The organism is Actinosynnema sp. NPDC050801 (assembly GCF_040673975.1).
GTDB lineage: Bacteria > Actinomycetota > Actinomycetes > Mycobacteriales > Pseudonocardiaceae > Actinosynnema.
Map to the genome: position 1 here is coordinate 181,118 of NZ_JBFAQZ010000005.1, position 56,669 is coordinate 237,786.

Sequence of the window (56,669 nt, forward strand, 5' to 3'; positions counted from 1 at the left end):
GTGGGTGCCGTCGTGGGCGAGCCGGTGGTCGGCCCAGCGGGTGGCGATGTGGGTGGCCCGGCCGGCGAGCCGATCGGTGGCGCGGTGAGTGGCGCGGGGGCTGGGCCGGCCAGCGAGCCGACGTGGACGTCCTCGGCGCTGTAGGCGGTGCTGACCACGGCGGCGATGGTGTGCTGGATCGCGGTGCCGGCGGTGGGCGCGGTGCCGGCTGTGGGTGCGGCGCTTGCGATGGCTGCGGTGCCGGTGCCGGTGCCGGTGGCGGCTGCGGTGCCGGTGGTGGGCACGGTGCTCGCGGTGGGCGCGGTGGCGGCTGCGGGCACGGTGCTCGCGATGGCTGCGGTGCCGGTGGCGGGCGCGGTGCCGGCGGTGGTGGCAGCGGGCACGGGCGCTGGGGTGGTCGCGGTCAGGTGTTCGGCGTGGCCGGCCAGGCGGGTCAGTTCCTGGAAGCCGGTCGGGGTCAGGGTGTGGACGGTGGTGTCGAGGCCGTCCGCGAACAGGGCGATCACCGCTCGGCCGGCCTGGGTCAGTTCGGTCGGGCAGGCAGGTGTTCCGGCTGTCAGGTTTCGGTGGGGTGAGTTCGGGTCGGAGAGGCCTGGGCGGGGAGCCTCTGGTTGGGGCGGGTCTGGGTGGGGCGGGGGGACGGGGGTTGGTTGCCGGCCTCGTTGTTTCAACCGACGTTCGAGGTTGCGAATAACGGCGTTTTCTTTGATGGAACTTTCAGGATCACCCGATTGAGTTAGTCGGTCCAGCACGGAGAAGTCGAAGACCGCGCGACCTCCCACCAGGCCCGGAGGGGTCGTGGCCAGGTAGGCCAGTCGCCATCCCCGATCATCGTGCCACCACACCGGCGAAGTCGCCTCCACGTGCGCGGGACCCAGGTCGTGAGCCTCGCCGTCGACCACCAGGTGCAGCGCGGGGTGGAGCGAACCGGGGTCTATCTCCGGCGTAGCCCACGTCAGCACGGCCAGTGGACCGCCGTCGGGGCGTTGGGCCAGTTCGACCACGTGCCGATCGCCCAGACCGGCCGGGGTGTGCGGCACAAGGGTGGTCAGGTCGATGACGTGGAGCCTGGCCGGGTCGGGTCGTTCGCCCCACACCCACGCGTCGTCACGTGCCGCGGCACGCCGGTCGTCCTCCGCGGTCGGCTCGTCGTGCGCGATCACGGCAACCGCCGCGCCGCCGGCGAGCGGCAGGTGGTCGAGCACGCCCCGGCGCCGGCTGGTCAGCTCCGCCACCACGCCGTCGTCCACCCCGACGCGGCGCAACTGCGGGCACCCGCGTCGCGCCGCGTCCGACAGGTAGAAGACCGCCGTCGAGTCCGGTGACCACCGCGGACGTGACTCGTCGACCTCCGAAGACCCGGTGAGGAGCCGCGGCGGACCAGCGCCGTCCGCCGGCACCAACCACAGCTCGCTCACCGGGTGCTCCCCGGCCCGACCGACCGGCACGACGGCGTGGACGACCCACCGACCGTCCGGTGACAACGCCGGCGAACGCGGCACCCGCCCGTCCACGACCATCTCCGCGGTCAACGCCGCGGTCGGCTCGATCACGACCGCCAGGCTAGCCGCGCCGCCACTTCTGGTTCGCCGTCCCGCCGCAGTCCCACAGCTGCAGCACCGCGTCGTTGGCCGGGTTCCAGTCGGCGATGTCGACGCACTTGTCCGCCTGCGGGTTGACCAGGTCACCGGCCGCGGTCAGCACGAACTGCTGCGCCGCGTTGCCGCTGCACCTCGCGATCTGGACCGGCGCGCCGTTCGCGGTCGAGCCCCACGCCACGTCCATGCACATGTCGTTCCGCGTGCGCAGCGTCCCCCCGGTCGCCTCCCACTCCTGGTTCGTGCCACCGGTGCAGTCCCACACGACCAACCGCTGACCGTCGGCGAAGTTCCAGTTCGGTACGTCGACGCACTTGCCGTGCCACGCGCTGACGATGCTCCCGGCCGGCCCGGCCGGGGGAGGGCCGGCCGCGCCGAACGGGGTCAGGATGATCCCCGCCGCACGCGGATCACCGTCGTGCACCAACGACTCCTGCGCCTGCACGTCGTCGAACGCGAAGCCGTAGGCCTTGCCGTCCACCATGTTCTGGTGCACCAGCCGCGAGTAGTGGTTGGTCAGCGAACCGCGGTAGAAGTCGGCCGGGCCACCGCCAGGCTGGGTGTCGATCGTGCCGAGCGTGGCACGGTGCAGCGCCGCGCACAGGGTCCGCGCGATGGGCCCCACGACCTGGTCGTTGGGTGCCGCCAACGCGCCGTCGCAACCCCACACGTTCGACGTGGACGGCTTCGCGAACGACGCCACCTGCCTGCCCGACGAGTCGGTGAAGGTCATGGTGGTGCCGGAGGTCCGGCCGAAGTAGCGGACGTCCGGCCGGTCGCCGAACGGCACCACGGTCAACGTCTTGGTGCTGTAGGCGTTCCACGCCTGCGTGATGTACGGGTCGAGGTACGCGCGGTCGAACAGGCCCGCGTCGGCCGCCTTGCCCGGCGCGAGCACGCGCAGGACCGTGCCGTCGGCCCGGGTGCGGATCGTGTTCGCCCAGCCGGGCTGGTTGCGCACGCCGTTGATCACGTTCTCGCGGCCGTTGGAGACCAGCTCACCGGTCTTCTTCGTCACGCCGCTCGCACCGGTCACGGTCACCGCGTGCGGCACGGCGAACTGGTCCACCTGCGAGCTGTTGAGCCACAGGCCGGCGTCGTTGTAGGTGAACTCGCTCCAGTCGAACAGGATGTCGTGGTTCGGGTCGCCCGCGGCCCACGGCGCCGGCTGCACCAGGCCGTCGGGGGTCAGGAAGAACCTCAGTTTGTCGCCGAACGACATGTAGACGCGACCGGAGATGAACCGGGGCACGCGCAGGGTGACGCTGCCGCCGTTGGCCGGGCCCGCGATCGACACGTCCGGCGCGGGCACGGGCGGGTTGGCGCCCGGTGACCACGGGGTGAACGTGCCCGCCCGGTCGACGTACCCGAGCCGCCCGCCGGGGCGGATGTCTGTGCCGAGCACGTACAGGTGGACGGCTTCGGACCGGCCGCTGTTGTTGGTCACGGTGATCGGCAGCAGGTCGGGTCCGACGGCGGCGGCCGGTGTGGCGGCGGCCAGGGACGCTGACGTGGCCAGCGCGGCGAAGGCGCTCAACCACTTCGTCAGGGTGCGCATGGGTGCGACTCCTCGGTGCAGGGCAGGCTGATCCGACCTCCCGGCCGGTTCAGGGCGGCCGAGAGGGCGAGCGCGCGACGGCGAGACCCGTCGGCCTCGTCCGTGAGAGCGCTTCCACAAGCGTTGTGCAATGGTTGGACCAATGTCAAGAGGTGAACGTGACGCGGACCACTGGAGTCCGATGTGGATCGGCGGTCACAGTGGTGCCATGACCTACGACGTCGAGTCCGTCCGCGCCCGCTTCCCGTCCCTCGCCACCGGCACCGCCCACTTCGACGGGCCGGGTGGCTCGCAGGTGCCCGCCGCCGTCGCCGACGCGGTGCGCGGCGCGATGACCTCGTCCCTGGCCAACCGGGGTGTCGTCACCGCCGCCGAACGCGCGGCCGACGCGATCGTGCTGGACGCCCGCCGGGCGATGGCCGACCTGCTCGGCGCGCCGCCGGAGGGCGTCGTGTTCGGGCGCAGCATGACGCAGCTGACCTACGACTTCGCCCGCACGGTGGCGCGCACCTGGCGTCCCGGTGACGAGGTGGTGGTGACCAGGCTGGACCACGACGCGAACGTGCGGCCGTGGGTGCAGGCGGCCGAGGCGGTGGGCGCGGTGGTGCGGTGGGTCGGGTTCGACCCGGCGACCGGCGAGCTGGACGACGTGGCCGACGTGCTGTCGGAGCGGACCCGGCTGGTGGCCGTCACGGCGGCGTCGAACCTGATCGGCACGCGTCCGGCGTTGGCGGGGATCGCTGCCGCCGTGCACGCGCGAGGTGCGCTGTTCTACGTGGACGGCGTGCACCTGACCGTGCACCACCCGGTGGACGTGGCGGCGATCGGGGCGGACTTCTTCGCGTGCTCGCCGTACAAGTTCTTCGGGCCGCACTGCGGTGTGGTGGCCGGGCGGCCGGAGGTGCTGGCGGAGCTGCGGCCGGACAAGCTGCTGCCGTCGTCGGACGCCGTGCCCGAGCGGTTCGAGCTGGGCACCCTGCCGTACGAGGTGCTGGCCGGCTGCACGGCCGCGGTGGACTTCATCGCCGACCTGGTTCCCGGCACGGGCACGCGGCGTGAGCGGATCGCGGCGTCGCTGGCGACGGTGGGGGAGCACGAGGACGGGTTGCGGGAGAAGGTCGAGGCGGGGCTGGCCGGGTTGCCGGGGGTGGTCGTGCGGTCGCGGGCCGCGTCGCGCACGCCGACGGTGCTGGTGACGTTCGCCGACCACGCGGCCGCGGACGCGTACCGGTATCTGGCGGGGCTGGGCGTGAACGCGCCGGCGGGGTCGTTCTACGCGATCGAGACGTCCCGGTGGCTCGGGCTCGGCGACACCGGCGGGCTGCGGATCGGGCTCGCCGCCTACTCGACCGAGGCCGAGGTGGACCGGCTGCTCGACGGGCTGGCCGCGTTCCTGCTTTCGGCCTAGCGACAACCCCTGACGTGTTGGGTCGACCGGCGCAATGTCGGCGGGACACCTGAACAGCCGCCGACGGGCGCCCGTACCCCCGGACGAGAACGGGTCGCCCCGCCGCGCAGGTGGCCCCACACAGGAAGGTGGTCCATGAGGCACACAGTTCCTCAGCTCGGCAGGAAACGCGCGGTCGTGATCGGTGCGGTCGGCGTGGCGGCGATGGTCGTGACGGCGGTGGCCGCGCTCGCCACGGCGGGTGGCGACGATCCTCCCGGGCAGGCGATCGTCTGCCCGTCGCCGGTCGGTGCGCTGGCCGCGGTGCCCGAAGCGGCGCGGACCGAGGTCGCCCGTGAGCTGGCCAACCTGGACAAGCAGCTCAAGGAGGCCAACGAGCGGTTGGTGAGCACGGAGGGCCAGGGTGGGCCGAACTTCGTGGACAACGCGATCCTGGGTCCGTTGGCGAGCAAGCGGACCGCCGCGTTGGACCGGATCGCGATCGCCATCGACCGGGTCGCGGAGAAGCCGGCCGGGTTGGAGCGGTTCGCCGAGTGCGAGCTGGGCGAGGCCGGCGACGTCGTCGAGGTCACCGCACCCCCGGCGGCGGATCCCGCGAACGACGGGCAGGTGATCGAGTGCCCATCTCCCGTGGGTGCGTTGGCCGCGGTGCCGGCGGCGGCTCAGGCGGAGGTCACGCGTGAGTTGGCGAACCTGGACAAGCAGGTCGAGGAGGCCAACGAGCGGTTGGTGAGCACGGAGGGTCAGGGTGGGCCGAACTTCGTGGACAACGCGATCTTGGGTCCGTTGGCGAGCAAGCGGACGGCGGCGTTGAACCGGATCGAGACGGCGATCGGTCGGGTCGCGCAGAAGCCGGAGGGATTGGAGCGGTTCGCCGAGTGCGAGCTGGCCGAAGCCCAACCGGAGGCCGACCAGCCCGCAACCGATGAGCCTGCGGCCGATGAGCCTGCGGCCGATGAGCCTGCGGCCGATGAGCCTGCGGCCGATGAGCCTGCGGCCGACGAACCGGCGACCGGTGAGCAGGTGATCGAGTGCCCGTCTCCTGTAGGTGCGTTGGCCGTGGTGCCGGCGGCGGCTCAGGCGGAGGTCACGCGTGAGTTGGCGAACCTCGACAAGCAGCTCAAGGAGGCCAACGAGCGGTTGGTGAGCACGGAGGGTCAGGGCGGGCCGAACTTCGTGGACAACGCGATCTTGGGGCCGTTGGCGAGCAAGCGGACGGCGGCGTTGAACCGGATCGAGACGGCGATCGGTCGGGTCGCGCAGAAGCCGGAAGGGCTTGAGCGGTTCGCCGAGTGCTCGCTGGAGTGATCGTGGCCGGGCCGGTCCGGGCGCGCACCCCGGACCGGCCCGCCGCGTTGGAGCGCCGGGGTCAACGGCGGCGTGGTCCGAACGTCATCCGCATCCGGCGCACGGCGAGGCCGAGCAGCGGTCGGTGGGGGAGCAGCCAGGCCAGCGGACCCGTCGGGGCGACGTCCCAGACCACCCCGACCGGGGCCACGTGACCGGTGGCGCGCAGCGGGGTACGGGCCAGACCCCGGCCGAACGCCTGCCACGTCGACGTCGCCGCCGGCAGCCGCACGCCGAACCGCGGCGACCCGGCCCGGACCGACGCGATCGGACCGCGCGCGTCACCGGCGGACGCGGCGAGGTCGCCGTCCCACTCGAAGTCGGCCGATTCCTTGGGGATGCCCCACAGCTCGCGCCCACCCGCGCGGGACGCCGGGCTGTCCACCCAGATGCGCGTGATCGACACACCGAACCGCGGGCCCTTGCGCACCAGCACGGCCGCCAGCAACTCGTGGTACGCCATGCCCGGCGGCCGGTAGTCCACGAACGCCGTGCCGACCACCGCCCGCCCGAACAACGTCACCGGACGCACCGGCAGCGGCGGCAGCGCGGTCGCCCGCACCAACCACACCGACACCCACGCGCGGCCGTGCAGCCGCCACGGTTCCGGCGGATAGCTCACCATCGGGGGTCCTCACTCCGGCGGCACGGTCAGGCGCGGCGCTTGGGGCAGTGTGCGCGATCACCATTGTCGGGCCACGACGACATCGCCCGCTCAGCGAGGCGCGGCGGTGGCGGTCAGCGCCGGGAACAGCGGCTTCCGAGCCGGACGAGGCGAGTCGGCGCGCGCGGTGATGTACCGTGCTGCGCCGACAGTCTGTAGTGGGGGCACACGTGTGGGGGACGAGCTAAAGCGTGAGTACGGTCATCGAGGAACGCGCGCCCGTCGAGGCCAAGAGACCGTCGGCGTTCCGCACCGACATCCAGTCCCTGCGCGCCGTCGCGGTGCTGGCGGTGGTGGTCAACCACCTCTGGCCGGGCGGGCTCACCGGCGGCTACGTCGGCGTCGACGTGTTCTTCGTCATCTCCGGCTTCCTGATCAGCTCCCACCTCGACCGCGAGATCACCGCCACCGGCCGCGTCCGGCTCGGCCGCTTCTACGCACGCCGCATCCGCCGGCTGCTGCCCGCGGCGCTGCTGGTGCTCGTCGTCAGCATCGTGGCCGCGTACTTCCTGCTGCCCTACCCGCGCTGGGAGGCGACCGCGGCGGAAGCGTTCGCCAGCGCCCTGTACTGGGAGAACTGGCTGCTCGCGGCCAAGTCGGTCGACTACTCGGCGGCCAACGCGGCGGCGAGCCTGGTGCAGCACTACTGGTCGCTGTCCGTGGAGGAGCAGTTCTACCTGGTCTGGCCGCTGCTGCTGGTGCTGCTGTTCAAGATCCGGCAACGGCGGGCGCAGATCGTCGGCATCGCCGCGGTCGGCGCGGCGTCGTTGGCGTTCAGCGTCTACTACACGCAGGTCGAGCCGAGCCAGGCCTACTTCATCACGCCGGTCCGGGTGTGGGAGTTCGCGCTCGGCGCGTTGATCGCGCTGACCGGGGTGGAGCTGTCGAAGCGGCTGTCCGGCGCCGCGTCGGCCCTCGGGTTCGCCATGATCCTCGGGTCGGCGTTCGCCTACGGCCACGGCACGCCGTTCCCCGGTTACCTGGCGTTGGTGCCGACCGTCGGCACGGCGCTCGTCATCGCGGCCGGGACGCGTCCCGGCCGGCAGTGGCACGCGCCGGTCACGGCGTCGTCGCCGGTGCAGTTCCTCGGTGGCATCAGCTACTCGCTGTACCTGTGGCACTGGCCGCTGATCATGATCGCGCCGTTCGTGTTCGGCGACGCCTTGCAGGCCGGCCGGATGACCACGCCTTACCTGCTCGTCGTGCTCGCGGCGTCGCTCGTGCTGGCCTACCTGTCCAAGGTGCTGGTCGAGGACCGGGGCATCGCGATCCGCGTCGGCTCCGGTCGCACGTTCGCCGCGATGGTGGTCGGCCTGGTCGTCGTCTCCGCGGCCGCGGGCGGGCTGGACTGGACTTACGGCCGGCACGTCGCGCAGGCCGAGCGTGACGTCGCCGAGCACGGCACCGGGCCGTGCGCGGGCGCCCAGGCGATGATCCCGGCCAACGGCTGCCCGAACCCGCTCGGCCCGGCGAAGGTCGTCCACATGGGGCCGGCGAACGAGTACTTCAAGCAGCCGCCCGGCTGCGCCGCCGCCGAGGACGTGGAAGACGTCATGGTGTGCGACTACAGCGGTGGCTCCGAGTCCGCGCAGGCCGTGTGGCTCGTGGGCGACTCGCACGCCCAGCAGTGGCAGCCGCCGGTGGCCGACCTGGCTCGCGAGCACGGCTGGGTGCTCAAGCTCGCCTACCTCGGCGGGTGCCCGTTCGCGGAGGTGGACTTCGTCGGCTACCGCGGCACGGCCACCGACGAGGCCAAGCGCAAGTGCGCCGACTGGACCGCGCGGATGACCGACGTGATCGCGGAGGACTCGCCGTCGGTGGTGCTGACCTCGTTCTACGCGCGCCAGGAGCTCGTGGACGACGGCAGCGGCCGGTCGCAGGTCGAGCAGTACCGCGACGGGCTCGAACCGCGCTGGAGGCGGTGGACCGACGCCGGCGCGCGCGTGGTGGTGCTGGGCGACCCGCCGCTCAACGGTGAGGTCCGCGACCACCAGTGCGTGGCGCTGAACCCGGGCGACCCGGCTCCGTGCGCGGTAGACCGCGCCACCGCCCAGCCGCCGGACCCGCTGTCGGAGGTCGCCAGGACCAGCGACAACCCGGCCGTCTCGTTGGCCGACTTCAGCGACTACTTCTGCGACGAGCACAAGTGCCACGGCGTGGTCGGCAACATCGCCGTGTACTACGACCCGGACCACCTCAACGCCGCCTTCAGCCGCACCCTGGCACCGATGGTCGCGGAGGCCGTGAACCGCCGTTGAGCGGTTCGCGGCGGGGTCACCGACGCGCGCTGCCCAGACCGCGGCGGGTGCGCGCGGGTGGCGGCGAGGGCTCGGGTTCGGGCGCGCGCAGGGTCGTGTAGGCGTCCAGCCAGCCGGTGGCGCGGTAGTCGCCGCGCCTGGTGAACACCGCCACACCCGTCCCGGCCTGCTCGTCGTCCTCCGTCGCGGGGTACGCCAGGGTGGAGGTCGACGTCGTGGGCGCGGTCCAGGCCCGGCCGCGCCAGGCGATGGCGGTCGCGCCGGTGCCCCCGGTGACCGTGGCGGTGTCGGCGTGCGCGTTCAGCACGTGGTCGGTCGTGCGTTCGCGCAACAACGCGGTGTACCCGGCGTGGTCCAGGACGCAGCCCGCCGGTGAACGCCCCGGTGGCCAGTCCGGCGCCCGGACACCCCGGGCGATCGCCGAACGCCACAGGTCCGGCACCACGTCCCTGAGGTGCGCGCGGGTCGCCATCTCCTCGCACATCCACAGCAACCGGCCCGCGCCGCGGCCCGGCGCGAGACCCCGCCAGCGCACGCGGTGGTCCAGGTCGGCGGCCACCACGGCGATCCACGGGTGCACGGTGCCCAGCACGCCCTGCGCGGCCAGCCACGCCAGGAACCTCGGCGCCTGCTCGTACACCGGGTGCAGGGTGGCCATCGGGATGCCGCCGGCCACCCGCCGCCTGGCGGAGTCGAACAGGTGCGGCGAGCGTGCCGCGAGCAGCAGCGCCGCCCACGCCAGGTCACCGGGCGCGGTGGTCGTCTGCGAACCCAGGCCCTTCACCGACGTCGTGTTGGTGATCTGCGACGTCCGGCCGCCCGCCTTGATCACCGTGGCCACCGCGGGCCGCACCGGTTCGGGCACCGGGATGCCCGCCAGGTCGCGCACCGCGACCGACAGCACCAGGCTCAGCGCGTTCTCCGCCTCGTCCGGGTCCTGCGGCACGGGCAGCAGGCCGAGCGTGCGGCGCAACCGGTGCCCGGTGTGGGTCGACACCATCATCCGCGCGGTCAGCCGGCCCAACTCGGTGATCGCCAACCGGCCGTCGGTCGACGTCAGGTGACCCTCGTCCACGAGGAACGCCACGGCCTCCTGCACCGGCTCCAGGTCGTCGTCGCCCTGCGCGTGCGCCAACGTCTCCACCCACCACGCCTGCGCGTCGTCCACCGTGCCGATCCGGCCCTGGAGGACCTCGGCCAGCACGTGGTCGGGCAGGGAGTCGCGGATCCGCGAGTACACCGAGTACCCGGCGACCAGCCTGGTCTGCCAGTCGGCGCGCTGCGTCTCGTCGACGACCAGGTACGACCAGCCCTCGGTCTCACCCGCGCCGATGCGCCCCGCCCGGCCGAACATCTGCAGCACGGTGGAGGTGTCGATCGGTTCGCCGCCGATGGAGACGTCCCGGACGATCACGGCCCGGGCGGGCAGGTTCACGCCGGCCGCGACGGTGGAGGTGGCCACCAGGACGTCCGCCTCACGTGCCCGGAACGCCCGTTCGGCGGCGTGCTTGTGCTCGTAGTCGGCGTAGTGCAGGCGGACGCCGACCTCCGCGCACGCCTTGGTCAGGCCGTCGACGTCGTCGGCGGCGACGGTGTGCACGGGCGCGCCCCGGTCGGCGGCGATCGCCATCGCGGTGGAGCGGACGTTGCGCTTGGAGCCGCAGAACACCAGCACGCTGCCGCCCTCGGCGGTGTGCCGGTGGGTCAGGTCGAGCACGACCTGCTCACGCAGGCGGTTGTTCGCGGTGAAGCCGGAGGCGGCGGGGATCGTGGGCAGCTGCCAGGTGACCGTGGACGGCCGCCAGGTCGTGGCCACGAGGTCCGCCTCCAGCCACTCGGCGACCTCGGCGGCGTTGGACACCGTCGCCGAGAGCCCGACGATCCGGACCGGTGAGTCGATGCCGCGCACCCGGGCGAGCAGTGCCTCCAGCAGCGCGCCCCGGCCCGGGCTGCCGAGCAGGTGGATCTCGTCCACGACCAGGCAACCGACCTCGCCCAGCGCGGCCTGCAGTGAGCCGGCGCGGCAGATCGCCTCGAACTTCTCCGTGGTGGCGACCCACAGGTCGGCCGCCTTGACCGCTTCGACGTCCACGGCGTACTCGCCGGACAGGCGTTCGACGCGCAGGCCCTCGGTGCGCCAGGTCTCCAGTTCGCGGTCGAGTTCGTCGGTGAGCGAGCGCTGCGGCACGAGCCAGGCGGCCTTGCGGCCCTCGTGCAGGATCGCCTTCAGCACGGCGAGCATGCCCATCGCCGTCTTGCCCGCGCCGGTCGGTGCCGTGATCAGCAGGTGGGAGTCGCCGTCCACCAGGTGGGGCGCGGCCTGGGCCTGCGCGGGGTTGAGCACGGGGAACGGCAGGAACCGCGCCCAGTCGGCCGGCACGAACCGCCCGACCGGGACCGGATCGGGCACGGCGCCGGGGTCGACCGGTTCGTGCAGGTCCCACAGCATCCCGAAGGCCAGGCGAGCCGCCCGCGCCCCCTCGCCCACCACCGGTTCGCACCGCTGCGGCGCCACCCCGCCGACGTCCGACAACCAGGCGGCGGCCGAGGTCGCGGACACCTCCTCCTGCTCCAACCAGTGCCGGACGGCCCGGAACGGCACCCCGGCCTCGCCCAGCCGCGCCCGCAACCCGTCGAACTCGGGCCGGTCGGGCAACACGACCCGCGCGTCCACCCCGGCCGGCAGCGCGGTCACGTCCAACGCCGGGTCGACCGTCTTGCACCACCACACGGGCCGCGCGTCCAGTGCCGCCAACGCGGGCGGCAACGCCGGCACACCCGCCGCGCGGGTCGTCGGTGCGCCCTCCGAGCCGCTGAGGATCGACCGGATCCGGGCCGCCATCGCGACCGTGGAGACCCGCCGCGCCGGCCGCGCCTGCGGTGCCCGTTCCGCTTCCGCGGCCTCCGGCTCCGGAGCGGCTTCCAGCTCATCTCCGGGACCGGTCCCGCGCCCCGCGGCCGCCGCCGCGGCGGACTCCGACCCGGGCCGCTGCTTCGGCTCCGGCTGTTCCCGTGCCGGCCGCCGCGACCCCCGTTCCACCGGCTCCACCTGCTCCGGCGCCGGATGCCGGTCGGTCCGGCGTTCGTCGGTTCGGGGTTCGTCGGGCACGGTGTCCCGGCCGGCCGGGGGAGCGGCGGGCCCCTGCCGGTTCGCCGGCGGTCGGCGGACGGCGTGGGTGGCGCTGGCGAGGGCTTCGAGTTGGGCGTCCTCCGCGAGGCGGCGCGAGACGGCGTCCGGGCGCAGGTCGCCCAGCACCGAGCGTTGCGCGAGCTTCAACTCCCGCAGCGTGAACGACGCGGGGCACGTGGGGCACGCCACGGCGGCCTGGAGCTGGTGCCTGCCGCGGTCCGGGTGGGCGCGGTAGAGGCCGTGGATCTCACCCGCGCACTTCGGGCACCGGCGGTCGATGGGCACGGGCGACAGCTGCCAGCCCGGCTCCGTGTACCGCGCGATCGCGGGCTCCGGGCGGACACCCCACCTGGCCTCCACCACCCCGGCGACCGACGTGTCCACCACGGGCGACCCGTCCTCCACCCATCGCCTCCGTCCCCGCCGCCGGCCGTCGACCCCCTGGCGGCCGACACGTGATGCTATGCCGAACCGATCGTGCGCAGGACCGGGACGTGCTGCTCCTCCTCCGTCAGCGAGCCGTGGTGCCCCACCAGCTCGGTCAGGGCGGTCTCGACCTCCGAGCGGACCACCGCCAGCGAACCCCTCGCCGCCACGACCAGGTCACCGATCCGCGGCAGCACGTGCTCGTCCACGCGCGGCCCGAACCACCCCGCCGCGACGGCCTCCGCACGTGACGCGATCCACGCCCGGTCACCCAGCCGCTCGACCCACCTGGCCCGCACCGCCTCCGCGTCGGACGTGTAGACGTGCCGGACCCGCGCCTCACCGCCGAGCACCCGCACCCCCTCCCGCAGGGTGACGTCGGTGTCGAAGTCCACCCGGTCCTCCGCCGGCACCATCCCGTGGTCGGCCGTCACGACCAGCGCGCCACCCGCCGGCAGGCCGTCCGCGACGGCCGCCGCCAACCGGTCGACGAACCGCAACTGCCAGCGCCACGGCTCGCTGCCCGGCCCGTACACGTGCCCGAGCGCGTCCAGGTCGGCGTGGTAGGCGTAGCAGAGCACCCGGTCCGCCGACCGCAACGCCTCCGCCACCCGCGCCACCAGGTCACCGAGCCCGAGCACGTCCTGGAACCGCCCGCCCCGCAGCACGGCCCGCGACAGCCCGCTGCCCTTCTGGTCACGCGGCAGCACGAGCGGCACCGCCACCCCGGCGTCGGCGGCCACCTCGAACGCCGTCCGCCGCGGCTGCACCTCCTCCGGCACGAGCACGGTCCGCAGGTCCACGTGTCGCGCCGACCCGTACCGGCTCCACCTCAACGCGTCCAGCACCTCGTCGCCGGCGGCGAACGTGTACCCGACCAACCCGTGCTCACCGGTCGGCAGGCCAGTACCGAGCGCGGCCACGCTGGTCGCCGTGGTCGCCGGGAACCCGGCCGTGATCGGCGACCCGGCCAACGACGACAGGAACGGCGCGTCGGCCTCGTGCTCCCGCAGCAACCGCCACCCGAGACCGTCGACGAGCAGCACGCACACCCGCGACGGGCCGGAGATGCCGAGCACGTCGACCATCCCGGGCACACCCATCCCGGCCAGCAACGACGGCACGACGTCGGCGAGCGATCCGGCCCCGTACCGGGGCACCAGCGGGTCCATGGCACCCGACCTTAGCCCGCCGGGGACGATCTACCCATGATTACCGAACGCCAAGGACCACCCTTGCGGGGCGGCGAGCGCGAGACGTTGCGCGCGTTCCTCGACTACCACCGCGCCACGCTCGCCATGAAGTGCGACGATTTGTCCACAGAGGACTTGCGCCGCCGCTCCATGCCGCCGTCCACGCTCACCCTGCTCGGCCTGGTGCGGCACATGGCCGAGGTGGAGCGGACCTGGTTCCGCCGGGTGATCAACCACGAGGACGTCCCGCTGGTGTGGTCGGCCGACGGCGACTTCCAGGTCGCCTACGACGCCTCCACCGCCACCAGGTCCGAGGCCTTCGACGCGTGGCGGGCCGAGGTCGAGCACGCGCGCCGCATCGAGCGCGAGGCCGAGTCCCTGGACGTCACCGGCCACCACGAACGCTGGGGCGGGGAGGTCTCGCTGCGCCTGGTCATGCTCCACCTCATCCACGAGTACGCGCGGCACAACGGGCACGCCGACCTCCTGCGCGAGGGCATCGACGGCACCGTCGGCGCGTGACGCCAACGGCGGGTCCGCCCGCTGCTCGTCGCGTCCGACACCGTCACCGTGCTCGTCACCAGCCGCAACCGGCTGGCCGGCCTGGTGTCGCGCGACGGCGTCGAGCGGCTCGGCCTGGACGTGCTGTCGCCCGACGAGTCGATCACGCTGCTGCGCGCCACCGGCGGCACCGACCGCGTCGACGCCGGCCCGACCGCCGCCGCACGCCTCGCCGACCAGTGCGCCCGCCTGCCGCCGGCCCTGCGGATCGCCGCCGAGCGTTGCGTGGACGCGCCGTTCACCACGTTGGCCGATGGAGCACTATCGGCGGTGCATCGAGGTGCACCGGGAGGTCCGCAACCTGTCCGGTGAGGCATCCGGCGCACGGGAGGTGTGGCAGCAGTCGTTGGCGATCTTCGACGGCATCGGCAGCGCGGAGGCCGACCGGATCAGGGCGCGGTTGGCCGGTTGAGCCGGTCGACGAGCTCCACCAGTGCCGCCGCCACCGCGCCGACCACCGCGCCCACCAGCAGGCGCTGCGGTGTGACGTCGAGCAGGAAGATGTCCGACGCCAGCACCGGCACGGCCAGGATCACCGCCGCCGACACGGCCAGCCCGGTCAGGAGCGCCGCCTTCCAGCCGGTCAGCGGCCGCGAGACCAGTGACAACGTCCACAGCGAGGCGACGAGCACCACGACCGTCGCCACCGTCCGCCCGGCCGCCGGACCGCCGGCCGGGTCGAGCCGGCGGATCACCAGGTCGCCGGCGAACGCGGCCAGCCCGATCACCACACCGGTCGGCACAGCCAGCCGCAGCACGCGCCGCAGGAAACCCGGCACGTACCGGCGCCGGTTCGGGCCCAGCGCCAGCACGAAACCCGGGACGCCGATCGTCAGCGCGGAGATCATGGTGAGCTGGATCGGCGCCAACGGGTAGGCCAGCCCGCTCACCAGCACGACCAGCGCCAGCACGAGCGAGTACCCGTTCTTCACCAGGAACAGGTTCGCCGCCCGCTCGATGTTGGCGATCACCCGCCGACCCTCCGCGACCACGTCGGGCAGGTGCGCGAACCGGTTGTCCAGCAGCACGAGCTGCGCCACCGCCCTGGTCGCGGCGGCGCCGTTGCCCATCGCCACGCCGATGTCGGCGTCCTTCAACGCCATCGCGTCGTTGACACCATCGCCGGTCATCGCCACCACGTGCCCGCGCCGCTGCAACGCGCCCACCATGGCCCGCTTCTGCTGCGGCGTCACCCGGCCGTACACGGCGGAGGTCTCCAGCACGTCGGCCAGCTCGTCCGGGTCGTCGGGCAACGTGCGGGCGTCCACCGCCTCGTCCGCCGCCGAGATGCCGGGCACCCCGACGGCCACCGCGACCGCGCCGACCGTGCGCGGGTTGTCGCCGGAGATCACCCGCAGCGTCACGCCCTCCTCGGCGAAGTACCGCAGCGTGTCGGCGGCGTCCTCGCGGATCCGCTCGGCCAGCACGACCAGCGCGCGCCCGGCGAGGCCGGCGGGCAACGACCTGCCGTCGGCGGGGGAGCCGGCCGAGGCCAGGACCAGCACCCGCTTGCCCCGCGCGGCGATGTGGGCCGCGCGCTCCGGCCACGCACCTCCCGCGGGGAACACCATCTCCGGCGCGCCCAGCACCCACGTGCCGTGCCCGTCGGCGTCCACGGAGGACCACTTGCGAGCCGACGAGAACGGCACGCCGCCGGTCCGCCGCCAGGTGGTCGAGGTGAACGACGCGGCCAGCGCGGCGGAGGTCGCGTTCACGTCCGGCGCCGACGCCAGCAACGCCAACGCCTCCCCGACCTCGTCCCGCGGACCGTCCACGACCAGCGAGTCGAACACGATGTCGCCGTGCGTGAGCGTGCCCGTCTTGTCCAGGCACACGACGTCGACCCGGGCCAGCACCTCCACCGCGGGCAGCTCCTGAACCAACGTCCGCTGCCGCGCCAGGGTCACGGCGGCCACCATGAACGCCAGGCTGGTGAGCAGCACCAGGCCTTCGGGGACCATGCCGACCAACGCCGCCACGGCGCCGGTCATCGCCTCCTGCCAGCCGTCGGTGTCGGGGCTGCGCAGCTGGCTCAGGAGCAGCAGCGGGCCGACCACCAGCATCACCAGCGAGATCCACCGCAGCAGCTTGTTCGTGCCCGCGACCAGTTCGGACCGCACCACGGTGAACCGGCGCGCCTCGGCGGTCAGCCGGCTCGCGTAGGCCTCCGCGCCGACCGCCGTGGCCCGGAACCGGCCCGACCCCGCCACCACGATCGACCCCGACCGCACCTCGTCGCCCACCGCCTTGTGCACCGGGTCGGACTCGCCGGTCAGCAGCGACTCGTCCACCTCCAGCCCGTCGGCGGCGTCAACCACGCCGTCGGCCACGACCTGGTCGCCGGTGCGCAGCCCGATCAGGTCGTCGGCCACCACCTCGCCGACCTCGACCTCGGACGTCACACCGTCGCGCGTCACCCGGGCGTGTGGCGCGTTGAGCACGGCGAGCCGGTCGAGGGTGCGCTTGGCCCGCAGCTCCCCGACCACGCCGATCGCCGTGTTGGCCACGACGACCAGTCCGAACAGGCCGTTCTGCCAGCGCCCGGTGGCGAGGATGACCAGGAACAACGCGGTCAGCAGCCCGTTGAACGGCGTGATGACGTTCGCCCGGACGATCTGCCCGGTGCCGCGGCTGGTGCGGGAGCCCACCGCGTTGGTCCGCCCGTCGGCGACCCGCTCCGCGACCTGCGCCGAGGTCAACCCCTCCGCCTGCGCCACCCCCACACCGGCGACCTCGGACATCCGCACCTCCCGCGCCCGACCGGGCCCCATCGTCACCCGGCGCACCCGTTCCCGCCCGCCCACGCCCGGCGGACGCGGTCGAGTTTCGGCACCCGGTGATCACGGCTAGCGTCGGGTCCATGCCGTCGACCGGGCAGCAAGCGGACGACCTCGACCTGCTGGACGCCTACTGGCGTGCGGCCAACTACCTGTCCGTCGGCCAGATCTACCTGCTGGACAACCCGCTGCTGCGCGAGCCGCTCCGACCCGAGCACGTCAAACCGCGCCTGCTCGGCCACTGGGGCACCACCCCGGGCCTCAACCTGCTCTACGCCCACATGAACCGGGTGATCCGGCAGCGCGACCTGAACGCCCTCTTCGTCACCGGTCCCGGCCACGGCGGACCCGGGCTCGTCGCGAACGCCTACCTGGAGGGCACCTACAGCGAGGTCTACTCGACCATCGGCGAGGACCTGGACGGCCTGCGCGCGCTGTTCCGCCAGTTCTCCTTCCCCGGCGGCATCCCGAGCCACGTCGCGCCGGAGACGCCGGGCTCGATCCACGAGGGCGGTGAACTCGGCTACGCCCTCCTGCACGCGTACGGCGCGGTGTTCGACAACCCGAGCCTGCTGGCGTTGTGCGTGGTCGGGGACGGCGAGGCGGAGACCGGGCCGCTGGCCGCGAGCTGGCACTCGAACAAGTTCCTCGACCCGACCCGTGACGGCGTGGTGCTGCCGGTCCTGCACCTCAACGGCTACAAGATCGCCAACCCCACCGTGCTCGCGCGCATCCCGGACGACGAGCTGGCGTCCTTGCTGCGCGGCTACGGCCACACCCCGCACTTCGTCGTCGGCGACGAGCCCAAGGCCGTGCACGAGCAACTGGCGTCCACGTTGGACACCGTGCTGGACGACATCGCGGAGATGAGGACGGCCAGGCAGCGCCCACCGTGGCCGGTGATCGTGCTGCGCACCCCGAAGGGTTGGACCGGACCGCGCGAAGTGGACGGACGGCCGGTCGAGGGCACCTTCCGCGCGCACCAGGTCCCGCTCGCCGGCACCCGCACCGACGCCGGTCACCGGGCGCGGCTGGAGGAGTGGATGCGCGGCTACCGGCCGGAGGAGCTGTTCGACGACAACGGCGGGCTCGTGCCCGAGCTGCGCGCCCTCGCCCCGACCGGCGACCGGCGGATGAGCGCCAACCCGCACACCAACGGCGGCCGGGTGCTGCGCGACCTGCGGATGCCCGACTTCCGCGACCACGCGGTGACCGTGGCGCGGCCCGCCGCGGAGAGCAGCCAGGCCACCGAGGTGCTCGGCGCGTTCCTGCGCGACGTGACCCGCCGCAACCCGGACAACTTCCTCGTCATGGGCCCGGACGAGGTGGCGTCGAACCGGCTGTCGGCCTTGTTCGAGGTCACGGACCGCAAGTGGCGGGCGGGGACCGTGCCCGGCGACGACCACCTGGCACCGGACGGCCGGGTGCTGGAGGTGCTGTCGGAGCACCTGTGCCAGGGCTGGCTGGAGGGCTACCTGCTCACCGGCAGGCACGGCCTGTTCACCAGCTACGAGGCGTTCATCCACATCGTCGACTCGATGCTCAACCAGCACGCCAAGTGGCTCAAGACGACCCGCGCGATCCCGTGGCGCGCGCCGCTGGCGTCGCTGAACTACCTGCTGTCGTCGCACGTGTGGCGGCAGGACCACAACGGCTTCAGCCACCAGGACCCCGGTTTCCTGGACCACGTGGTGAACAAGAAGGCCGAGATCGTCCGGGTGTACCTGCCGCCGGACACCAACACGCTGCTGTCGGTGATGGACCACTGCCTGCGCAGCAAGCACTACGTCAACGTGGTCGTGGCGGGCAAGCAGCCCGCGCTGACCTACCTGGACATGCCCGACGCGATCGCCCACTGCGCGCGCGGCCTGGGCATCTGGGACTGGGCGGGCACCACCGAGGGCGAGCCGGACGTCGTACTGGCGTGCGCGGGCGACATCCCGACGCTGGAGACCCTGGCGGCGGCGAAGCTGCTGCGCGAACACCTGCCCGGGCTGAAGGTGCGGGTGGTGAACGTGGTCGACCTCATGCGCCTGCAACCGGACACCGAACACCCGCACGGCCTGTCCGACCGCGACTTCGACGCCCTGTTCACCACGGACAAACCGGTGGTCTTCGCCTTCCACGGCTACCCGTGGCTCGTCCACCGCCTCACCTACCGCCGCACGAACCACGTCAACCTGCACGTGCGCGGCTACAAGGAGGAGGGCACCACGACCACGCCGTTCGACATGGTGATGCTCAACGACCTCGACCGGTTCCACCTGGTCATGGACGTGATCGACCGCGTGCCGTCGTTGGGCGGCGCGGCGGCCTCGGTGCGCCAGGGCATGGTCGACGCCCGGTTCGCCGCCCGCCGGTACACCCGTGAGCACGGCGAGGACGACCCGGCGATCGCCGGGTGGACGTGGGGCTGACGTGCGGGTCCTGGTGGTCAACGCGGGCTCGTCCAGCCTGAAGCTGCGGCTGCTGGCGGCCGACGACGAGGTGGAGCGCACCGCCGACGTCGAGCCGGACCCGACGCGGCTGGGCGAGGTGCTGGAGGGCTGGCCGACGCCGGACGCCGTCGGGCACCGGGTGGTGCACGGCGGGACCAGGTTCACCGACCCGGTGGTCGTCGACGACCTGGTGCGGCAGGCCCTGGTCGACCTGACCGCGCTCGCGCCGCTGCACCAGCCGAAGTCGTTGGCGGGCCTGGACGCGGTGCGCCGGCTGCTGCCGCACGTGCCGGCGGTCGCGTGCTTCGACACCGCGTTCCACACCACGATCTCCGCCGCGGCGGCCACCTACGCCGTGCCCCGCGAGTGGCGGGAGCGGTACGCGATCCGCCGCTACGGCTTCCACGGCCTGTCCCACGCCCACTGCGCGCGCCGGGTGGCCGAACTGGTGTCGCCCGGCCTGCGGCTGGTCAGCTGCCACCTGGGCGCGGGCGCGTCCCTGGCCGCGATCGCCGACGGCCGCAGCGTCGACACCACCATGGGCTTCACCCCGCTGGAGGGCCTGGTGATGGCCACCAGGTCGGGCACGGTCGACCCCGGCCTGGTGCTGTGGTTGGAGGAGCACGCGGGCCTGTCGCCGCACGAGGTCGCGACCGCGTTGGAGCAGGAGTCCGGCCTCACCGCGCTGGCGGGCACCGGCGACCTGCGCGAGATCGACGCGGCGGCGGCCGACGGCGACCCGGACGCCGTGCTGGCGCTGGACGTCTACACGCACCGGCTCGTCGGGGGCGTCGCCGCGATGGCCGCCGCGCTCGGCGGCCTGGACGTGCTGGCGTTCACCGGCGGTGTCGGCGAGAAGTCGGCCACGGTGCGCCGCCGTGCCGCGGAGAGGTTGGGATTCCTCGGCATCGCGATCGACCCGGACCGCAACGGGCACGTCGACGGCGACACCGACATCACCGGGCCCGCCGCGAAAGCCCGGACCCTCGTCGTCACCGCGCGTGAAGACCTGGAGATCGCGCACGGCACCCGCAGCGCGCTCAGCCGCTGATCGACTTGCCGTTGCCGACGGCCTTCGGCGATCAGGCGACGGTGTCCGGGGCGGCCAGCCGGGACCGGATCGCCAGCACCTCGGCGGTGCGGTGCTGCGACCGGTACAGCTCCAGCGCCTGCGACCAGGCCTCGCGCGCTTCGTCGTGCTGGCCCAGCGCGGAGTGCGCCTGCGCCAACAGGTCCAGCGTGTCGGCCTCCTCGCCGCGGTCGTTCAGGCTGCGCAGCACGGCGATCGCCTCGCGGAAGTGCTCGACGGCCCGCGCGTGGTCGCCGGTGCGGTGGGCGATGTGCCCGACGCTGCTCAACGTGTAGGCCTCGCCGTCGGCGTAGCCTTGCCGCCGGTTCAGCTCCAGCGCGGCCGTGCAGTACTCCGCCGCGCGCGTCAGGTCACCGAGCCCCACGTGGTACCAGCCGACCGAGTTGAGCATGTTCGCCTCACGGGTCGGGTCGCCCAGCCCCTGGTAGAGCTCCAACGCCTGGTACGCGTGCTTCAGCGCGCGCTCGCTGTCGCCCTGCTGGTGCCAGGCGGCGGCGAACGCCTCGTGCGTGCGCGCCTGCCCCGCGACGTCGTCGGCCCGGTGGAACAGGTCCAACGCCCGGTTCAGGTTCGCCAGGCCCTCGCGGTGCTCGCCGACGTCCAGCAGCGCCACCCCGAGCCGCCGGTGCGCGCGGGCCCGGTCGCCCGGGTCGTCCAGGTGCTCGACGGCGGCGACGGCGGTCCGCCACGTGGCGAGGTTGTCGCGCCGGTGCCCCTGCCGGTAGTGGAACGTGTGCAGCACCCAGCCGAGCCGCCACGTCGGGGTGTGCCACCCGTGCCGGGCGGCCAGGAGCTGCGCCTCCATCAGGTTGGCGTGCTCGACCTCGAACCACGCCACCGCGCGCGCCAGGTCGGGCAGCGGGTGCGGTGTCACGCCGGGCACCGGGCGGCCGATCACGATCGGCGGCCGGTGCGGGTCGAGCACGCGTTCACCGGAGTACGCGGTGTGCAGGTAGAAGTCGAGCAGCCGGGTCAACGCCTCGTGGCGCACCGGTTCGGCGATGTCGCGCGTCGCCTGCTCGGCCGCGTACAGCCGCACCAGGTCGTGCATCCGGTAGCGGCCCGGCTCGTGCTCCTGCACCAGGCTTTCCGCCTCCAGGTCGCGCAGCCGCACCCGTGCCTCGGCGGTGGGCACGCCGATCAGCGCGGCGGCGGCCGGCAACCCGATGTCGCGACCCGGCGCGAGGCCGAGCAGCCCGAACGCGGTGGCCGTCGGCTCGGCCAGCGCCTGGTAGGACCAGGAGAACACGGCCCGCAGGTTGGCCTCGGCGTCGTCGATGTTGAGCGCGTCCAACCGGCCGGCGTGGTCGCGCAGCTCGTCGGCCAGGGCGGCCAGCGAGAACTCGGGGTGGCTGGTCGCGCGGGCCGCCACGATCCCCAGGGCCAGCGGCAGGCCGGCGCAGAACGCGACCAGCTCGTCCACCGCGCCGGGCGCGGACGCCAGCCGGTCCGGGCCGAGGTGGCGGTCGAGCAGGTTGCGGGCCTCGTCGTCGGGCAGCACGTCCAGGTCGACCTGGCGGGCACCGTGCGCGGTGACCAGGCGGGTCAGCCGGCGGCGGCTGGTGATCAGCACGGTGCACGTGGGGCTGCCGGGCAGCAGCGGCACGACCTGGGCCGTGTCACGGGCGTTGTCCAGCACGATCAGCATCCGCCGGCCGGCGATCACGCTGCGGTACAGGCCGGCCTGGGCCTGCGGGTCGCCGGGCATGGTGGCCGGGTCGACGCCCATCGCCTCCAGGAAGCCGCGCAGGGCCGCCGCCGGCGGCACGGGTGAGCACGTGGGGTCGAAGCCGCGCAGGTCGACGTGCAGCTGGCCGTCCGGGAACAGGTGCAGGTTGCGGTGCGCCCAGTGCAGCGCCAACCAGGTCTTGCCGATGCCTCCAGCGCCGCTGAGCGCGGAGATCACCACGGCCGCGGGCTGGGCCGTGAGGGCGGCCGTGACGTGCGCCAGCTCCCGTTCCCGCCCGGTGAACCCGGCCGGGGGAGCGGGCAGCTGCCGGGCCACCGGCTCGTCCTGGGACGCGGTGGTCTCCGACGTCGCCATCGCCCACCGCCGGTGCAGCTCGACCAGTTCGGCCTTGGTGGCGCCGCAGGCCCGTGCGATCCGCGCCACCAGCTCGAAGTGCTCGGGCACGGCACGGCCCTGGCAGTAGCGGTGCAGTGCGGACCTGCTCAACCCGGTCCGCTCGCCCAGCGTCCGGTAGCTGCGACCGCTGCGCCGCTTCAGTTCGCCGAGCGCTCGCGCGAACGCTTCGACGTGCGCCGATGACGACATGCACCGCCCCCTCGATGATCCAGCGTCCCACAGGCTGTCCCACCGGTCCACGTCGTTGCAGCTCAAGGCATCCGGGCTGTCCCAGCGTCCCGTGCCACTCGCGCCGCCGTGCCCGGATCCGCCATCGTCGAACCCGACGGACCGGTGGGCTCGGCGCTTGAGGGGGATGCCGCGCCTGCCGTTCGGTCGACGGCCACCCCACGCGCGGGGTGCCGGAAACCGGGGGCGTCCGGCCGCGTCGACGAACCACGACGCGGCCGGGCGGGGGTCCGGTCCGGCACCGGCCCCGAGCCGCACATGATCGACGATCACCCGACCGCGGCGGGTCAGCGACGCGGTGTGATGCCGTTCAGCACGGTGGACACCAGCGCGTCCACGTAGCCCGGCGGCACCTCGACCGGCTCCGCCAGACCCCGGTAGACGCGGGGGAGGACCAGTTCGTGGCACGCGCCGACGATGAGCGTGGCCACCGCTTCGAGGTCGGTGGTCGCGGCGATCCGGCCGCGGTCCCGTTCCACGCGCAGGTAGTCGGCGAGGGCCGCGTGCAGGCCGCGCCCGCCGGCCATCGGGTTGGGCAGCGCGTCGAAGCGGGCGAACACCTCGGGTTGGCCCACGAGACCGGCGAACGCGGGCAGGAACGCCGCGTGCACGGTCAGGGCGTGCGTGATGAAGGCGTGCAGGTTCTCCGCGAGCGTGCCGTCCGCGGCGGGACTGCCGACGCGCCGCTCGACCTCGCGCACGTGCTCGTGCAGGGCCAGCGCGAGCAGCTCCTCCTTGTCCGCGAAGTGGTTGTAGAGCACGCCTACCGCGACGTCGGCGGCGCGGGCGATGTCGCGGACCGTGAGCCCGGCGGTGCCCCGTTCGGCGATGAGGCGGGTGGCCGCGGCGATCAGGTGGTCGCGCAGGCTCACCCCGCCGTCACGCAGTGCTGCTGCTCGTCGCGGTGCCATCGCGGTGCATCGTAGGCGGTAGGTGCAGGGCGAAGCCGTGCCCTGCCACCTCGGTCAGGAACCCGAGCGGGTCGACCACCTGGTCGACGTGCCACACGCCGTGCGGCAGCGCGGGCAGCCGGGCCACCAGCAGCGCCGCGACCACCCCCGTGGCACGGCTCTGCCGCCTCCCGCTGAACGCGCACGTCACCCCGCCCGCCGACACCGCCACCGCGAACCCGTCGCCGCCCAGACGCAGCCCCGTCAGCGGCCCGAGCCGGTGCGCGAACCGCGCGGCGGCCGGCAGCAGCGCCGTGACCATCCGCGAGTCCAGGCACAACCCGGTGCGCACGCGGTCCACGTCGAGCGTGCGGAGCAGCGTGTGCTGGTCGGAGAACGGGAACCCGTGCACGGTCCGCGTGCCGTGGGGCGCGGGGAAGGTCGTGCGCCAGGACGGACCCAGCTCCGCGAGCCCGCCGAGCGTCCACGCGACCGCCGCCGCACCGTGCCGCTCACCGCCGCCCAGCAGCACGCCGATCTCGACGTCACGGGCGCCGGTCAGCTCGACGCAGTGCCGGGCCAGCAGGTTCGTGACGCCGGGCGCGAGGCCGACGCTGAGCAGCGCGGTCGCGTCACCCCCCAGCGCCTCGACGGCGGTGACGGTGTCGTGCGACGCGGTCACGTCCACGTAGTGCACGCCGCGTTCCAGGCAGGCGCGGGCGATCCGGGCGTTGTCCACCTCGGCGCACATCAGCACGGCGTAGGTGCCGTCCAGCGCGCGCTGCACGTCACCGTCGTCCCGCAGGTCCACCCGCAAGGTCGTGGTGCCCGGGACCGTCGCCGCCGCGTTGCGCCCGGCCACCACCACCTCGTGCGCCGGGGACAGCACGGCCGCCGCCTCGCGGCCGACCGCGCCGTACCCGCCGAAGATCACGATCCGCGCCACGTCAGGCCCTCGCGGTGACGAGCCGGGCGTTGCCTCGCAGCCGCACCGCGTCACCGTCGAAGTACGGCGTCAACGCCCGCGCCACGGCGTCACGAGTGCCGTCCACCGCGGCCGGTGGGGCGTCGCGCAGCGCGTGCCGGACCGGGCCCCAGCCCATGAGGAACGCCGTCGCGTCGGCGACGTCGCCGCCCCACACCTGGTCGGCCGCCACCGCTTCGGCCGTGACGTCGGTGAAGCCCGCCCCGGTGAGCACCCGGTCGATGACGGCCGGGTCGGCCAGCGACAGCGGCCCGATCTCGGTGGACGTCCACACCGGCGCGCCGCCGAAGGCCTCGAACACCCCGGCCATGTCGCCGAGGTCGCGCATCGACAGGAACACCAACCGGCCGCCGGGCCGCAGCGCGCCGCGGATGTTGGCGAACGCCGCGACCGGGTCGGCGAAGAACATGACCCCGAACCGGCTGACCGCCACGTCGAACGCGTGCGGCGGGAACGGGAAGACCTGCGCGTCGCCCTGCTCGAAGGTCAGGTTGGGCACACCCGTCGCGGACGCCCGGGCACGGGCCAGCATGGGCCCGGACAGGTCGACGCCCAGCACGTGCGCCGCGCGTCGTGCCGCCAGCCGGCTGATCCGGCCGTTGCCGCAGCCGATGTCGAGCACCCGGTGGTCGGGCGCGATGGCGGCCGCGGTGAGCAGCACGTCGTTGAAACCGCTGTTCACGGCGTCGTAGCGATCGTGGTTGTCGGCCCAGTGGTGGCCCTCGTACCCGTTCCACGCCTCGGCCTGGTGGGTGTTGACGATCTCCGGCACGGGTGCCCCCTTCGTTATGAACGTCTGTTCATGAACAACTGTTCACAACGGGGTCCGGTGTTGTCAAGGGCGGCGCGCCGGCTATCGTCGGGATCATGACCGTGGTCCGCTCGCTGCTGTTGTTCGCGCTGGCGGCTGTCGCCGAGATCGGTGGCGCGTGGCTGGTCTGGCAGGGCGTGCGCGAGCACCGGGGCCTGCTGTGGGTCGGCGCGGGCGTGGCGGCGCTCGGCCTGTACGGGTTCGTGGCGACCCTCCAGCCCGACGCGCACTTCGGCCGCATCCTGGCCGCGTACGGCGGGGTGTTCGTGGCCGGGTCGCTGGCCTGGGGCGTGGTGGTGGACGGGTTCCGGCCCGACCGGTGGGACTACGTCGGCGCGGTGATCTGCCTCGTCGGCGTGGCCGTGATCATGTACGGCCCGCGCCCGTGAAGATCCCCGAGGCGCTGACGGCGTCGTACCACCGCACCGAGTGGGGCCGGGCGTGGCTCGCCGCGCTGCCCGGCCGGACCGCCGACTTCCTCGACCGGTGGGAGCTGCGGCCGGACGGGCCGGTGGACAGCGGCATGGCGTCGCTCGTGCTGCCGGTCGTGCGCGCGGACGGCACACCCGCCGTGCTCAAGCTCCAGCCCGTCACCGAGGACAACGCCGCCGCGCCGATCGGGCTGCGCACGTGGGACGGCGACGGCGTGGTCCGGCTGCTCGCCGACGAGCCGGGCGCCATGCTGCTGGAACGGCTGGACGCGCGCCGTCCGCTGGCCGCGGTGGCCGACGACGTGGCCGCCCTGCGGATCCTCGCCGACCTGCTGGCCCGCCTGGTCGCGGTGCCCGCGCCGCCGGGCGTGCGGCGGCTGACCGACATCGCCCGCGCCATGCTCGACCAGGTGCCGGGCGCCGTGCCCGTGCTGCGCTCGTCGGCCGACCGGGACCTGCTGCGCACCTGCGCGTCCGCGGTGGCCGAGGTGGTGGGCGACGCGGGTGACCGGCTGCTGCACTGGGACCTGCACTACGACAACGTGCTGGCGGGCGAACGCGAGCCGTGGCTGGCGATCGACCCCGAACCGCTGGCCGGCGACCCCGGCTTCGACCTGCTGCCCGCCCTGGACAACCGCTGGGACGCCGTGGTCGCCACGGGTGACGTGCCGCGAGCCGTGCTGCGCCGCTTCGACCTGCTGACCGACGTGCTCGGCCTCGACCGCGACCGCGCCGCGGCGTGGACGCTGGGCCGGGTGCTGCAGAACTCGCTGTGGGACGTCCAGGACGGCGAGACCGCGCTGAACCCGGTCCAGGTCGCCATCGCCACCGCCCTCCTCGACCGTCGGACCTGATCGGCCGCGCGTCGCCTCGGCCACCGGTGTCGGTGTCGCGGTCCCGTCGTCGGATGTCGGAACGGTCCGCTCCGGCGACGCTCCGTGGCTGCACCGGTGGCAGCGCCCATGCCGGTCACCTGGTCGGGACGGCCGCCCGGTTCAGCTCGTCAGCGAACTCCGCGTGCACCTCACGGGTCGCCAGGCGGACGAATCCGGAATCCGGTCCGAACCACTCCTCCCAGACCTGCCGCACGATCTCGGGCGTGATGGTGACGCCCTGGTCGAGCAGCGCGGCGAACGACCTGGCTTCGGGCTCGTACTCGTCCTCGGGCGCCTCCATGGCGAGCAGCCCTTCCGGATCCCACCGGTTCACCACATCGAGGACGCGAGCGCGCAGGAGGGCATGCGTGTGTGCAGCACGAGGCACTCTTCCAGTCTCGGGTGTGCGGGGTGGCCCGGCCAAGCGGGAGATCACTTCACCGGTGGAGTGCTCCGGCTCGTGGAGTCGGACGGGCGTGAGGGCTGTTCCCGTCAGGCCGGTGGTGGGTTGCCGCGTGACCGGAGGCGGCCCATCGGCAGTGGTGGGGCGGGGAGGCGGGTGCCCGGGTAGCCCTCGACCTGGCCGAAGCGCTCCGACTCCGCCTGCCACTGGTCGCGGAAGCGGACGATCTCCTCGTGGCTGCGGCCCACGAAGTTCCACCACATCACCAGGTCCTCGCCCAGCGGCTCGCCGCCCAGCAGCACCACGCGCGCCGCGTCGTCACCGGTGTTGGCCAGGTGCAGGGCGGTCGCGCCGACGGCGACGCAACCCAGCGCGCCACGGGCCAGCGCCGTGCCGCCGAGCTCCACCGAGCCCACGTCGACCAGCACGCCGTGCTCGAACGCCGGGTCCACGTCGAGCGCCAGTCGCGCACCGGGTTCGAGCACGAGTTCCGCGCCCAGCAGCGGGGTGAACGTGCGCACCGGCGACGTTTCGCCCGCGACGGTGCCGAGGAACACCCTGGCGGTCGCGCCGTCCAACGCCACCGCGCCGGGCGCGTGGTGCTGGAAGTCGCGCGGCGCGTCGCGGTCGGCGTCGGGCAGCGCGATCCACAGCTGCACGCCGTGCAGCACGGTCGTGTCCGGGGTGGACACCTCCGAGTGGCAGATGCCGTGTCCGGCCGTCATCAGGTTCAGCTCGCCCGGCCGGACCACCGCGTGCACGCCCAGGCTGTCGCGGTGCTCGACCTCCCCGCTGAACAGCCAGCTGGCCGTCTGCAAGCCGGTGTGCGGGTGCGGCGCGACGTCCATGCCCCCGCTGACCGACACGTCGTCCGGGCCGTAGTGGTCGGCGAAGCACCACGCGCCGATCATCGACCGGGACCGCTGCGGCAGCGTGCGCCGCACCGTCATCGCCCGCGGGCCGCCCAGCGGGACGTCGCGCGGGTCGAGCACCTCGACCGCCGCGGCACCGGGCGTGCTCCCGCAGACCAGCTCGGACGGGTGGGTCTCCACGTTGCTCATCGTGCTGCCCATCGCAAGGCCATCAGGCCATCGTAGAGGCCACCCGTCGCGGCTCAGAGCGCTCGCTGGTACTCCTCCCACGTGCGCTTCGGCGTGACCACCGGTCCGTCGTCCGCCCCCCGGCCGGCCAGGCCGTTCATGCCGAGGTAGTAGTCGCCCGACTGGTGCTGCGCGCCGGAGGACTGGTCCGGGTCGCCCAACGCGATCGCGTGGATGTGGTAGTCGAAGCCCTGCGCCGGGGTGCGGACCCAGGCCGCGAAGCCGACCTGCCGCAACACCCTGGTCACGGCGGTCCGGGTGGTCGCCGTCATGCCCGACACCGAGATGTCCAGCGCGCCGCCGCCGTCGTGGGTGCCGGCCGAGCCGGGCACGCCACCGGGGTTGTACGAGCCCTGGGTGATGGTCAACGACCGGCCGAGCAGGCGTTCCGCCTCGACCAGCATGGCCTTGGTGCGGGTGTTCATCAGCGCGTTGCGGTAGGTGACCCGGCTGCCCGCCGACACCACGCGGGTGACGGTGTAGGTCGTCTCGCCCAGCAGCCGCAGCGAGGTCGGTCCGGGCAGGCCCGAGGCGTCGATCCCGGTGTAGCCGAGCGAGCGCTGGTAGGCCGCGTAGGCCTCGATCGTCCTGGTGCCGAAGTGCCCGTCGGCGTAGGTCGAGGTCAGCAGGCCCTTCGCGACCAGTGCCCGTTCGACGAGCCGCACGCTGTCGCCGCTGCCCGGCGTGATCGCCGAGTCGGCCCGGCGCGGGTCGATCTGAGCGGCCTTGAGCACGGCCTCCATGTCCACCACCGGCAGGGCGGTGACCTGCGGCGCGGCGCTCGCGGGCGCCGCCAGGCCGACCAACCCGATCAGCACACCGGCCACTGAGGCGACTCTGACCTTCACCACGACCACCTCCGGTCGACACCCGACGAAACGGGGCCAGTCAAGCGCGAACCGGAGGGCGCTGGCAATAGTTGACCGAAGCTGCTCGCAGTTGGTTGGATAGTGACAGCACGATGGGGGCAAGTCTTGGAGTAGACTTCGGTGGGTTGGGGCACGAGCTGTCGGCAGTCGGCCGGCGCGGTACCCGACCCAGTCCGGCCGCACTCCGAGGCCGGGGACGGGAGCACCGGCTTGTCGCCGGAACATCCGTTCACATCATCTACCCCCACGGCCAGCGGGCACGTCGGACCGAACCACCACGCCTCCGGTCGGCGGGATCCCGCCCGCTGCCGGTGTGGTGCGGCTCCGCCGGCAGGGGAGGCGGGTTCTTCATGACGCAGACCACCAGACCTGGTCGATCACAGGGCGCGGCGGTGGGTTTCGCCGACGCGCGGGCCGCGGCCGACAGGGCCGAAGTCATCCAGCGCAACCTGGCCGCCCGCACCGTCGCGGACAACTCGGTCGACGCGAACGACTGCCGCGAGCTGCTGCTCATGCTCGGCCTGCCCGACCCGCCCGTGCCCGACTAACTCGACCGGGTGAGTTTGCCGGTGCGGGCGCATCAACCGCACCGGTGCCGGGGTAGCCCCCTCCGGGGAGTGTCCACGAGGGACACCCGGAGGAGGTTCGAGCGCAGATGGGTATCGGCGACAAGTTCGACGAGCTGAAGGACAAGGCCAAGGACGCCCTCGGTCAGCACGGCGACAAGGCCGACCAGGGCATCGACAAGGCCGGCCAGTTCGTCGACGAGCGGACCGGCGGTCAGCACTCCGAGCACGTCCAGACGGGTACGGACAAGGCCAAGGAAGGCCTGGACCGGTTCCGCGACCAGCAGTGATCCCGCGAAGACGATCAAGGGCCGCCCTCGGATCCGAGGGCGGCCCTTCCGCGTGCTACGACCGCGCGAGGCGCGCTGTGAGCAGCTGCTTGCCCTGCTCGGCGCCCTTGCGGCTCTCGCCCTGGGCGCGGCGGAAGAACTCCGCCAGCTCGCTGTCGCCCGCCCGCTCCGCGTCGGCGATGTAGGACTCCAGCCGCAGCGCGTTGCTCAGGCACGCCTCGACGAACCAGATGATGTTGTAGTCCTTGTCCTGGGTACCGGTCACCTGACCGGTTTCGGTCGTGGACACATGACCTCCTCACTAGTCGGCGACCACCGGATACCCGTTCTGCCGCGTTCTACAACGGCGGACCCGCGACCGTCGCCGGTTTGCGCGAGCTCGGGACTCGTCCGGTCGGGGCGCTCAGCCGTCCAGTTCGGCCCACACGACCTTGCCGCGGGCGGTCGGCTCCGAACCCCAGGACCGGCTCAACGCCGCCACGATGATCAACCCGCGCCCGCGTGCCGAGTCGACCTGCACCGGTCTCGGCTGCGGCAGCGCGGAGGACTGGTCGGCCACCTCGATCCGGATGCCGGAGGCCGTCCGCGTCACGGTCAGCCCGACCGGGCCGGTCGCGTGGTCCACCGCGTTGGACACCAGTTCGGTCACCACCAAGGCGGCGTCGTCGGCGGCGTCGTCCGACAACCCCCAGGCTGACGCCGCGTCGCCCACCACCTGCCGGGCCCGTGCCGATGAGCCCGCCGAGGCGGGCAGCGTCACGGCCACCGGCGCCGCTGGCTCGTTGCGCACATCCGCTCCCCGTTGATCGGCCGTTACCGCATCGTCGCACATCCTCCGGGCGCGCCACCGAGTGGTCGCGCCGGCCGGTGTCCTGGCGACGTTCGGCGGCGCGCGGGTGACCGGCGCGTGTGATGACGTTCGGGCACGGTATCGGCACGAGGCCCGTCCGGTGGCTAGGCTCGGGCACCATGGAATTGCAGGTGCGCAGTGAGCTCCGGGGCGGCTGGACGGTCGTCGCGGTGTCGGGCGAGCTGGACGCGGAAACGGTTCCCGTGCTGTCCGACCGCCTCGAAGCGAGCACGGGCCCCCACGTGGTGGTCGACCTGAGCGGCGTGCCGTTCATGGACACCACGGGACTGTCCCTGATGCTCGACTGGCACCGCAGGTTGGACGGCTCCGGCGGCCAGTTCCGGATGGCGTGCATGCAGCCGTCCGTGCACAAGCTGTTCCGGTTGACCGAGCTGACCGAGGTCATGCACATCCACGACTCCGTCGAATCGGCCACGTCGACCACGTGATCCCCGAGAGCTTCCGGAACTCACCGATCCCACGCGACCGCGACTGGCTGGCCGCCCTGCCCGCCGCGATCGAGCACCGCCTGGCGACCTGGGAACTGCACCCCGACGGCCCGGCGACCCACGGCTCACACGCCCTGGTGATTCCCGTGACCCGCAACGGCACGCCCCTCGTGCTGCGCATGAACGCCCCGAGCGAGGACGTGGCCGCGCACATCGAGGCGCTGCGCTTCTGGCAGGGCCGGGGCACCGTCGAACTGGTCGACGCCGACCCCGCCGGCGCCATGCTGCTGGAACGCCTGGACATGGGCCGCACCGCCCTGCACCTCCCGTCGGAGGAGGCCATGGCGGTGCTGGGCACGATGGCGCGCCGACTGGCCGTCCCCGCTCCACCGACCGCCCGCTCCACCGCCGACCTCGCCCTGGCCCGCGCGTCGAGCCTGGAAGCCGACTGGACCCGACAGGGCAGACCGTTCGACCCGGCCTTCCTGCGCGCGGGGGAGAAGGCCGTGGAGAAGCTGGTCACCACGACGTCGGACCTGGCGGTCAACGGCGACCTGCACTCGGCGCAAGTCCTGGCAGGCACCCGGGAACCCTGGCTGACCGTGGACCCGATCCTCCTGCGCGGCGACATCGCCTACGACCTGGCCCGCGTCCTCTGGACCAGGCTGGACGAGATGCCCGACGCGACCGCGATCACCGAACACCTGGACATCGCGGTGGACTACGCCTCCATCCCCCGCGACCGGGCCCGCGACTGGGTCGTCTTCCGCGCCGTCGACTACTGGCTCTGGGGCCTGGACGCGGGCCTGACCGAAGACCCCCTCCGCTGCCACCGCCTCATCTCCGCCCTCACCTGACCACGGCGCCCGGCCTCCCACGACGGACCTGGCCGACGACCACCGCGCCGCCGGTTCAGAGCCAGTCCGCCTCGATACCGCGGGCGCGCAGCGCCTCCAGCGCCCCCTCGTTGCCCGTGTAGAACAGGGTCATCGACTTCAGGTGGGGAAAGTGCCGCAGGTCGGCGAACTCGTCGACGTCGAACAGCCCGTCCTCGCCGTCCCAGTTCGGCGCGATCTGGAGGTAGATCTCGTTGCCGCCGTCCATCCCGATCGCGGTGACCTTCTCCGCCAGCTCGACGGGGACCTGGAGCGCCTCGAAGTAGGCCAGGGCCTCGGGCACCGCCTCGACGCTCCCGCCGTCGTAGGTGAAGCCCTGCTCGGCGGCGTACTCGCGCAGGTCGAACCTCGGCAGGAGGCCCTGGTCGTACATCAGCTCCTGGACGACGGCGAGCTTGAAGTTGGTGTCGGCGAACGGGATCGACTGGCTCATGCCCCGAACCGTATAGGCGGCGGTGGCACCGCCATCCGGGCAGTCGTCGGTTCTCGACCCACTCGGCGGTCGGGTGCGGGCCGCACCGTCGCGGTGCAGGGCTCAGTCCTGCTCGACCCCCAGGTAGAAGGCCATCAACCGCAGCAAGTGCTCGGTGTCCACCGGCTTGGTCACGTAATCCGTGGCCCCCGAGGCCAACGACTTCTCCCGATCGCCCTTCATCGCCTTCGCCGTCACCGCGATCACCGGCAGGTCGGCGTACCGCGACATGGCCCGGATCGCCGCCATGGTCGCGTTGCCGTCCAGCTCCGGCATCATGATGTCCATCAGCACCAGCGTCACGTCGTCGTACTGCTCCAACGCCCGCACACCCGTGATGCCGTTGTCCGCGTAGATCACCTGCAACCCGTGCAGCTCCAGCACCGACGTCAACGCGAACACGTTGCGCAGGTCGTCGTCCACGATCAGGACCTTCTCGCCGTGGAACCGCATCGGCGCGGGCGGCAGCTCGGTCGGGGCGACCAGGGACTGCGGCGCGTCGTCGGCGGGCGTCAGCAGTTCCGGCACGGCTTCCGGCTCCGCCACGACCGGCGACATGAGGCCCTGTTCGCCCAGCGGCAGGTAGAGCGTGAACGTCGACCCGATGCCCGGCTCCGACCGCACGTCCAGCCGACCGTCCAGCAACGCCGCCAGCTCGCGGCTGATCGACAGGCCCAGCCCGGTGCCACCGTACTTCCGCGACGTCGTGCCGTCGGCCTGCTGGAACGCCTCGAAGATCACCGACAGCTTGTCGGCCGGGATGCCGATGCCGGTGTCCTGCACGTCGAACGCGACCGACTCCTCGACCGTCCGGATCCGCAGCTTGATCTCCCCCTCGTGGGTGAACTTCACCGCGTTGGAGAGCAGGTTGCGCAGGATCTGCTGCAACCGGTGCTCGTCGGTGTGCAGCGTGGACGGCATGTCGGGCTCCACGACGACCTCGAACGCCAACCCCTTCTCCGCGGCCAGCGGCGTGGTCATCGCCTCGACGTAGCCGACCACGTCGGACACCCGCACCGGGTCCGTCTGCACCTGCATGTGCCCGGCCTCGACCTTGGTCAGGTCCAGGATGTCGTCGATCAACTGCAGCAGGTCGGTACCGGACGAGTGGATCGTCCTGGCGAACTCCACCTGCTTCGGGTTCAGGTTCCCGTCCAGGTTGTCCGCCAGCAGCTTCGCCAGGATCAGCAAGCTGTTCAACGGCGTGCGCAGCTCGTGCGACATGTTCGCCATGAACTCCGACTTGTACTTCGACGCCGACGACAGCTGCCGCGCCCGCGCCTCCAGCTCCACCGAACCGGCCCGCAGCTCCTCGGTCAGCCGCTGCGACTCGACCAGCAGGCTGTCGGTCCGCGCGTTGGCCAGCATCGTGTTCAGGTTGACGCCGATGTTCTCCTTGAGCTGGTCCAACAGGTCCAGGTGCACCTCGGTGAAGTCGCCGAACGACCCCAGCTCGATCACGCCGAGCGTTTCGCCCTGGAACACGATCGGCAGGATCACCAGGTTCGCCGGTGGCGCCGACCCCAGCCCCGACCCGATCTCGATGTAGCCCGGCGGCACGTCGGTGACCAGCACCGTCCTCTTCTCCACCGCCACCTGCCCGACCAGCGACTCGCCGCGCACGAACCGCGTGGGACGTCCGCCGCGCGGCGCGTACCCGTAGGCGGCGGTCAGGTCCAGGGCGTTGGACTCCGGGTCGACCAGGAAGAACGCCCCGTGCTGCGCCGACACCAGCGGCGTCAGCTCGCTGATCACCAGCGACGCCATGGCGTTGAGGTCGCGGTGGCCCTGCATCTGGCCGGACAACCTCGCCAGGTTCGTCTTCAACCAGTCCTGCTCCTGGTTGGCGCGCGTGGACGCCCTCAGGTTGCCGATCATCCGGTTGATGTTGTCCTTGAGGTCGGCGACCTCGCCGGACGCGTCCACGGTGATCTGGCGGGTCAGGTCGCCCGCGGTCACCGCCGTCGCCACCACGGCGATCGCGCGGACCTGCCGGGTCAGGTTCCCGGCCAGCTCGTTGACGTTCTCGGTGAGCCGCTTCCAGGTGCCCGAGACGCCTTCCACCTCGGCCTGACCGCCCAGCTTGCCCTCGGTGCCGACCTCGCGCGCGACGCGCGTGACCTCCTGGGCGAACGACGACAGCTGGTCGACCATCGTGTTGATCGTGGTCTTGAGCTCCAGGATCTCGCCGCGCGCGTCCACGTCGATCTTCTTCGACAGGTCGCCCAGCGCCACCGCGGTCGTCACCTGGGCGATGTTGCGGACCTGCGAGGTCAGGTTGTTCGCCATGAAGTTGACGTTCTCGGTGAGGTCCTTCCAGGTGCCCGCCACGTTCGGCACCCGCGCCTGACCGCCCAGGATGCCCTCGGTGCCGACCTCGCGGGACACCCGGGTGACCTCGTCGGCGAACGCGCGCAGCGTGTCGACCATGCCGTTGATGGTGTCCGCCAGCGCCGCGACCTCGCCCTTGGCCTCGACCGCGATCTTCTTGGACAGGTCACCGCCCGCGACCGCCGTCGCCACCGCCGCGATGGACCTGACCTGCGTGGACAGGTTGTCGGCCATGACGTTGACGTTGTCGGTGAGGTCCTTCCACGTCCCGGCGACCCCGGGCACCCGTGCCTGACCGCCCAGCCGCCCGTCGGTGCCGACCTCCCGGGCGACGCGGGTGACCTCGTCGGCGAACGACGAGAGCTGGTCGACCATCGTGTTGATGGTCGACTTCAGCTCCAGGATCTCGCCGCGCGCGTCGACGGTGATCTTCTGCGACAGGTCGCCACCGGCCACCGCCGTCGTGACCTGGGCGATCGACCGCACCTGTGCGGTCAGGTTGTTCGCCATGAAGTTGACCGAGTCGGTCAGGTCGCGCCACGTGCCCGCGACCCCCGGCACCTGGGCCTGACCGCCGAGCCGTCCGTCCGTACCCACCTCGCGCGCCACGCGGGTGACCTCGTCGGCGAACGAGGAGAGCTGGTCGACCATCGTGTTGATGGTGTCCTTGAGCTCCAGGATCTCGCCCCGCGCGTTGACCGTGATCTTCTGCGACAGGTCGCCTCGCGCGACCGCCGTGGCGACCTGCGCGATGTTGCGGACCTGGGACGTGAGGTTGCCGGCCATGAAGTTGACCGAGTCGGTCAGGTCCCGCCAGGTACCCGCCACCCCGGGCACCTGGGCCTGACCGCCGAGCCGCCCGTCGCTGCCGACCTCCCGCGCCACGCGCGTCACCTCGGCCGCGAACGACGACAGCTGGTCCACCATCGTGTTGATCGTCGTCTTGAGCTGGAGGATCTCGCCGCGCGCGTCCACGTCGATCTTCTGCGACAGGTCGCCCTGCGCGACCGCGGTCGTCACCTGCGCGATGTTGCGGACCTGGGAGGTCAGGTTGCCGGCCATGAAGTTGACCGAGTCGGTCAGGTCCCGCCAGGTGCCCGCGACCCCCGGTACCTGGGCCTGACCGCCGAGCCGTCCGTCGGTGCCGACCTCCCGGGCGACGCGGGTGACCTCGTCGGCGAACGAGGAGAGCTGGTCGACCATCGTGTTGATGGTCGACTTCAGCTCCAGGATCTCGCCGCGCGCGTCGACCGTGATCTTCTGCGACAGGTCGCCCTGCGCCACCGCGGTCGCGACCTGCGCGATGTTGCGGACCTGCGAGGTCAGGTTGTTCGCCATGAAGTTCACGTTGTCGGTCAGGTCCCGCCAGGTGCCCCCGACCCCCGGCACCTGGGCCTGACCGCCGAGCCGTCCGTCGGTGCCGACCTCCCGGGCCACGCGGGTGACCTCGTCGGCGAACGAGGAGAGCTGGTCGACCATCGTGTTGACGGTGTCCTTCAGCTCCAGCATCTCGCCGGCCACCGTCACGGTGATCTTCTGCGACAGGTCGCCCTGCGCGACCGCGGTCGCCACCTGCGCGATGTCGCGGACCTGCTTGGTCAGGTTGTCGGACATGAAGTTGACCGAGTCGGTCAGGTCCTTCCAGGTGCCCGCCACCCCGGGCACGACCGCCGTGCCGCCGAGGCGCCCGTCCGTGCCGATCTCGCGCGCCACGCGCGTGACCTCGCCCGCGAACGTCCGCAGCGTCGCGGTCATCGAGTTGAAGCTCTCGACCAGCGCGGCGACCTCGCCCCGCGCGTCGACCACGATCTCCTGCGACAGGTCGCCCTCGGCGACCGCGGCGAGCACGCGGCTCAGCTCGGCGGTCGGCCTGGTCAGGTCGTCGACCAGGCCGTTCACCGCCTCACCGGCGGTCGCCCAGCCGCCGGTCGCGGTGCTGGGCGCCAGCCGCTCGCCGAGTTGGCCCTCCTGGCCGACCGCCTGGCGCACCCGCACGAGTTCGCCGACCAGCCACTGGTTGCGCTCCGCGATCTCGTTGAAGACCTGGGCCAACTCGGCCGCCGCCCCGTCGCCGGGCACGACGAGGCGGCGGCGGAAGTTGCCGTCCTTCATCTCCCGCATCGCGGTCAGCAGCCGGGACAGGGTCACGTCCGTGTCGTCCTGGGCGGTCGTCACACGAGCCTCCGATGTCAGCGCAACTGCGCCAAGCCTGCCACTGTTGGTGGCAACTTGTCCGATAGGTTGGGTCGACCCGACACACAGGAGCCGTGATGGCCCAGGGCTACCGGCAAGGCGCCGACACGGGCCTCGACCTCGACGCGTGGCGTCGCGTGGTCGACGGCTTCCACGAGGCCGTCGTCGTGCTGGACCCCGAAGGCGTCGTCCGGCTGGCCAACCGCCTCGCACCCGCGTTGTTCCCGCAGGCGCGGATCGGCTCCACGCTGCCCGACGGGACGCTGCCCGGCGACGCCGACCACGGCGGTCGGCGGGACTTCGGTGGCCGGCGGCAGGACCTCGGCGGCGGGTGGGTCGCCTGGTACCGGGGCGTCGACGACTACCTGGACGACTTCACGCGGCGGACGGTGCTGTCGCCGCAACACGCCGACACCGTGCGGATCGTCGTGGAGATGGCGCCCGCCGAGCACACCGTGGTGGTGCTGCCGGGCGCTCGCGGGCGGCTGGAGTGGTGGCGGCGCACCCCGGCGGGAGACGTGGCGGTGGCCCGCACCACCCGGCAGGTCGCCGGCACCGCACCCGGCCTCACGCGCGTGTTGGAACGTCTCGTCGACCACGCCGAGCTCACCGAACTGGGTGATGGTCCGTGGGGCGTGTCGGGGGTGGGCGTGGCCGTGCCGCTGACCGAGGGCGGCGCGCTGGTGTGCTTCGGCGGCACGTGGAACGCCGACCTGCTCAAGCGGTACGCGATTCGCGCCGCCGCGGCGGTCGAGGCGAGCGCCCGGTTGGCCGAGCAGCAGCGGACGGTGGAGGCGTTGCGGGCGAACCTGCTGCCCACCCCGTTGCCCGAGGTGCCGGGCGCCCACCTGGCCAGCGTCTACGAGCCCGCGCACCGGCGGGTGCTGATCGGCGGCGACTTCTACGACGTGCACCCGCGCGAGGACGGCAGCGCGGCGTTCGTGCTCGGTGACGTGGCGGGCAACGGGTTGGAAGCGGCGGCGCACAGCGGCCGGGTGCGGCAGAGCCTGCACGCGCTGCTGGTGGTCGAGCAGCGGCCGGCGCAGCTGTTGCACCTGCTCAACGCGGCGCTGCGGGCGGCGGGCAGCCGCCTGTTCACCACGCTGGTGGTCGGCACGATGCTGCCCGTGCAGGCCGGTGGCCTCCGGCTGACCCTCGCCGCCGGCGGCCACCCCGCGCCGCTCGTGCTGCGCGGGGACGGGCGGGTGGACGAGGTGGCGGTGCACGGCGGCATCGTCGGCGTGCTGCCGGAGGTGCGGTTCCACCAGACCACGGTGACCCTCCTGCCGGGGGAGACGTTGCTGCTCTACAGCGACGGGTTGACCGAGGCGCGCAAGCACGGCGACCGGCAGGAGCTGTTCGGCGACGTGCGGCTGAAGGCGGCGCTGGCCGACTGCGCCGGGTTGTCCGCCGAGGCGGTGTCCGACCACCTGCGGCGGGTCGTGTTCGACTGGCTCGGCCCGGCCGAGCACGACGACCTGACCCTTCTCGTCGTCCAGGCGGCGCTCTGAGGCGGCTCGTCCCGTGACGCTCGGGGACAGCACGAAAGGGCAGGTGCCGGGACGTCGCCGAACCTAGGATCGGGTGGCGTGGAGATACCTCTCGCCGCGGTCGCGCAAGCCCACCGACGGCTGTTCGACGCGATCGCGGACCTGACGGACGACCAGGTGGCGCAACCTTCGTCGCTGCCCGGCTGGACGCGGGGGCACGTCCTCGCCCACCTGGCCGACGCCGCCCGCGCCCGCAGCCGGGTGGTCGAGCACGCGGCGCGCGGCGAGCAGGTCGCGCTGTGGGAGCCGGGCGAACGGGACGCGATCATCGAGGCCACCGCGTCCCGCACCGCGGCCGAGCACCGTGCCGCCACCGTCGAGCACTGCGAACGCCTGGAACGGGCCTGGGCGGGGATCTCCGACTGGTCGGAGCCGGCGGACCCCGTCGCCGCGGCCGATCCCGTCCCGCCCGTGTTCACCCGCTGGCGCGAGGTGTGGATCCACCTGGTCGACCTCGACCTGGGCGTCCGACCGGCCGAGTGGAGCGCGGACTTCGCCGTGCACACCATCGGCATCCTGCTGGAGCGGCTGCCCGACGGCGTGTCGCTGCGCGCGACCGACGTGCCGCGGACGTGGGGCACGGGCACCGAAGTCGCCGGCGGGGTGCGTGACCTCGCCGCCTGGCTCGCCGGCCGCGCGCCCGACGAGCCGCCCGGCTCCGCCGGGCCGCTGCCCGGGCTCGGCCCGTGGCCCGCGTACCCGTCGCGTCGCCAGGACCTGCCGGACTGATCCGACGACAGGCCGCCCGACGACGGCCGTCCCGACGACGGCAACGTGCTCACCACCCCCAAGCCGCTCGCACGGCCAACCCGACCCCGACGACCACCACCAGGGCGGCGGTGATCACGGGCAGGGCGGTGAAGCGGTCCCGCAGGCGTTCGACGGCGGCCAGTCGGTCCCGCAGGCGGACCAGGAGCAGGCCGACGGCGGTCAGGGTGGCGGCCATGCCCAGGCCGTAGCCGAGCACGAGCACCACGCCGAACCACGTCCGGCCCAGGGCCACCGCGCCGAGGAGCACGACCAGCGCGGACGGACTGGGCACCAGGCCGCCCGCCACGCCCATCCCGATCAGCCCGGTGCGACCGACGCCGTGCCCATGCGCATGTCCGTGTCCGTGTCCATGTCCGTGTCCGACGAGGACTGGTCGGCGCACGGAGGCACGCAAGAGCGTGACACCCACCGCCGTCACCAGCACGCCGCTCACCACACCCAGCCAGCGCAGCACCGAGTCACCCGCCACCGCACTGGTCGCGCTGATCAGCAACCCCAACGCCAGCACACCGGCCGTGTGCGTCAGGGTCACCGTCGCACCCACCACCAGCGCGTCACGGGGCGTCCCGGCCCGACCGGCCAGGTAGGCCGCGATCACGGTCTTGCCGTGTCCCGGCAGCGCCGCGTGGGACGCGCCCAGGACCAGCGACAGCACCACCGCCAGCACGCCGACCAACGGCGTCAGGTCCCGATCGCCCGCCAGGGACGTGAACGCCTGCGTGGCCGCACCCAGCAGCGACGAACCACCGGGCAGCGACGAACCACCGGGCAGCGACGAACCACCGGGCAGCGACGATCCACCGGGCGGCGACGATCCACCCACCTCCCCGCCGACCACCGCCGCGGACGACCCGGCGCCCACCCGCAACACCACTGAACGCACGTCCAACGGGTCCGACAGCAGGTCGTCGGGGTACTCCCGCAACTCGCCCGTGACGCTCACCCCGGGCACGGGCGGGTCGAGCAACGCGACACCGTCCCCCACCGCCGTCATCTCCCTCCAGCCGACGCGGTCGTCCCGGTAACCGGCGCGCACCGCCACCGTCTCCCCGGACGCCCAGGCCTCCACCACGCACGTCAGCCGCGTGGTCGGCAGGCCGCCGTCACCGGGCGGGAACTCGACCGCGCTGGACCGCACCTCGACCGGCACGGCCCGGCCGTCCACCTCGACCGACGTGGCCCGCGACAACACCGCGCACTCGCGCGACGCGTAGTCACCCACCTCCGCCGGCCGTTCCTGCAACGTGGGGATCTCGGCCGTGTCCACCACCGCCCGCACGGTCACGCGATCCGGGTGCACCGTGATCCCGTGGTAGTGGTTGACCGTGAAGTTGCCCAACGGGTGCGCCTCGGCCTGAGCCGGGAACAGCAGCAACCCCAACAACAACAAGCCGAGAACCCTCACCGCAGACCGCCCAGCACCTCGCGGGCGCGCGGAGCGTCCACGAACGAGAAGTGCGGGTTGATCCGCAACGCCTCCTCCACCACGCCCGCCGCCTCGGCGTCACGTCCCAGCGCCGCCAGGATCACGCCCCGGTGGTACAGGAACGCGGCGTTGTGCCATCCCGCCGACACCGCGCGGTCGGCGAAGGACAACGCCTCCTCGTGCCGGCCGTTCAGGTGCAGCGCCCACGCCAGGGCATCGGCCACCAGCACGTGCTGCCGGCGTCCCCACTCGGCCTCGGCCAGCCGCAACGCCGACGCCGCGTCACCCCGGTCCGCCGCCGCGACCGACGCCGCCAGGTCGTCCGGCGCCAGCGCGAACTGCCGTTCCAGCACGGCGAACTGCGGCGCCGGGTCACGTCCCGCCGCACGCAGCATGTTCGCGTACTCGTGCACCAGTTGCGGCAGCGGTGTGCGCTGCACCAGCTCCGAGTACATCCGCAGCGCCTCGTCCACCGAACCGCGGGCGAACTCCACCTTCGCCTTGCCCTGCAACAGCATCACGTCGCGCGGGTCGACCGCCAGCCCCTGCGAGTACTGCGACAGCGCCTCGTCCAGGTCGCCGTGGTCGAACGCCAGCTCACCGAGGCGGTACCGGCAGAACACCACGTCCGGCGAGGCCGCCGCCGCGTCCGACGCGCGTTCCAACGCCGCGCGAGCACCCGCCACGTCCCCGCGTTGTTCCAGGTCGTACGCCGCCCGCGTGAACGACGGGACACCGGGCTCCAGGTCGAGCATCCGCTGCACCGCGGCCGTGGCCTCGGCCGCCATCCCGAGCTGCGTCAACGCGTCCGCCAGCACCCCGTACACCTCCGCGGTGTCCGGGAGCAGCGCCTGCGCCCGCGTCGCGTGGTCACGGGCCGCCGCGAAGTCGTGCCGGGCGTTGGCGAGCGCGCCCAACCCGATCGTCGCGAACCCGTTCCCCTCGGGTCGGTGCCGCAACGACGTGTCCAGCGCGCCCTGCGCCTTGCCGTAGTACGACGGGTCGCCGGTGACCCGCGCCTGCTCGACGTAGGCCGATCCCAGCGCGGCCCACGCGTCCGCGTCCGACGGCGTGCGGCGAAGCTTGTCCTGCAACGCCGAGACGGTCCGGTGGGTGGCGACCTCGGTCACCGCGCCCACCGGCTGGGCCGGTGCGTCCGAGGTGGACAGCGAGGTCACGGCCGTGACGAGCAGGGCAAGGCCGCCCACGACGGCGGTGATGGCGACGAGTCGGATCATGGCGGCCTCCAACGAGGACGAAGAAGCCCCCTTGGAGGGTGGGGGACCCTCCAAGGGGGACGCGGACTACTCGGTCGGGGGCTCCTGCTGGGCACGGTGGCGCAGGACCCATGCCCCGGCGCCGATCAGCAGGAGGGCGAGTAGTCCGCTCAACAGGGGCGCGGTCGGAACGCCGCCGCCCGCTGTCGGCTTGATCGCGACCTCCGCCCCACCGGCGTTGACCGCCGTGTTGTTGGGCAGCGCCACGTACGGGAACTGCTTCTCGAACGCGTTCTCGTTCGCGTCGACCTTGTCACCGGCGGCCAGCGCCTCGACCACGCCGTTGACCGCCGCGCCCTCCAGCGCCTGCAGGCCGATGTCCAGCACGTCGTCGGTGAGCCTGCGCCCGTTCGGGAAGCCCTGGTTGTCCTGGGCCAGCACGCCGAGCCGGTTCGGCTCGGCCGCGGGCGCCACGGCCATGTTCAGCCGCAGCTGTTCGGACGGCACGAACTTCCGCTTGTCCACGTCGGCGTTGACGACCTGCGAGTTCAGGTCGGCCTTGATCGGCCCGCCGAGCTCGGTCGTGATGCCGGTCAGGAAGATCTCCACCAGGTCGTCACGCCGACCCTTGGGCGCCGGGATCCGGTAGATGCCCTCGACCAGGGCGGGCAGCTCCGGGTTGGTCACCCGGTCGACGAGCTCCTTGACCTTGGCGTCCTGGTCCGGCGTCAACGAGTTGAACTTGTCCTTCAGCCCGGCGGGCACGACGACCTCGTTGACCAGCGGGTTGCCCAATCGGGACACCTGCACCCAGTCGCCGTGCGCGCGGTAGCGGCCGGGGCTGAGCTCCATCGACCGCCGCTCGGTGTCGCCCCACACGCCGATCACCGGGTTGCGCTTGGCGTCGCCCTTCAGCGCCACCCACGCCTTGGGCACCTGCAACGCGATGGTGTTGGCGTTGAAGCCGCGCAGCGTGTCCTGCCCGACCTCGGACAGGTCGCCGCCGTAGAGCAGGTCGAACACCCGCAGGTCGAGGAAGAACGAGTCGTCGGCCTGCCCGACGTAGGCCTTCGCGCCACCCTGGACCTTGGTGACGGCCTGGTCGCGCAACGCGCGGTAGTCGGGCATCGACTTCGGGCCGGTGTTGGACGGCGCGACCTTGCCCTTGTGCACCAGCTTGGTGGACGCGCCGCGCTGGTCGACCAGCTCCAGCGTGTAGGTCTGCCGGAACAGCAGGTTCTCGTCGTCCAACGAGGTCACCTCGCCGTTGTTGTACAGGAACGTCGACTTGCCGCGCCGGTCGTCGTTCTGGAACGTGAACCGGTAGGTGATGTCGGCGCGGGCGTCGCCGTCGTTGTCGACGTTCAGGTCGTACCTCGCGTCGGTGGCCCACGGGTAGAAGTTCGGCCCGCCGTTCGGCTCCTGGAACGGGGAGAAGTTCGCGATCAGCGTCACGGTGTCCGGGTGGTCGGGGCTGACGAACGCGTAGACGTCGGTGTTGTCGACCGCCGGGTCGCCCGCGATCAGCGGCGCCTCGCGGTGGCTCGACGCGCCCGCACCGGACGCGCCGAGCAGGCCGGTGGCCAGGGCCGTGGCGCCGACCGCGGCCAACGCGGCGACCACCTTGGCGGCGCGGCGGCTGGTGAGCGGTGTGGACATGCTCGATCCCTTCATCGGATTCGCGAGCGTGCTGACACCGAGCAATTCGTCCCGCGGGCACGTCCGGTTCAGAAAGTAGGGGTCACCGACCTCCGGACGTAGGGGTTCCGACTTCCGGTGAGTGGAAGATCCCGTTGACCGCCGGTGAACGTACTCAATAGCGTTCGCCGCACGGAATCGCCGGTTCCGGCCGTGCACAACCGGAGGTCGGATTGGCCACCATCGCTCCTCTCGCGGAGGCCGTCGCACACGTCGTGCGCGACGGCGACACCGTGGCCTTCGAGGGCTTCACCCACCTGATCCCGTTCGCCGCCGGGCACGAGGTGATCCGGCAGGGCAGGCGCGACCTGACCCTGGTCCGGATGACGCCCGACGTGCTGTACGACCAGCTCATCGGCGCGGGCTGCGCGCGCAAGCTGGTGTTCTCGTGGGGCGGCAACCCCGGCGTCGGCTCGCTGCACCGGTTCCGCGACGCCGTGCAGCACGGCTGGCCGCGGCCGCTGGAGCTGGAGGAGCACAGCCACGCGGGCATGGCCAACCGGTACGTCGCCGCGGCCTCCGGGCTGCCGTTCGCCGTGCTGCGCGGCTACACCGGCACCGACCTGCCCGCCCAGACCGCCAACATCGCGCCGGTGACCTGCCCGTTCACCGGCGAGGTGCTGACCGCCGTGGCCGCGCTGCGGCTGGACGCCGCGGTCGTGCACGCGCAGCGCGCCGACCGGCACGGCAACGTGCAGCTGTGGGGCATCACGGGCGTGCAGAAGGAGGCGGTGCTGGCCGCGACCCGTTCGCTGGTCACCGTCGAGGAGGTCGTGGACGAGTTGGAGCCGCAGCCGGGCGCGGTGGTGCTGCCGTCCTGGGTCGTCGACCACGTCGCCGAGGTGCCGGGCGGCGCCCATCCGTCCTACGCGCACGACTACTCGGTGCGCGACAACGACTTCTACGTGGCGTGGGACGCCATCAGCCGGGACCGGGACAGGTTCGCGCAGTGGTTGGAGAGCCTGACGTGACCGCGGACCACACCTCCGACGAGATGATGACGGTCGCGGCGGCACGGGCGCTGCGGGACGGCGCGGTGTGCTTCGTCGGCATCGGGCTGCCCAGCACCGCGGCCAACCTCGCCCGCCGCACGCACGCGCCCGACCTCGTGCTGATCTACGAGTCCGGCACGATCGGCGCGAAACCGGATCAGCTGCCGCTGTCGATCGGCGACGGCGTGCTGGCCCAGACCGCGGTCAGCGTGGTGGGCGTGCCGGAGATCTTCAACTACTGGTTGCAGCCCGGCCGGATCGACGTCGGCTTCCTCGGCGCGGCCCAGCTCGACCGGTTCGGCAACATCAACACCACGGTGATCGGCGGCGACTACCGCAACCCCGGCGTGCGGCTGCCCGGCGCGGGCGGCGCGCCCGAGATCGCCGCGTCGTGCCGCGAGGTCGTCGTGGTGGTGCGGCAGACCGAGCGGGCGTTCGTGGAGCGGGTCGACTTCGTGACGTCGTTCGGGTTCGGCTCCGGGCCCGGCGGGCGGGAGGCGCTGGGCCTGACCGGCGCCGGGCCGCAGCTGGTGATCACGGACCTGGGCGTGCTGCGGCCCGACCCGGACACCTGTGAGCTGGTGCTCACCGCGCTGCACCCCGGCGTCGACCTGGCGACCGCGCGCGAGCGCACCGGCTGGGACCTGCGGGTCGCCGACGACCTCGCCCGCAGCGAGCCGCCGACCGACGGGGAACTCGCCGCGCTGCGCGAGCTCACCCGCTAGACCGTCCCGCCTCGGCACGACGAACAGGAGACTGCGGTGCCGACCTACGAGCCGCACACCCATGGGCCGAACACCCCTGAGCCGCACGTCCCCCAAGCGCACGTCCCCCAAGCGCACGTCCCCCAGGCGCACGTCCCTGAGTCGCACGTCCCGCGGGCGCACATCCCCCAGCCGCACACCTATCGGCCGGACACGTCGTCGCACCCGCCCGTCGCGTTCCCCGAGTACCGGTCCAACGTGCTCCGCGCGCCGCACCGGCCGTTCGTGCTGCTGCCGCAGCGGTTGGGCGAGATCACCGGCCCGCTGCTCGGCGAGGGCCGCGTCGGCCCGCACGACAACGACCTGACCCTCGGCCACGACGGCGAGCCGCAGGGCCAGCGGATCGTCGTGTCCGGGCGCGTGCTCGACGGTGACGGCCGGCCGGTCGCGGGCACGTTGCTGGAGGTCTGGCAGGCCAACGCGGCCGGCCGGTACCGGCACGACGCCGACCGCCACCCCGCGCCGCTCGACCCGAACTTCACCGGCGTCGGCCGCGTCGTCACCGACACCAACGGCCGCTACTCGTTCACCACGATCCACCCGGGCGCCTACCCCTGGCGCAACCACGACAACGCCTGGCGGCCCGCGCACATCCACTTCTCCCTGTTCGGCACCGCGTTCACCCAGCGGTTGATCACCCAGATGTACTTCCCGGGCGACCCCCTGTTCGCCCAGGACCCGATCTTCAACTCGGTCCGCGACCCGAAGGCCCGCGAGGCGATGGTGGCCCGGTTCGACCTGGGCACCACGGTGCCGGAGTGGGCGCTCGGCTACCGGTGGGACATCGTGCTGCGGGGCAAGAACCCCACGCCGCTGGAAGAGGAGGACGACGATGAGTGAGCTCCGGACGACCCCGTCGCAGACCGTCGGCCCGTTCTTCTCGTTCGGCCTGGTGTGGTCGGACGGCCCGTTCGTGGTGCCCGAGGGCACGCCCGGCGCGTTCCGGATCGGCGGCACGGTCTACGACGGCGCGGGCGTGCCGGTGCCGGACGCCGTGGTCGAGACCTGGCAGGCCGATCCCGACGGCCGGTTCGACCACCCCGACGACCCGCGTGGTCCGGTGCGCTGGAAGGATTTCCGCGGCTTCGGTCGCAGCGCCACGGACCCCGAGGGGCGGTACTCGCTGCTGACCGTCAAACCCGGGCCACTGCCGGTGACCGGGAGCGGCGGCGGCGCGTTCGGGGGAGGATGGGAGGCACCCCACCTCAACGTGTCGGTGTTCTGCCGGGGCATGCTGGTACGGCTGGTCACGCGGATCTACTTCCCGGACGAGGAGGCCAACATCGCGGACCCGGTGCTGACCTCGATCGACGACCCCGCCAGGCGGGCGACGCTCATCGCCGGGCACGACCGGTCGCGGACCGGCCCACCCGGCTACCGCTTCGACATCCACCTGCAAGGGGACCATGAGACCGTCTTCTTCGACCTCTGAGCACGGCGCCCGGTCGGCGGGCACCCGTTCGTTGTTCGGCACGCTGTTCACCGACCCGGACGTCGAGATCGAGACGTGCGACCAGGCGTGGTTGCGGGCCATGCTGGACTTCGAGCGAGCCCTGGCGATCGTGCAGGCCAGGGCGGGCATCGTGACCGAGGAAGCGGCCCGGATGGTGGTCACCGCCATCGACGTGGGGCACTACGACCCGATCGCCATCGGCGAGGGCGCCCTCACCTCCGGCACACCGGTCGTGCCGCTGGTCCGCGCGATCGGCGCGCACGTCACCGCCGAGGGCCGTGCGGCCGTGCACAACGGCGCCACCAGCCAGGACGTGCTGGACACCGCGTTGTCGCTGGTCGCCTCCCGCGCGCTCGGGCCGATCCTGGTCGGGCTGCGCGGTGTGGCCGCCGAGTGCGAACGGCTCGCCGAACGGCACCGGGACACGCTCATCGCCGGCCGGACCCTGGCCCAGCACGCGCTGCCCACCACGTTCGGGCTCAAGTGCGCCGGGTGGCTGGTCGCCGTGGACGAGGCGGAGGCGGCGCTGACCAGGGTGCGCACGCGGCGGCTGGCCGTGCAGTTCGGCGGCGCGGTGGGCACGATGGCCGCCGTGCGCGAGGGGGGTGACCTGACCGAGCAGCTGGCCGCCGAGCTGGGCCTGGTCGCGCCGCTGATCCCGTGGCACACCAACCGGACCAGGGTGGCGGAGCTCGCGGCCGCGCTGGGCGAGGCGTCGGGGGTGCTGGCCAAGATCGCGCAGGACGTGGTGCTGCTCGCGCAGACCGAGGTCGCGGAGGTGGCCGAGGCGGACGGCGGCACGTCGTCGACGATGCCGCACAAGCACAACCCGGTGCGCGCGGTGCTGGTGACCGCGGGCACCAGCCGGGTGCCGGGGCTGGTGGCCACGGTGCTGTCGGCGATGGCGCAGGAGCACGAACGGGCGGCCGGCGCGTGGCACGGCGAGTGGCAGACCGTCACCGAGCTGCTGAGGCTCGTCGGCGGGGCCGTGCGCGGCACGCGTGAGCTGCTGTCGAAGCTGCGGGTCGACCCGGAGCGGATGCGCCGCAACCTCGACCTCACCGGCGGGCTGCTGATGGCCGAGAACGTGGCCGTGCGGCTGGCGGGGCGCATCGGCCGGTCCGAGGCGCAGGAGCTGGTCGCCGAGGTGTGCCGCAGCGCGGTCGCGGCCGGTCAGCCGCTGCGCGAGGCGTTGCTCGCCGACCTGCGGATCGGGCTGTCGGAGAAGGAGGTCGACGACGCGCTGGACCCGGCCGGGTACACCGGCAGCGCGGGCGAGTTCACCGACCGCGCCCTCGCGGCGCACCGGGGGAGGGGCCGGCCGTGAAGCCGCACTACGAGTTGAGCGGACCGCCGGACGCGCCGGTCGTCGTCCTGGGCAACTCGCTGGGCACCACGACCGCGATGTGGGAGCGCCAGCTGCCCGTGCTGCAACGCCGGTTCCGGGTGCTGCGCTACGACCACCGCGGTCACGGCGGCTCACCCGCGCCGGACGGTCCCTACCGCATCGACGACCTCGCCGACGACGTGCTGGAGCTGCTGGACGCGTTGGGGCTGGCGCGGGTGTCGTACTGCGGTGTGTCGATGGGCGGCATGGTGGGCATGTGGCTGGCCGGGCACGCCCCGGAGCGCATCGAGCGGCTGGTGCTGTGCTGCACGGCGGCCACGTTCCCGGCGGCGCGGCCGTGGCTGGACCGGGCGGCGACCGTGCGGGCGTCCGGCACCGGTGCCATCGCGCCCACCGCGGTCGGCCGCTGGTTCACCCCGGCGTTCCGCGAGCGGTCACCCGAGGTGGTGGCCGCGTTCGAGACCGGGCTGTCCGAAGTGGACGACTTGGGGTACGCGGGGTGCTGCGAGGCGTTGGCGGTGCTGGACCTGCGGTCCGTGCTGCCCGCGATCGAGGCGCCGACGGCCGTCATCGCGGGCGCGGCCGACGAGGCCACCCCGCCGGACTGCGGGCGCTTCGTCGCCGACTCGATCCCCGGCGCGTCGTTCCACCTGGTGCAGGCGGCGCACCTGGCGAACGTCGAGGCGGCCGACGAGGTGACGGCGATCATGGAGGCGCACCTGTGAGCTCCGAGGAAGGCATGCGCGTGCGGCGGGAGGTGCTCGGTGACGAGCACGTGGACCGCGCGGTCGCGAACACCGACGCGTTCACCGCCGATTTCCAGGACTTCATCACGCGGTACGCGTGGGGCGAGGTGTGGACCAGGCCGGGACTCGACCGGCGGGTGCGGTCGTGCGTCACGTTGGCCGTGCTGGCGGCGCTCGGGCACGAGCACGAGCTGGCGATGCACGTGCGGGCGGCGTTGCGCAACGGCGTGACGGCGGACGAGATCAAGGAAGTGCTGCTGCACGTGGGCGTCTACGCGGGCGTCCCCGCCGCGAACCGCGCGTTCGCCGTGGCACAGCCGATCCTGGCGGAATCTCCTGATCGTCTGGCCTAGCGCCTTCTCATCTCCTCGTACGCCTCCCGCAACTCCACCGCTTCCGGCAGGCCGCGTGCTTCGACGGCCCGCACCACTTCGGCGGCGCGCCACCGGTTGGAGGGCACCACGCGTCCGGACGTGATGGCTCGCATCGTGTGGCCGCACGCCTCGTCCAGCCGGTCGTCGACGAGCAGTGCGAGTGAGAGGTCGATGTTGGCCGATGCCACCCGGCGCGGCCACGTGCCCGGATCGCTGCCGCCGCCGAGCCGCCGGATGATCTCGCGGGCGTACCCCTCGGCGGCGGGGTCGCCAACCCACGCCAACGTGGTCGCCGTGTACGCCACCGCTTTGTCCGGGTCGTAGCGGTAGTGGTGTTCGGGGTGCTCCGGCCTGGTCAGCCCCGAGGCGAGCTGCTGCACCTCGTGGATCGCCGCGTACGCCTCACGTCGTTGCCCCAGCCGTGCGAAGGCTCGACCCGCCTGCGCCGTCGCCTGGATCGCGACCGAGCCGCCGGTCGGCGCGATGGCCTTCGCCGTCTGTGACAGCTCCAACGCCTTGGCGTAGTCGCCATCGGTCAGCGTCCGCCACGCCTCCGTTTCGCACACCCAAGCCTGGATCTCGTCGTGCCCCGTGTGCATCGCGAGGCTCGCCGCCGTCTTGAGCCGAGCCGAGGCCGCCGGCGCTTGGCCGAGGTCGATGTGCACCGTGGCGCCGAGCAACGACAACCACCCACCGACGACGAGCAGCCGCTGGTGTTCGGCCAGCGGCTTGCGGGCGTCGAGCAGCCGGGCGACGTACCCGAGGTGCTGTCGAACCCGACCGAGCAAGGCAGCGGGTGGTGTCCGCGGGTACGCGATCGCCAATTCGTCGACGGCCGCCTCAAGGCGCTCCAGCGTTTCCTGACCGACGTCGCTCGCGTTGATCCGTCGCACCAGTTCGAGCGCGTCCTGCTCGTCGTCCTCCACCGGCACGGGTGCGGATCGCGGTTCAACGGATGCGATCGTGGTGCCGGGGGACAGGAGTCCGTCGAGCTCATCCGTGCTGATCTTGAGCAGGCGGGCGAGCTTCGGCCGTTGGTAGGGCAGCGGCTCACGTGCTCCCGTTTCCCACCGCGCCACGGTCGACCGGTCGACGTACATCGCCTCGGCGAATGACTCCTGCGTGAACCCTGCCGCCTTGCGGGCACGGGCGAAGCCGGTTCGCCGTACTGCCATCGGGTGACCTCCCGGCACTGGCTCGCCGCCCGTCGTCGCTGGTCAAGCCTACCGCTGCACCAAGCCGGCCATGCCCCGGCTCGACCTGGCGACGTCGTGGCGCTGTCGGCGACCCCAGTCCGATCCCACTCTTGACCAAGGCTGATCAACTCTTGGAGAGGAAGAACGCATGAGTGAGCCGGTCGACGTGGAACAGGACGCAGACGCGGTGTTCACGGCGTTGCTGCACAAGGTGGCTCAGGAGGCGGTGCCGCGGTTGTTCGCTTTGGTGGAGGAACGCGGGGAAGGGGGCGGGTCGCCGGATACGGGCTTGCCTACGCCGATCGTGTCGACGTGGACGCCGTGGAGGGCGGTTTCCGCCTCAGCTCCCAGAACGCGGACAGCGCTCGGGCGTTGTTCGAGGTCAGTTCCCGGTCCACCGGAACGCGAAGCGTGCACGTGGTGTGGCTGGACGAGGTCGCGGCACGCGCGAGCGGCGCCGACCGGAACGTGGGTCGGCGCCGCTCCGCGGTCGCGCGGGCTACTGGTTCCTGACCTCGGACTTGACCTGCTGACCCGACTCGCGGGCGTGCTGGCCGACCTCCTGGGCCGAGCCCTTGGCCTGCTCCACGGTCGTCTGCGTGGCCTCCTGGGCGACCTGCTTGACCTGGTCCGCCGCCTCGCTGACGGCGGTGCTCGCGTCGTCCTTCAGCTTCTGCGCGGACTCGGTGAGCGCTTCCTTCACCGGTTCCACCGCACCCCCGGCGCGTTCGCCGAGCTGGCGGATGGCGTCCTGCTCGGCCCTGGTCGCCGGGATCAGGGTCGCGATCAGCGCGCCCGCGCCGAACGCGATCAGTCCCGCCGCCAGCGGGTTGCCGCGCGCCTGCTGCCGCGCCTGCTCCGGCGCGTTCTGCACGGCCTGCACGGCCTCCTGCGCCTTCTCGCCCACGGCGGACGCGGCCTGCTGGGCCTTGTCGCCGACGGTCGAGGTGGCGTGCTGCGCCCGCTCGCCGACGGCGGACGCCATGCCCGCGGTCCGGTCCTGCACCGTTGCCGCGGTCTCCGGAACCGTGCCCATGACTCGCTCCTTCAACGTGCCCATGCGGTGCCGGACCCGGTCCACCCGGCGTTGCGCGATGTTGCGTGGCCTGGTGTGGTCGACGATCCGGTTCGCGTCGGCCACCAACTCGGCACGCGTGCGGTCGATGTCGTGCCTTATTTGGTCGGGTGACGGACCCATTCCGCGTCCTCCTTCAAGGTCTCGATGGTGCGCTCCGGCTTGGGGTTCACCTTGCGCAGTCGGGTGCGTCCGGCGGAGAACAGGGCGAAACCGGCGATGCCCCACAGCACGGCCACGACGAGCGTGGCCCAGCCCAGCCCCATGAACGTCGCCAGGCCGAACGCCAGCGCCAGGCTCAGCAGCACCGCGGTCATGTACCCCGCGAACCCGGCCGCGCCCAGCATCCCGGCGGCCTTGCCCGCCTTCGTCGCCTCCTGCCGGATCTCGGCCTTGGCCAGCTCCAGCTCCTGGCGCATCAGCCTCGACAGGTCCTCGGTCAGCTCACCGACGAGCTGGCCCAGCGACGCCTCGCCCCCGGTCGGCGGCACGGCGCCGGTCGGCACCCGGCTCGGCGGCACGATGCCCTCCGTCAGCCGGGGCTCAGCGCTGGACATACGGCGCCCCCTCCGACTGGTAGGGCGCACGCGGCGACGGCGTCGGGTGGCCCGACGGCGACGACTGCGGCGACTGCGGCAACGTGCCGTACTGGGCCGGCGGCACCGGCGAGGGCGACGAGGGCACGGCGGTCGGCGTGGTCACCGGGGTCGTCGGCATCTGGTCGGTGTAGCCGTGCTGCGGCTGCGCCTGCTGACGCGACTGGTCGGGCGCGTTCATGCTCTTCGCGGCGCGGGCGACCAGGAAACCGGCCACCGCCGCGCCGATCAGGAACGTCCCGGGCTTGCGCCGGGCGAAGTCCTGCGCCGAGTCCAGCAGTCCCCGCGCACCCCGTTCGTCGAGGTAGCGGGCCGCCTGCCGGCTCGCGTCGGACACCTGGCGCAACGCACCCGCGGTCAGCGAGTCCGGGCCGGAGCCGTCGGCCATCGTGCCCAGCTCGTCGGCGATCCGGTCGATCTGCCGCGACACCCGCCTGGCCTGCTCCTCGGCTTCGGTGGCGACGCGTTCACGCATGTCGTGCGCCACGTGCTTGGCCTGGCCCTTGGCCTCGTGGGCCACCTGTCCGACCTGTTCACGCGCGGTCGCACGCACCTCTCCGGCGGCCTGCCTGGCGTGCTGCGCCACGGCGGTGCCTTCCTGCTCGGCGGTCTCGCGGACCGCACCCACCTGGTTCTCGTCCACGACGGACTCCTCACGGTCGGCGTGTTCTCGCCTACCGACCTACCCCCACGGCGCAGGATTAACCTCCTTCGCAACAACAACCATCCGGACCCCGCGCGGCGACCCGCGCGCTCGCGGGGAATAGGTGGCAAATGTGCGACGACCCTGCGGCCGGGTTTCGGCCGCAGGGTCGTCCTGGGTGGTCGATCGGTTATCCGGTGGTATCCGGTCGGCTGGTCAGAACGAGAAGACCGAGCCGGTCTCCTGCTCCATCACGCACCGGTTCGGGAATTCCTCGACGTACTGCACGGGTTCACCGCGCCACGAGCCGAACGCGGCCACGGTCACCGGTGTGTAGTCGAAGGTGCACACCTGCGGGTCGGTGCCGGCCAACTGCGTGAAGTTGCCGTCCGCGGCTTCGATCTCGTCGCACGCCACCCGCGCCAGCCGGTGCTCACCCGCAGCCGGGTCGCAGGTCAGTCGGGTGCTCTCGACCCCGGTCTGCTCCTGGTAGACCGCCAGCACGAGGTCGGTCTCCGGCGGCGCGGCGGACGCCGAGCCCGCCCCGATCAGCGGCGCGGCCAGCAGGCTGGATGCGAACAAGGAAGCCATGAGGGTTCGTGTTCGTCGCATGGCACCGGGATGTCCCGATCGAGTGGATCGTATTCGGCGGGATTCGCATCTCACCGGGATGTCGTAATCTGTGAATTAACATTTCCAAGGCACGCCGAATACGTCACCAAGTGGGTCGAGCGGTGATCCCGCCATCCACTACCAGGTCATTTCCGGTGATCCAGGACGCCATCGGCGAGGCGAGGAAAACGCAGGCGTCACCAACGTCCTCGGGTCGACCGAGCCGACCCAGCGGCGCGGCCCTGGTCCACCGGTCGACGCCGTCGGGCCAGTCCCGCGCCAGCCCGGGGCGGTCGACCAGGCCGGGGGAGACGGTGTTGACCCGGATCCCGCGCGGGCCGTACTCCAGGGCGGCCGACCGGGCGTGCATGATCAGGGCGGCCTTCGACGCGCCGTAGTGCGCGTGCCCGGCGGCGGGGTGGGTGCCCTCGATCGAGGCGACGTGGGTGACCGACCCACCGGCCGGCAGCACCTCCGCCGCGGCCTGGGTGCAGGCGAAGGCGCTGGTGAGGTTCACGTCCACCACCGCCCGCCACTGGGCGACCGTCATGCCCGCGAGCTGCTGGACCGGCTGCACGCCCGCGTTGTTGACCAGCGCGTCCAGCCGCCCGCCCCACTCGGCCGCCGCGCGCACCAGCCGACCGCACGCCTCGGGGTCGGTGAGATCGGCCCGCATCCCGGTCGCCCGCCCACCGGCCGCGGTGATCTCCGCGACCAGGGCGTCCACGTCGCCCCGGTGGCCGTGCGCGACCACCGCCGCCCCGGCCCGCGCGAACCGCAGGGCGATGCCCTGTCCGATGAGCCCGCTGGCTCCGGTGACGAGCCCGACCGTGCCGACGAGAAGACCTGTCACGGGCACGGAGGGTAGCGCGGGGAGGCGGTGGTATCAGCTCAACGTCACCGTCGAGCGCCCGATCAGACCGGCACGAGGGGGCTGTGCGGTTCGGCGGGCAGTTCGACGCGGACCTCGTCGCCGGGCCGGACCTCGCCGCCGACCAGCACGACGGACATGATGCCCGCCCGGCGGACCACGTTGCCGTCCTCGTCGCGGCCGACGACCTCCTTGAGCAGGCCGCTCCGGAACGCCTCGATCTGCGGGCACGGGTTGCGCAGGCCGGTCACCTCGACCACCGCTCGCGGACCCAGGTGCAGGCGCGTGCCCGTCGGCAGGCCGAGCAGGTCGACACCGCGCGTGGTCACGTTCTCGCCGAGTTGGCCCGCCGCGACCGCGAAGCCGGACGCGTTCAGCTCGTCGTGCAGCTCCGCGTGCATCAGGTGCACCTGTCGCAGGTTGGGCTGCGTGGGGTCGCGCCGCACGCGCGACCGGTGCTTGACCGTGGCGCCCTGGTGCACGTCGCCCTCGACGCCGAGGCCCGCGACGAGCGTGATCGAGGCCTGGTTGGGCTTGGTGAACGTGTACTCCCCGCTCCGGCTCACGGCCGCGACCATCCCCATGTGATCGACCCTACCGGTAAGACTTCGCCCGTCTCCGGCGATATTCCCAGTGCACAACCTCTGGGGACGATGGTGAATGATCATGGTTGACGAGTTGAACCACCGGGCACGGGCACTGCTGCGCGCGATCGCGGCCGGGCGTGCCGAGGTGACCCGCAGCAGCGAGCCCGACCTCAAGGTCGACGGGTTGCTGTGCAGCGACCAGGTGGCCGCGCGCGAACTGGCCCACGCCGGACTGCTGCGACCGGCGCAGCGCGAGGCATCCGGCCCTTGGGTGCCCGCCGAGCTCACGCCCGCCGGCCGCGCGGTCCTCGCCTGAGAGGCGGGGCACGCCGCCCGAACGGGCCGCGCCTGACCGGTGCGTCCGCCTCTCCGCTGGTCGACGGACTCTTGACGCTGCGTGCACGGAGCGGTTGACTGCGTGTCCGTAACCGGTTTCGGTACCGGTTACGGACCCGTTCCAGTGGCTGCTGCCGAGGAGTGCACCGTGCGAGTCACGATCGCCGAAGTCGCCCAACGCGCCCAGGTGAGCAAGGCGACCGTGTCCCGCGTGCTCAACGGCAAACCGGACGTCGACGCGGCCACGGCGGCGCGGGTGCGGCAGGTGATCGCGGACGTCGGCTACGTGCCCAGCGCACGTGCCGTCGGCCTCGCCCGCGGTCGTGCCCGCACCGTCGGCATGCTCGTGCCCTCGTTGACCTGGCCGTGGACCGGCGAGGTGGTGCAGGGCGCGGTGGACGAGTTGGAGGCCGAGGGGTACGGCCTGCTGCTGTACACGGTGAACCGGGGTTCGGAGTCGTTGGCGCAGTTCGCCAGCCACGTGTCGGCGAAGGCGTTCGACGGGCTGCTGGTCATCGAACCGCCGGACACGTTGAGCTACATCGAGACGCTGCACGACCAGGGCCTGCCCGTGGTGATGATCGACGACCGGGACAGCAGGCCGGGGTTCCCGTCGGTGGGCACCACCAACAGGGAAGGCGCGCAGGCGGCGGCGCAGCACCTGGTGGCGGCCGGCCGCACGGCGTTCGCCGTGGTGACGGGACCGGCGAACTTCGGGTGCGTGCGGGAGCGCCTGGACGGCTTCCTCGACGCGCTGGGCGACGCGGGCGTGCACGTCGACCCGCGGCTCGTGGTCGAGGGCGACTTCACCACCGACCGCGGCGCGGTGGCCACCGAGAAGCTGATGGCCACCGGCCTGCGCTTCGACGCCGTGTTCGCGCACAACGACCTGTCCGCGCTCGGCGTCATCCGGGCGTTGAACGCGGTCGGCCGCAAGGTGCCGGACGACGTCGCGGTGGTCGGCTTCGACGACATACCCATCGCCGCGCACGCCGAGCTGACGACCGTGCGGCAGCCGATGCGGGAGATGGGCGAGGCCGCCGCACGCCTGCTGCTGTCCAGGCTGGAGGGCGCGACCCTGGCCGCGGAACCGGTCGTGCTGCCGACCGCGTTCGTCGCCCGCCGCTCGGGCTGATCGGCTCAGCGCCCGGCCAGGAGCGGGTCGCCGTGGCCGACGCACAGGACCTCCGGCTCCAGGTCCAGCAGCCGCCGCACCGACTCCAGCAGTCGTGGCCGGTCGG

Annotated in this window: 53 protein-coding genes and 1 pseudogene (1 of these 54 cut by a window edge); 26 read left to right on the forward strand and 28 right to left on the reverse strand. The window is 72.8% G+C overall.

Annotated elements, in window-relative coordinates:
• Together AB0K14_RS13600 and AB0K14_RS13605 are read right to left on the reverse strand one after the other, a co-directional pair.
• A pseudogene (locus tag AB0K14_RS13600) lies at positions 1-1,553 on the reverse strand (hypothetical protein); the annotation flags it as partial.
• Positions 1,554-1,563: 10 nt separating this feature from the next.
• Positions 1,564-3,156, reverse strand: a complete 1,593-nt coding sequence (locus AB0K14_RS13605) for a beta-1,3-glucanase family protein (protein ID WP_360450329.1) — start codon at positions 3,154-3,156, stop codon at positions 1,564-1,566.
• Between the two features lie 208 nt (positions 3,157-3,364).
• Between AB0K14_RS13605 and AB0K14_RS13610 the strand changes: the two genes are divergently transcribed.
• The gene (locus tag AB0K14_RS13610) at positions 3,365-4,564 is read left to right on the forward strand and encodes a cysteine desulfurase-like protein (protein ID WP_360450332.1); all 1,200 of its coding nucleotides are present in this window, start codon (positions 3,365-3,367) and stop codon (positions 4,562-4,564) included.
• A gap of 135 nt (positions 4,565-4,699) precedes the next feature.
• Entirely contained in the window at positions 4,700-5,872 is a 1,173-nt protein-coding gene (locus AB0K14_RS13615) for a hypothetical protein (RefSeq protein WP_360450335.1), read from the forward strand.
• Positions 5,873-5,933: 61 nt separating this feature from the next.
• Here AB0K14_RS13615 and AB0K14_RS13620 read toward each other — a convergent pair whose 3' ends face one another.
• Positions 5,934-6,536, reverse strand: coding sequence for an acetoacetate decarboxylase family protein (locus AB0K14_RS13620; RefSeq protein WP_360450337.1), 603 nt, complete (start codon positions 6,534-6,536; stop codon positions 5,934-5,936).
• Between the two features lie 230 nt (positions 6,537-6,766).
• On the opposite strand from AB0K14_RS13620, the gene AB0K14_RS13625 reads away from it, so the two are divergent.
• Positions 6,767-8,833 carry an acyltransferase family protein gene (locus AB0K14_RS13625; RefSeq protein ID WP_360450340.1) on the forward strand — a complete coding sequence of 689 codons (2,067 nt, stop codon included), beginning with the start codon at positions 6,767-6,769 and terminating at the stop codon, positions 8,831-8,833.
• A gap of 16 nt (positions 8,834-8,849) precedes the next feature.
• Here AB0K14_RS13625 and AB0K14_RS13630 read toward each other — a convergent pair whose 3' ends face one another.
• Positions 8,850-12,368, reverse strand: coding sequence for a DEAD/DEAH box helicase (locus AB0K14_RS13630; protein ID WP_360450343.1), 3,519 nt, complete (start codon positions 12,366-12,368; stop codon positions 8,850-8,852).
• A 56-nt stretch (positions 12,369-12,424) separates the two neighbouring features.
• Positions 12,425-13,561: a nucleotide pyrophosphatase/phosphodiesterase family protein gene (locus AB0K14_RS13635; protein WP_360450346.1), complete on the reverse strand. Its 1,137-nt coding sequence runs from the start codon at positions 13,559-13,561 to the stop codon at positions 12,425-12,427.
• Positions 13,562-13,597: 36 nt separating this feature from the next.
• Here AB0K14_RS13635 and AB0K14_RS13640 point away from each other — a divergent pair, with 36 nt between their 5' ends.
• The 3 genes from AB0K14_RS13640 to AB0K14_RS13650 are packed head-to-tail and all read left to right on the forward strand — an operon-like array spanning position 13,598 to position 14,555.
• Positions 13,598-14,104 carry a DinB family protein gene (locus tag AB0K14_RS13640; protein WP_360450349.1) on the forward strand — a complete coding sequence of 169 codons (507 nt, stop codon included), beginning with the start codon at positions 13,598-13,600 and terminating at the stop codon, positions 14,102-14,104.
• 48 nt (positions 14,105-14,152) lie between these two features.
• Positions 14,153-14,455, forward strand: a complete 303-nt coding sequence (locus AB0K14_RS13645) for a hypothetical protein (protein WP_360450352.1) — start codon at positions 14,153-14,155, stop codon at positions 14,453-14,455.
• Positions 14,424-14,555 (forward strand): hypothetical protein, encoded by a 132-nt coding sequence (locus tag AB0K14_RS13650; RefSeq protein WP_360450354.1) that lies wholly within the window; start codon positions 14,424-14,426, stop codon positions 14,553-14,555. The genes AB0K14_RS13645 and AB0K14_RS13650 overlap by 32 nt, the downstream gene beginning before the upstream one ends.
• On the opposite strand, the gene AB0K14_RS13655 is transcribed toward AB0K14_RS13650, so the two are convergent.
• Positions 14,533-16,914, reverse strand: coding sequence for an HAD-IC family P-type ATPase (locus tag AB0K14_RS13655; protein WP_360450673.1), 2,382 nt, complete (start codon positions 16,912-16,914; stop codon positions 14,533-14,535). The two genes, AB0K14_RS13650 and AB0K14_RS13655, sit on opposite strands and share 23 nt — an antisense overlap.
• 89 nt (positions 16,915-17,003) lie before the next feature.
• On the opposite strand from AB0K14_RS13655, the gene AB0K14_RS13660 reads away from it, so the two are divergent.
• Both AB0K14_RS13660 and AB0K14_RS13665 read left to right on the forward strand, forming a co-directional pair.
• A complete protein-coding gene (locus AB0K14_RS13660; RefSeq protein WP_360450357.1) occupies positions 17,004-19,337 on the forward strand; it encodes a phosphoketolase family protein in 2,334 nt (777 codons plus the stop codon).
• Between the two features lies 1 nt (position 19,338).
• On the forward strand, positions 19,339-20,409 hold the full coding sequence (locus AB0K14_RS13665; protein ID WP_360450360.1) for an acetate/propionate family kinase: 1,071 nt from the start codon (positions 19,339-19,341) through the stop codon (positions 20,407-20,409).
• A 31-nt stretch (positions 20,410-20,440) separates the two neighbouring features.
• Here AB0K14_RS13665 and AB0K14_RS13670 read toward each other — a convergent pair whose 3' ends face one another.
• The 4 genes from AB0K14_RS13670 to AB0K14_RS13685 all read right to left on the reverse strand — a co-directional run bounded on the left by AB0K14_RS13670 (position 20,441) and on the right by AB0K14_RS13685 (position 25,409).
• Positions 20,441-22,723, reverse strand: a complete 2,283-nt coding sequence (locus AB0K14_RS13670; protein ID WP_360450363.1) for a tetratricopeptide repeat protein — start codon at positions 22,721-22,723, stop codon at positions 20,441-20,443.
• A gap of 326 nt (positions 22,724-23,049) precedes the next feature.
• Positions 23,050-23,673 carry a helix-turn-helix domain-containing protein gene (locus AB0K14_RS13675; protein ID WP_360450367.1) on the reverse strand — a complete coding sequence of 208 codons (624 nt, stop codon included), beginning with the start codon at positions 23,671-23,673 and terminating at the stop codon, positions 23,050-23,052.
• Positions 23,642-24,598, reverse strand: coding sequence for a saccharopine dehydrogenase NADP-binding domain-containing protein (locus AB0K14_RS13680; protein WP_360450369.1), 957 nt, complete (start codon positions 24,596-24,598; stop codon positions 23,642-23,644). The genes AB0K14_RS13675 and AB0K14_RS13680 overlap by 32 nt, the downstream gene beginning before the upstream one ends.
• A gap of 1 nt (position 24,599) precedes the next feature.
• Positions 24,600-25,409, reverse strand: coding sequence for a methyltransferase domain-containing protein (locus AB0K14_RS13685; protein WP_360450372.1), 810 nt, complete (start codon positions 25,407-25,409; stop codon positions 24,600-24,602).
• 92 nt (positions 25,410-25,501) lie between these two features.
• On the opposite strand from AB0K14_RS13685, the gene AB0K14_RS13690 reads away from it, so the two are divergent.
• Positions 25,502-25,837: a YnfA family protein gene (locus tag AB0K14_RS13690; RefSeq protein WP_360450676.1), complete on the forward strand. Its 336-nt coding sequence runs from the start codon at positions 25,502-25,504 to the stop codon at positions 25,835-25,837.
• Positions 25,834-26,733 (forward strand): aminoglycoside phosphotransferase family protein, encoded by a 900-nt coding sequence (locus AB0K14_RS13695; RefSeq protein ID WP_360450374.1) that lies wholly within the window; start codon positions 25,834-25,836, stop codon positions 26,731-26,733. Before AB0K14_RS13690 ends, AB0K14_RS13695 begins: the two co-directional genes overlap by 4 nt.
• A 115-nt stretch (positions 26,734-26,848) precedes the next feature.
• Here the strand turns inward: AB0K14_RS13695 and AB0K14_RS13700 are convergent, their stop codons facing one another.
• The 3 genes from AB0K14_RS13700 to AB0K14_RS13710 form a co-directional block, all read right to left on the reverse strand.
• Positions 26,849-27,088 (reverse strand): hypothetical protein, encoded by a 240-nt coding sequence (locus tag AB0K14_RS13700; protein WP_360450376.1) that lies wholly within the window; start codon positions 27,086-27,088, stop codon positions 26,849-26,851.
• 158 nt (positions 27,089-27,246) lie between these two features.
• The gene (locus AB0K14_RS13705) at positions 27,247-28,218 is read right to left on the reverse strand and encodes a pirin family protein (RefSeq protein ID WP_360450378.1); all 972 of its coding nucleotides are present in this window, start codon (positions 28,216-28,218) and stop codon (positions 27,247-27,249) included.
• A gap of 53 nt (positions 28,219-28,271) precedes the next feature.
• Entirely contained in the window at positions 28,272-29,108 is an 837-nt protein-coding gene (locus AB0K14_RS13710; protein WP_360450381.1) for a peptidoglycan-binding domain-containing protein, read from the reverse strand.
• A gap of 368 nt (positions 29,109-29,476) precedes the next feature.
• On the opposite strand from AB0K14_RS13710, the gene AB0K14_RS13715 reads away from it, so the two are divergent.
• The gene (locus AB0K14_RS13715; RefSeq protein ID WP_360450383.1) at positions 29,477-29,674 is read left to right on the forward strand and encodes a hypothetical protein; all 198 of its coding nucleotides are present in this window, start codon (positions 29,477-29,479) and stop codon (positions 29,672-29,674) included.
• A 107-nt stretch (positions 29,675-29,781) separates the two neighbouring features.
• Positions 29,782-29,982, forward strand: a complete 201-nt coding sequence (locus tag AB0K14_RS13720; RefSeq protein ID WP_360450385.1) for an antitoxin — start codon at positions 29,782-29,784, stop codon at positions 29,980-29,982.
• A 55-nt stretch (positions 29,983-30,037) separates the two neighbouring features.
• Here the strand turns inward: AB0K14_RS13720 and AB0K14_RS13725 are convergent, their stop codons facing one another.
• Positions 30,038-30,271 carry a hypothetical protein gene (locus AB0K14_RS13725; protein ID WP_360450388.1) on the reverse strand — a complete coding sequence of 78 codons (234 nt, stop codon included), beginning with the start codon at positions 30,269-30,271 and terminating at the stop codon, positions 30,038-30,040.
• 114 nt (positions 30,272-30,385) lie between these two features.
• Complete coding sequence (locus tag AB0K14_RS13730; protein WP_360450390.1) at positions 30,386-30,772, reverse strand: ATP-binding protein; 387 nt, start codon at positions 30,770-30,772, stop codon at positions 30,386-30,388.
• Positions 30,773-30,951: 179 nt separating this feature from the next.
• Here AB0K14_RS13730 and AB0K14_RS13735 point away from each other — a divergent pair, with 179 nt between their 5' ends.
• A complete protein-coding gene (locus tag AB0K14_RS13735; protein WP_360450393.1) occupies positions 30,952-31,281 on the forward strand; it encodes an STAS domain-containing protein in 330 nt (109 codons plus the stop codon).
• Positions 31,278-32,138 carry an aminoglycoside phosphotransferase family protein gene (locus AB0K14_RS13740; RefSeq protein ID WP_360450395.1) on the forward strand — a complete coding sequence of 287 codons (861 nt, stop codon included), beginning with the start codon at positions 31,278-31,280 and terminating at the stop codon, positions 32,136-32,138. Before AB0K14_RS13735 ends, AB0K14_RS13740 begins: the two co-directional genes overlap by 4 nt.
• A gap of 55 nt (positions 32,139-32,193) precedes the next feature.
• Here AB0K14_RS13740 and AB0K14_RS13745 read toward each other — a convergent pair whose 3' ends face one another.
• Together AB0K14_RS13745 and AB0K14_RS13750 are read right to left on the reverse strand one after the other, a co-directional pair.
• Complete coding sequence (locus AB0K14_RS13745) at positions 32,194-32,610, reverse strand: hypothetical protein (RefSeq protein ID WP_360450397.1); 417 nt, start codon at positions 32,608-32,610, stop codon at positions 32,194-32,196.
• Between the two features lie 102 nt (positions 32,611-32,712).
• Complete coding sequence (locus AB0K14_RS13750) at positions 32,713-37,101, reverse strand: HAMP domain-containing protein (RefSeq protein ID WP_360450679.1); 4,389 nt, start codon at positions 37,099-37,101, stop codon at positions 32,713-32,715.
• A 149-nt stretch (positions 37,102-37,250) separates the two neighbouring features.
• On the opposite strand from AB0K14_RS13750, the gene AB0K14_RS13755 reads away from it, so the two are divergent.
• The gene (locus AB0K14_RS13755) at positions 37,251-38,684 is read left to right on the forward strand and encodes a PP2C family protein-serine/threonine phosphatase (protein WP_360450400.1); all 1,434 of its coding nucleotides are present in this window, start codon (positions 37,251-37,253) and stop codon (positions 38,682-38,684) included.
• A gap of 78 nt (positions 38,685-38,762) precedes the next feature.
• Entirely contained in the window at positions 38,763-39,452 is a 690-nt protein-coding gene (locus tag AB0K14_RS13760) for a maleylpyruvate isomerase family mycothiol-dependent enzyme (RefSeq protein WP_360450402.1), read from the forward strand.
• Positions 39,453-39,501: 49 nt separating this feature from the next.
• On the opposite strand, the gene AB0K14_RS13765 is transcribed toward AB0K14_RS13760, so the two are convergent.
• The 3 genes from AB0K14_RS13765 to AB0K14_RS13775 all read right to left on the reverse strand — a co-directional run bounded on the left by AB0K14_RS13765 (position 39,502) and on the right by AB0K14_RS13775 (position 43,796).
• The gene (locus AB0K14_RS13765) at positions 39,502-40,899 is read right to left on the reverse strand and encodes a High-affinity nickel-transporter (protein WP_360450404.1); all 1,398 of its coding nucleotides are present in this window, start codon (positions 40,897-40,899) and stop codon (positions 39,502-39,504) included.
• Entirely contained in the window at positions 40,896-42,158 is a 1,263-nt protein-coding gene (locus tag AB0K14_RS13770) for a tetratricopeptide repeat protein (RefSeq protein WP_360450406.1), read from the reverse strand. The genes AB0K14_RS13765 and AB0K14_RS13770 overlap by 4 nt, the downstream gene beginning before the upstream one ends.
• 66 nt (positions 42,159-42,224) lie before the next feature.
• Positions 42,225-43,796, reverse strand: coding sequence for a DUF4331 domain-containing protein (locus AB0K14_RS13775; protein WP_360450408.1), 1,572 nt, complete (start codon positions 43,794-43,796; stop codon positions 42,225-42,227).
• 212 nt (positions 43,797-44,008) lie between these two features.
• On the opposite strand from AB0K14_RS13775, the gene AB0K14_RS13780 reads away from it, so the two are divergent.
• The 7 genes from AB0K14_RS13780 to pcaC all read left to right on the forward strand — a co-directional run bounded on the left by AB0K14_RS13780 (position 44,009) and on the right by pcaC (position 49,491).
• Entirely contained in the window at positions 44,009-44,806 is a 798-nt protein-coding gene (locus AB0K14_RS13780) for a CoA transferase subunit A (protein ID WP_360450411.1), read from the forward strand.
• Positions 44,807-44,829: 23 nt separating this feature from the next.
• Positions 44,830-45,552, forward strand: coding sequence for a CoA-transferase (locus AB0K14_RS13785; RefSeq protein ID WP_360450682.1), 723 nt, complete (start codon positions 44,830-44,832; stop codon positions 45,550-45,552).
• 162 nt (positions 45,553-45,714) lie between these two features.
• Entirely contained in the window at positions 45,715-46,431 is a 717-nt protein-coding gene (gene pcaH, locus AB0K14_RS13790; RefSeq protein ID WP_360450685.1) for a protocatechuate 3,4-dioxygenase subunit beta, read from the forward strand.
• On the forward strand, positions 46,424-47,023 hold the full coding sequence (gene pcaG, locus AB0K14_RS13795) for a protocatechuate 3,4-dioxygenase subunit alpha (RefSeq protein ID WP_360450413.1): 600 nt from the start codon (positions 46,424-46,426) through the stop codon (positions 47,021-47,023). Before pcaH ends, pcaG begins: the two co-directional genes overlap by 8 nt.
• Positions 46,998-48,371: a 3-carboxy-cis,cis-muconate cycloisomerase gene (pcaB, locus tag AB0K14_RS13800; protein WP_360450416.1), complete on the forward strand. Its 1,374-nt coding sequence runs from the start codon at positions 46,998-47,000 to the stop codon at positions 48,369-48,371. The genes pcaG and pcaB overlap by 26 nt, the downstream gene beginning before the upstream one ends.
• On the forward strand, positions 48,368-49,117 hold the full coding sequence (pcaD, locus tag AB0K14_RS13805) for a 3-oxoadipate enol-lactonase (protein ID WP_360450419.1): 750 nt from the start codon (positions 48,368-48,370) through the stop codon (positions 49,115-49,117). The genes pcaB and pcaD overlap by 4 nt, the downstream gene beginning before the upstream one ends.
• A 14-nt stretch (positions 49,118-49,131) precedes the next feature.
• Positions 49,132-49,491: a 4-carboxymuconolactone decarboxylase gene (gene pcaC, locus AB0K14_RS13810; RefSeq protein WP_360450688.1), complete on the forward strand. Its 360-nt coding sequence runs from the start codon at positions 49,132-49,134 to the stop codon at positions 49,489-49,491.
• Here the strand turns inward: pcaC and AB0K14_RS13815 are convergent.
• Positions 49,488-50,687, reverse strand: coding sequence for a helix-turn-helix domain-containing protein (locus tag AB0K14_RS13815; RefSeq protein WP_360450422.1), 1,200 nt, complete (start codon positions 50,685-50,687; stop codon positions 49,488-49,490). The genes pcaC and AB0K14_RS13815 overlap by 4 nt on opposite strands.
• A 333-nt stretch (positions 50,688-51,020) precedes the next feature.
• On the opposite strand from AB0K14_RS13815, the gene AB0K14_RS13820 reads away from it, so the two are divergent.
• Positions 51,021-51,221: a hypothetical protein gene (locus AB0K14_RS13820; RefSeq protein WP_360450425.1), complete on the forward strand. Its 201-nt coding sequence runs from the start codon at positions 51,021-51,023 to the stop codon at positions 51,219-51,221.
• Here the strand turns inward: AB0K14_RS13820 and AB0K14_RS13825 are convergent.
• The 6 genes from AB0K14_RS13825 to AB0K14_RS13850 form a co-directional block, all read right to left on the reverse strand.
• Positions 51,208-51,906 carry a DUF3618 domain-containing protein gene (locus AB0K14_RS13825; RefSeq protein WP_360450428.1) on the reverse strand — a complete coding sequence of 233 codons (699 nt, stop codon included), beginning with the start codon at positions 51,904-51,906 and terminating at the stop codon, positions 51,208-51,210. The genes AB0K14_RS13820 and AB0K14_RS13825 overlap by 14 nt on opposite strands.
• A complete protein-coding gene (locus AB0K14_RS13830; RefSeq protein ID WP_360450430.1) occupies positions 51,882-52,340 on the reverse strand; it encodes a phage holin family protein in 459 nt (152 codons plus the stop codon). Before AB0K14_RS13830 ends, AB0K14_RS13825 begins: the two co-directional genes overlap by 25 nt.
• Positions 52,327-53,022, reverse strand: a complete 696-nt coding sequence (locus AB0K14_RS13835; protein WP_360450433.1) for a hypothetical protein — start codon at positions 53,020-53,022, stop codon at positions 52,327-52,329. Before AB0K14_RS13835 ends, AB0K14_RS13830 begins: the two co-directional genes overlap by 14 nt.
• A gap of 216 nt (positions 53,023-53,238) precedes the next feature.
• Positions 53,239-53,613, reverse strand: a complete 375-nt coding sequence (locus AB0K14_RS13840; RefSeq protein WP_360450436.1) for an SSI family serine proteinase inhibitor — start codon at positions 53,611-53,613, stop codon at positions 53,239-53,241.
• A gap of 124 nt (positions 53,614-53,737) precedes the next feature.
• Entirely contained in the window at positions 53,738-54,487 is a 750-nt protein-coding gene (locus AB0K14_RS13845) for an SDR family oxidoreductase (protein ID WP_360450438.1), read from the reverse strand.
• Positions 54,488-54,549: 62 nt separating this feature from the next.
• Positions 54,550-55,089 carry an MOSC domain-containing protein gene (locus AB0K14_RS13850; protein WP_360450441.1) on the reverse strand — a complete coding sequence of 180 codons (540 nt, stop codon included), beginning with the start codon at positions 55,087-55,089 and terminating at the stop codon, positions 54,550-54,552.
• An 82-nt stretch (positions 55,090-55,171) separates the two neighbouring features.
• Here AB0K14_RS13850 and AB0K14_RS13855 point away from each other — a divergent pair, with 82 nt between their 5' ends.
• Positions 55,172-55,408, forward strand: coding sequence for a hypothetical protein (locus AB0K14_RS13855; RefSeq protein ID WP_360450444.1), 237 nt, complete (start codon positions 55,172-55,174; stop codon positions 55,406-55,408).
• A 168-nt stretch (positions 55,409-55,576) separates the two neighbouring features.
• Complete coding sequence (locus AB0K14_RS13860; RefSeq protein WP_360450446.1) at positions 55,577-56,563, forward strand: LacI family DNA-binding transcriptional regulator; 987 nt, start codon at positions 55,577-55,579, stop codon at positions 56,561-56,563.
• A 5-nt stretch (positions 56,564-56,568) separates the two neighbouring features.
• Here AB0K14_RS13860 and AB0K14_RS13865 read toward each other — a convergent pair whose 3' ends face one another.
• Positions 56,569-56,669: the 3' portion of an MBL fold metallo-hydrolase gene (locus AB0K14_RS13865; protein ID WP_360450449.1), read on the reverse strand. Its footprint extends 535 nt past the window's final position; only the last 101 of its 636 coding nucleotides appear in the window; its start codon lies beyond the right edge, outside the window — the gene reads right to left on this strand; it ends in the stop codon at positions 56,569-56,571.

Coding starts and splice junctions, on each gene's coding strand:
- AB0K14_RS13605 (WP_360450329.1), bottom strand. CDS start 3,156: ATGCGCACCCTGACGAAGTGGTTGAGCGCCTTCGCCGCGCTGGCCACG.
- AB0K14_RS13610 (WP_360450332.1), top strand. CDS start 3,365: ATGACCTACGACGTCGAGTCCGTCCGCGCCCGCTTCCCGTCCCTCGCC.
- AB0K14_RS13615 (WP_360450335.1), top strand. CDS start 4,700: ATGAGGCACACAGTTCCTCAGCTCGGCAGGAAACGCGCGGTCGTGATC.
- AB0K14_RS13620 (WP_360450337.1), bottom strand. CDS start 6,536: ATGGTGAGCTATCCGCCGGAACCGTGGCGGCTGCACGGCCGCGCGTGG.
- AB0K14_RS13635 (WP_360450346.1), bottom strand. CDS start 13,561: ATGGACCCGCTGGTGCCCCGGTACGGGGCCGGATCGCTCGCCGACGTC.
- AB0K14_RS13640 (WP_360450349.1), top strand. CDS start 13,598: ATGATTACCGAACGCCAAGGACCACCCTTGCGGGGCGGCGAGCGCGAG.
- AB0K14_RS13655 (WP_360450673.1), bottom strand. CDS start 16,914: ATGGGGCCCGGTCGGGCGCGGGAGGTGCGGATGTCCGAGGTCGCCGGT.
- AB0K14_RS13660 (WP_360450357.1), top strand. CDS start 17,004: ATGCCGTCGACCGGGCAGCAAGCGGACGACCTCGACCTGCTGGACGCC.
- AB0K14_RS13670 (WP_360450363.1), bottom strand. CDS start 22,723: ATGTCGTCATCGGCGCACGTCGAAGCGTTCGCGCGAGCGCTCGGCGAA.
- AB0K14_RS13675 (WP_360450367.1), bottom strand. CDS start 23,673: ATGGCACCGCGACGAGCAGCAGCACTGCGTGACGGCGGGGTGAGCCTG.
- AB0K14_RS13705 (WP_360450378.1), bottom strand. CDS start 28,218: ATGAGCAACGTGGAGACCCACCCGTCCGAGCTGGTCTGCGGGAGCACG.
- AB0K14_RS13715 (WP_360450383.1), top strand. CDS start 29,477: ATGACGCAGACCACCAGACCTGGTCGATCACAGGGCGCGGCGGTGGGT.
- AB0K14_RS13720 (WP_360450385.1), top strand. CDS start 29,782: ATGGGTATCGGCGACAAGTTCGACGAGCTGAAGGACAAGGCCAAGGAC.
- AB0K14_RS13735 (WP_360450393.1), top strand. CDS start 30,952: ATGGAATTGCAGGTGCGCAGTGAGCTCCGGGGCGGCTGGACGGTCGTC.
- AB0K14_RS13745 (WP_360450397.1), bottom strand. CDS start 32,610: ATGAGCCAGTCGATCCCGTTCGCCGACACCAACTTCAAGCTCGCCGTC.
- AB0K14_RS13750 (WP_360450679.1), bottom strand. CDS start 37,101: ATGCGGGAGATGAAGGACGGCAACTTCCGCCGCCGCCTCGTCGTGCCC.
- AB0K14_RS13755 (WP_360450400.1), top strand. CDS start 37,251: ATGGCCCAGGGCTACCGGCAAGGCGCCGACACGGGCCTCGACCTCGAC.
- AB0K14_RS13770 (WP_360450406.1), bottom strand. CDS start 42,158: ATGATCCGACTCGTCGCCATCACCGCCGTCGTGGGCGGCCTTGCCCTG.
- AB0K14_RS13775 (WP_360450408.1), bottom strand. CDS start 43,796: ATGTCCACACCGCTCACCAGCCGCCGCGCCGCCAAGGTGGTCGCCGCG.
- AB0K14_RS13785 (WP_360450682.1), top strand. CDS start 44,830: ATGATGACGGTCGCGGCGGCACGGGCGCTGCGGGACGGCGCGGTGTGC.
- pcaG (WP_360450413.1), top strand. CDS start 46,424: ATGAGTGAGCTCCGGACGACCCCGTCGCAGACCGTCGGCCCGTTCTTC.
- pcaB (WP_360450416.1), top strand. CDS start 46,998: ATGAGACCGTCTTCTTCGACCTCTGAGCACGGCGCCCGGTCGGCGGGC.
- pcaC (WP_360450688.1), top strand. CDS start 49,132: ATGCGCGTGCGGCGGGAGGTGCTCGGTGACGAGCACGTGGACCGCGCG.
- AB0K14_RS13815 (WP_360450422.1), bottom strand. CDS start 50,687: ATGGCAGTACGGCGAACCGGCTTCGCCCGTGCCCGCAAGGCGGCAGGG.
- AB0K14_RS13825 (WP_360450428.1), bottom strand. CDS start 51,906: ATGGGTCCGTCACCCGACCAAATAAGGCACGACATCGACCGCACGCGT.
- AB0K14_RS13830 (WP_360450430.1), bottom strand. CDS start 52,340: ATGTCCAGCGCTGAGCCCCGGCTGACGGAGGGCATCGTGCCGCCGAGC.
- AB0K14_RS13840 (WP_360450436.1), bottom strand. CDS start 53,613: ATGGCTTCCTTGTTCGCATCCAGCCTGCTGGCCGCGCCGCTGATCGGG.
- AB0K14_RS13850 (WP_360450441.1), bottom strand. CDS start 55,089: ATGGGGATGGTCGCGGCCGTGAGCCGGAGCGGGGAGTACACGTTCACC.
- AB0K14_RS13855 (WP_360450444.1), top strand. CDS start 55,172: ATGGTTGACGAGTTGAACCACCGGGCACGGGCACTGCTGCGCGCGATC.